Annotated in this window: 51 protein-coding genes and 1 pseudogene (1 of these 52 cut by a window edge); 33 read left to right on the top strand and 19 right to left on the bottom strand. The window is 64.9% G+C overall.

Annotated features, from left to right (window positions below; genetic code table 11):
• On the top strand, positions 1–718 hold the 3' portion of the coding sequence (locus ACYP5B_RS04655; protein ID WP_459568731.1) for a hypothetical protein. 128 nt of this gene lie to the left of the window's left edge; 718 of the gene's 846 nt are visible here — the last part of the coding sequence; its start codon lies beyond the left edge, outside the window; the stop codon is at positions 716–718.
• Positions 719–735: 17 nt separating this feature from the next.
• Here ACYP5B_RS04655 and ACYP5B_RS04650 read toward each other — a convergent pair whose 3' ends face one another.
• Positions 736–1,629 carry a LysR substrate-binding domain-containing protein gene (locus tag ACYP5B_RS04650; RefSeq protein WP_459568730.1) on the bottom strand — a complete coding sequence of 298 codons (894 nt, stop codon included), beginning with the start codon at positions 1,627–1,629 and terminating at the stop codon, positions 736–738.
• Positions 1,630–1,786: 157 nt separating this feature from the next.
• Here ACYP5B_RS04650 and ACYP5B_RS04645 point away from each other — a divergent pair, with 157 nt between their 5' ends.
• The 4 genes from ACYP5B_RS04645 (at position 1,787) to ACYP5B_RS04630 (ending at position 5,406) form a co-directional block, all read left to right on the top strand.
• Complete coding sequence (locus tag ACYP5B_RS04645; protein WP_459568729.1) at positions 1,787–2,266, top strand: CidA/LrgA family protein; 480 nt, start codon at positions 1,787–1,789, stop codon at positions 2,264–2,266.
• Positions 2,259–2,951: an LrgB family protein gene (locus ACYP5B_RS04640; protein WP_459568727.1), complete on the top strand. Its 693-nt coding sequence runs from the start codon at positions 2,259–2,261 to the stop codon at positions 2,949–2,951. The genes ACYP5B_RS04645 and ACYP5B_RS04640 overlap by 8 nt, the downstream gene beginning before the upstream one ends.
• A gap of 308 nt (positions 2,952–3,259) precedes the next feature.
• Positions 3,260–4,417 (top strand): MFS transporter, encoded by a 1,158-nt coding sequence (locus ACYP5B_RS04635; protein ID WP_459568726.1) that lies wholly within the window; start codon positions 3,260–3,262, stop codon positions 4,415–4,417.
• A 74-nt stretch (positions 4,418–4,491) separates the two neighbouring features.
• Positions 4,492–5,406, top strand: coding sequence for a glutaminase (locus tag ACYP5B_RS04630; protein ID WP_318235540.1), 915 nt, complete (start codon positions 4,492–4,494; stop codon positions 5,404–5,406).
• A 20-nt stretch (positions 5,407–5,426) separates the two neighbouring features.
• On the opposite strand, the gene ACYP5B_RS04625 is transcribed toward ACYP5B_RS04630, so the two are convergent.
• Entirely contained in the window at positions 5,427–6,230 is an 804-nt protein-coding gene (locus ACYP5B_RS04625; protein ID WP_459568725.1) for a BPL-N domain-containing protein, read from the bottom strand.
• A gap of 22 nt (positions 6,231–6,252) precedes the next feature.
• A complete protein-coding gene (locus ACYP5B_RS04620; RefSeq protein ID WP_459568724.1) occupies positions 6,253–6,906 on the bottom strand; it encodes a LysE family translocator in 654 nt (217 codons plus the stop codon).
• A 279-nt stretch (positions 6,907–7,185) separates the two neighbouring features.
• Here ACYP5B_RS04620 and ACYP5B_RS04615 point away from each other — a divergent pair, with 279 nt between their 5' ends.
• The 3 genes from ACYP5B_RS04615 to ACYP5B_RS04605 all read left to right on the top strand — a co-directional run bounded on the left by ACYP5B_RS04615 (position 7,186) and on the right by ACYP5B_RS04605 (position 9,291).
• Positions 7,186–7,428: a hypothetical protein gene (locus ACYP5B_RS04615; RefSeq protein WP_150990685.1), complete on the top strand. Its 243-nt coding sequence runs from the start codon at positions 7,186–7,188 to the stop codon at positions 7,426–7,428.
• 444 nt (positions 7,429–7,872) lie between these two features.
• On the top strand, positions 7,873–8,175 hold the full coding sequence (locus tag ACYP5B_RS04610; protein ID WP_459568723.1) for a hypothetical protein: 303 nt from the start codon (positions 7,873–7,875) through the stop codon (positions 8,173–8,175).
• 249 nt (positions 8,176–8,424) lie between these two features.
• Entirely contained in the window at positions 8,425–9,291 is an 867-nt protein-coding gene (locus tag ACYP5B_RS04605; RefSeq protein WP_459568722.1) for a GntR family transcriptional regulator, read from the top strand.
• A 42-nt stretch (positions 9,292–9,333) separates the two neighbouring features.
• Here the strand turns inward: ACYP5B_RS04605 and ACYP5B_RS04600 are convergent, their stop codons facing one another.
• Entirely contained in the window at positions 9,334–9,753 is a 420-nt protein-coding gene (locus tag ACYP5B_RS04600) for a hypothetical protein (protein WP_459568736.1), read from the bottom strand.
• Here ACYP5B_RS04600 and ACYP5B_RS04595 point away from each other — a divergent pair.
• Positions 9,732–11,921: a penicillin-binding protein 1A gene (locus ACYP5B_RS04595; RefSeq protein WP_400100360.1), complete on the top strand. Its 2,190-nt coding sequence runs from the start codon at positions 9,732–9,734 to the stop codon at positions 11,919–11,921. The two genes, ACYP5B_RS04600 and ACYP5B_RS04595, sit on opposite strands and share 22 nt — an antisense overlap.
• Before the next feature lie 116 nt (positions 11,922–12,037).
• Here ACYP5B_RS04595 and ACYP5B_RS04590 read toward each other — a convergent pair whose 3' ends face one another.
• Positions 12,038–12,784, bottom strand: a complete 747-nt coding sequence (locus ACYP5B_RS04590; RefSeq protein WP_459568721.1) for an SLOG cluster 4 domain-containing protein — start codon at positions 12,782–12,784, stop codon at positions 12,038–12,040.
• Between the two features lie 341 nt (positions 12,785–13,125).
• Between ACYP5B_RS04590 and ACYP5B_RS04585 the strand changes: the two genes are divergently transcribed.
• The 3 genes from ACYP5B_RS04585 (at position 13,126) to ACYP5B_RS04575 (ending at position 15,578) form a co-directional block, all read left to right on the top strand.
• The gene (locus ACYP5B_RS04585; RefSeq protein ID WP_400100364.1) at positions 13,126–13,407 is read left to right on the top strand and encodes a DUF3303 domain-containing protein; all 282 of its coding nucleotides are present in this window, start codon (positions 13,126–13,128) and stop codon (positions 13,405–13,407) included.
• Positions 13,408–13,444: 37 nt separating this feature from the next.
• A complete protein-coding gene (locus ACYP5B_RS04580; protein WP_459568720.1) occupies positions 13,445–14,182 on the top strand; it encodes a hypothetical protein in 738 nt (245 codons plus the stop codon).
• Between the two features lie 289 nt (positions 14,183–14,471).
• The gene (locus tag ACYP5B_RS04575; RefSeq protein WP_459568719.1) at positions 14,472–15,578 is read left to right on the top strand and encodes an extracellular catalytic domain type 2 short-chain-length polyhydroxyalkanoate depolymerase; all 1,107 of its coding nucleotides are present in this window, start codon (positions 14,472–14,474) and stop codon (positions 15,576–15,578) included.
• A 230-nt stretch (positions 15,579–15,808) separates the two neighbouring features.
• Here ACYP5B_RS04575 and ACYP5B_RS04570 read toward each other — a convergent pair whose 3' ends face one another.
• The 6 genes and pseudogenes from ACYP5B_RS04570 to ACYP5B_RS04545 form a co-directional block, all read right to left on the bottom strand.
• The gene (locus ACYP5B_RS04570) at positions 15,809–16,639 is read right to left on the bottom strand and encodes a beta-keto acid cleavage family enzyme (protein WP_459568718.1); all 831 of its coding nucleotides are present in this window, start codon (positions 16,637–16,639) and stop codon (positions 15,809–15,811) included.
• 121 nt (positions 16,640–16,760) lie between these two features.
• A pseudogene (locus tag ACYP5B_RS04565) lies at positions 16,761–16,945 on the bottom strand (porin); the annotation flags it as partial.
• 389 nt (positions 16,946–17,334) lie between these two features.
• Positions 17,335–18,522 carry an L-rhamnonate dehydratase gene (gene rhmD / locus ACYP5B_RS04560; RefSeq protein ID WP_459568717.1) on the bottom strand — a complete coding sequence of 396 codons (1,188 nt, stop codon included), beginning with the start codon at positions 18,520–18,522 and terminating at the stop codon, positions 17,335–17,337.
• 41 nt (positions 18,523–18,563) lie between these two features.
• Complete coding sequence (locus tag ACYP5B_RS04555; RefSeq protein ID WP_459568716.1) at positions 18,564–19,880, bottom strand: MFS transporter; 1,317 nt, start codon at positions 19,878–19,880, stop codon at positions 18,564–18,566.
• Between the two features lie 105 nt (positions 19,881–19,985).
• Positions 19,986–20,738, bottom strand: a complete 753-nt coding sequence (locus ACYP5B_RS04550) for an SDR family NAD(P)-dependent oxidoreductase (protein WP_459568715.1) — start codon at positions 20,736–20,738, stop codon at positions 19,986–19,988.
• Positions 20,735–21,598, bottom strand: coding sequence for an ureidoglycolate lyase (locus ACYP5B_RS04545; protein ID WP_459568714.1), 864 nt, complete (start codon positions 21,596–21,598; stop codon positions 20,735–20,737). Before ACYP5B_RS04545 ends, ACYP5B_RS04550 begins: the two co-directional genes overlap by 4 nt.
• A 116-nt stretch (positions 21,599–21,714) precedes the next feature.
• Here ACYP5B_RS04545 and ACYP5B_RS04540 point away from each other — a divergent pair, with 116 nt between their 5' ends.
• From ACYP5B_RS04540 to ACYP5B_RS04520, 5 genes are all read left to right on the top strand, one after another.
• Positions 21,715–22,698: a LysR family transcriptional regulator gene (locus ACYP5B_RS04540; RefSeq protein ID WP_459568713.1), complete on the top strand. Its 984-nt coding sequence runs from the start codon at positions 21,715–21,717 to the stop codon at positions 22,696–22,698.
• A gap of 1,176 nt (positions 22,699–23,874) precedes the next feature.
• Entirely contained in the window at positions 23,875–24,411 is a 537-nt protein-coding gene (locus ACYP5B_RS04535; protein ID WP_459568712.1) for a lecithin retinol acyltransferase family protein, read from the top strand.
• 15 nt (positions 24,412–24,426) lie between these two features.
• Positions 24,427–24,948 (top strand): dethiobiotin synthetase, encoded by a 522-nt coding sequence (locus ACYP5B_RS04530; protein ID WP_400103075.1) that lies wholly within the window; start codon positions 24,427–24,429, stop codon positions 24,946–24,948.
• A gap of 178 nt (positions 24,949–25,126) precedes the next feature.
• Positions 25,127–25,738 carry an RNA polymerase sigma factor gene (locus ACYP5B_RS04525; protein WP_400103073.1) on the top strand — a complete coding sequence of 204 codons (612 nt, stop codon included), beginning with the start codon at positions 25,127–25,129 and terminating at the stop codon, positions 25,736–25,738.
• Entirely contained in the window at positions 25,735–26,403 is a 669-nt protein-coding gene (locus ACYP5B_RS04520) for an anti-sigma factor family protein (RefSeq protein ID WP_459568711.1), read from the top strand. Before ACYP5B_RS04525 ends, ACYP5B_RS04520 begins: the two co-directional genes overlap by 4 nt.
• A gap of 121 nt (positions 26,404–26,524) precedes the next feature.
• On the opposite strand, the gene ACYP5B_RS04515 is transcribed toward ACYP5B_RS04520, so the two are convergent.
• Positions 26,525–26,725, bottom strand: a complete 201-nt coding sequence (locus ACYP5B_RS04515; RefSeq protein ID WP_459568710.1) for a DUF3562 domain-containing protein — start codon at positions 26,723–26,725, stop codon at positions 26,525–26,527.
• 389 nt (positions 26,726–27,114) lie between these two features.
• Between ACYP5B_RS04515 and ACYP5B_RS04510 the strand changes: the two genes are divergently transcribed.
• Both ACYP5B_RS04510 and ACYP5B_RS04505 read left to right on the top strand, forming a co-directional pair.
• Positions 27,115–27,936 carry a CDP-diacylglycerol diphosphatase gene (locus tag ACYP5B_RS04510; protein ID WP_459568709.1) on the top strand — a complete coding sequence of 274 codons (822 nt, stop codon included), beginning with the start codon at positions 27,115–27,117 and terminating at the stop codon, positions 27,934–27,936.
• A gap of 89 nt (positions 27,937–28,025) precedes the next feature.
• Positions 28,026–28,280: a hypothetical protein gene (locus tag ACYP5B_RS04505; protein WP_400103066.1), complete on the top strand. Its 255-nt coding sequence runs from the start codon at positions 28,026–28,028 to the stop codon at positions 28,278–28,280.
• 41 nt (positions 28,281–28,321) lie between these two features.
• Here the strand turns inward: ACYP5B_RS04505 and pstS are convergent, their stop codons facing one another.
• The 3 genes from pstS to ACYP5B_RS04490 form a co-directional block, all read right to left on the bottom strand.
• Complete coding sequence (gene pstS, locus ACYP5B_RS04500; RefSeq protein WP_400103064.1) at positions 28,322–29,353, bottom strand: phosphate ABC transporter substrate-binding protein PstS; 1,032 nt, start codon at positions 29,351–29,353, stop codon at positions 28,322–28,324.
• A 212-nt stretch (positions 29,354–29,565) separates the two neighbouring features.
• A complete protein-coding gene (locus tag ACYP5B_RS04495) occupies positions 29,566–30,384 on the bottom strand; it encodes an alpha/beta hydrolase (RefSeq protein WP_459568708.1) in 819 nt (272 codons plus the stop codon).
• A 130-nt stretch (positions 30,385–30,514) separates the two neighbouring features.
• Positions 30,515–31,174: a helix-turn-helix transcriptional regulator gene (locus ACYP5B_RS04490; protein WP_400097235.1), complete on the bottom strand. Its 660-nt coding sequence runs from the start codon at positions 31,172–31,174 to the stop codon at positions 30,515–30,517.
• Between the two features lie 128 nt (positions 31,175–31,302).
• On the opposite strand from ACYP5B_RS04490, the gene ACYP5B_RS04485 reads away from it, so the two are divergent.
• The gene (locus ACYP5B_RS04485; RefSeq protein WP_459568707.1) at positions 31,303–31,758 is read left to right on the top strand and encodes a RidA family protein; all 456 of its coding nucleotides are present in this window, start codon (positions 31,303–31,305) and stop codon (positions 31,756–31,758) included.
• Between the two features lie 33 nt (positions 31,759–31,791).
• Here the strand turns inward: ACYP5B_RS04485 and ACYP5B_RS04480 are convergent, their stop codons facing one another.
• On the bottom strand, positions 31,792–32,748 hold the full coding sequence (locus tag ACYP5B_RS04480; protein ID WP_400097231.1) for a LysR family transcriptional regulator: 957 nt from the start codon (positions 32,746–32,748) through the stop codon (positions 31,792–31,794).
• 295 nt (positions 32,749–33,043) lie between these two features.
• Between ACYP5B_RS04480 and ACYP5B_RS04475 the strand changes: the two genes are divergently transcribed.
• The 5 genes from ACYP5B_RS04475 (at position 33,044) to ACYP5B_RS04455 (ending at position 41,115) form a co-directional block, all read left to right on the top strand.
• Positions 33,044–33,967: an alpha/beta hydrolase gene (locus ACYP5B_RS04475; RefSeq protein WP_318238152.1), complete on the top strand. Its 924-nt coding sequence runs from the start codon at positions 33,044–33,046 to the stop codon at positions 33,965–33,967.
• Positions 33,968–34,113: 146 nt separating this feature from the next.
• Entirely contained in the window at positions 34,114–35,385 is a 1,272-nt protein-coding gene (locus ACYP5B_RS04470) for an efflux RND transporter periplasmic adaptor subunit (RefSeq protein ID WP_400097229.1), read from the top strand.
• Positions 35,386–35,591: 206 nt separating this feature from the next.
• Positions 35,592–38,783, top strand: coding sequence for an efflux RND transporter permease subunit (locus ACYP5B_RS04465; RefSeq protein WP_459568705.1), 3,192 nt, complete (start codon positions 35,592–35,594; stop codon positions 38,781–38,783).
• A gap of 11 nt (positions 38,784–38,794) precedes the next feature.
• Positions 38,795–40,342, top strand: a complete 1,548-nt coding sequence (locus tag ACYP5B_RS04460) for an efflux transporter outer membrane subunit (RefSeq protein ID WP_459568704.1) — start codon at positions 38,795–38,797, stop codon at positions 40,340–40,342.
• Between the two features lie 245 nt (positions 40,343–40,587).
• Positions 40,588–41,115: an SRPBCC family protein gene (locus tag ACYP5B_RS04455; RefSeq protein WP_459568735.1), complete on the top strand. Its 528-nt coding sequence runs from the start codon at positions 40,588–40,590 to the stop codon at positions 41,113–41,115.
• On the opposite strand, the gene ACYP5B_RS04450 is transcribed toward ACYP5B_RS04455, so the two are convergent.
• Entirely contained in the window at positions 41,116–42,552 is a 1,437-nt protein-coding gene (locus tag ACYP5B_RS04450) for an MFS transporter (RefSeq protein WP_459568703.1), read from the bottom strand.
• Positions 42,553–42,652: 100 nt separating this feature from the next.
• On the opposite strand from ACYP5B_RS04450, the gene ACYP5B_RS04445 reads away from it, so the two are divergent.
• From ACYP5B_RS04445 to ACYP5B_RS04435, 3 genes are all read left to right on the top strand, one after another.
• A complete protein-coding gene (locus tag ACYP5B_RS04445) occupies positions 42,653–43,519 on the top strand; it encodes a helix-turn-helix transcriptional regulator (protein WP_400097222.1) in 867 nt (288 codons plus the stop codon).
• A 22-nt stretch (positions 43,520–43,541) separates the two neighbouring features.
• A complete protein-coding gene (locus ACYP5B_RS04440) occupies positions 43,542–43,808 on the top strand; it encodes an oxidoreductase-like domain-containing protein (protein WP_459568702.1) in 267 nt (88 codons plus the stop codon).
• A 72-nt stretch (positions 43,809–43,880) separates the two neighbouring features.
• On the top strand, positions 43,881–44,720 hold the full coding sequence (locus ACYP5B_RS04435) for an NAD-dependent protein deacetylase (RefSeq protein WP_459568734.1): 840 nt from the start codon (positions 43,881–43,883) through the stop codon (positions 44,718–44,720).
• Positions 44,721–44,726: 6 nt separating this feature from the next.
• On the opposite strand, the gene ACYP5B_RS04430 is transcribed toward ACYP5B_RS04435, so the two are convergent.
• Complete coding sequence (locus ACYP5B_RS04430) at positions 44,727–46,232, bottom strand: hypothetical protein (RefSeq protein ID WP_459568701.1); 1,506 nt, start codon at positions 46,230–46,232, stop codon at positions 44,727–44,729.
• A gap of 452 nt (positions 46,233–46,684) precedes the next feature.
• On the opposite strand from ACYP5B_RS04430, the gene ACYP5B_RS04425 reads away from it, so the two are divergent.
• From ACYP5B_RS04425 to ACYP5B_RS04415, 3 genes are all read left to right on the top strand, one after another.
• Positions 46,685–47,596, top strand: a complete 912-nt coding sequence (locus ACYP5B_RS04425; RefSeq protein ID WP_400097246.1) for a LysR family transcriptional regulator — start codon at positions 46,685–46,687, stop codon at positions 47,594–47,596.
• A 152-nt stretch (positions 47,597–47,748) separates the two neighbouring features.
• Positions 47,749–48,447, top strand: coding sequence for a hypothetical protein (locus ACYP5B_RS04420; protein WP_459568700.1), 699 nt, complete (start codon positions 47,749–47,751; stop codon positions 48,445–48,447).
• Positions 48,447–49,787, top strand: a complete 1,341-nt coding sequence (locus tag ACYP5B_RS04415; protein ID WP_459568699.1) for an MFS transporter — start codon at positions 48,447–48,449, stop codon at positions 49,785–49,787. Before ACYP5B_RS04420 ends, ACYP5B_RS04415 begins: the two co-directional genes overlap by 1 nt.
• Before the next feature lie 4 nt (positions 49,788–49,791).
• Here ACYP5B_RS04415 and ACYP5B_RS04410 read toward each other — a convergent pair whose 3' ends face one another.
• Positions 49,792–50,502 (bottom strand): GntR family transcriptional regulator, encoded by a 711-nt coding sequence (locus tag ACYP5B_RS04410; protein ID WP_459568733.1) that lies wholly within the window; start codon positions 50,500–50,502, stop codon positions 49,792–49,794.
• A gap of 373 nt (positions 50,503–50,875) precedes the next feature.
• Here ACYP5B_RS04410 and ACYP5B_RS04405 point away from each other — a divergent pair, with 373 nt between their 5' ends.
• Positions 50,876–54,841, top strand: coding sequence for a hemagglutinin repeat-containing protein (locus ACYP5B_RS04405; RefSeq protein ID WP_459568698.1), 3,966 nt, complete (start codon positions 50,876–50,878; stop codon positions 54,839–54,841).
• Positions 54,748–56,355, top strand: a complete 1,608-nt coding sequence (locus ACYP5B_RS04400; protein ID WP_459568697.1) for a hypothetical protein — start codon at positions 54,748–54,750, stop codon at positions 56,353–56,355. Before ACYP5B_RS04405 ends, ACYP5B_RS04400 begins: the two co-directional genes overlap by 94 nt.
• The last annotated feature ends 73 nt before the right edge of the window (positions 56,356–56,428 follow it).

The raw sequence follows: 56,428 nt of genomic DNA, 5'->3' as shown, positions 1-56,428 counted from the left end.
CACTGCTCCCGGGGAAAAACCCGCCGTCACCGACGCCGGCAGCGTTACCGCACCGTTCGTCAAGGCGGCTTCGGCTCGCTATGTCTGGAATGGCGTTGGCACGCAGAGCTACGGATCCTTGGCCGGTTTTACGCAGTCGGCCAGCGGCGCGGTAACGGTGATCAATGGCAGGAGCCTGACCGGCGACAGCACTACGCTCGATATCAATGGCGATGCTGGCTATGCACAGGGTCGCTGGACCAAGGGGGTGGTAACGAGCGGTGGCACCACCACCACGCTGGACGGGGTGTCTAACGCAGCCTACCACTACATCCTGGCCAACGATCTCGCAAGCCTGCCCGCCAGCGGCACCTATGCCTGCGGTGCGGGCCGGTTTACCGCGCCCACCTTCGTCGGCGGCACGAACGTGGGCGCCGCGGCCTTTGCAGGTACCACAAGCGGGACAGCAACGCTGTCGTTCACCGCCGACGGGGCGGCCGTTGGCGTTACGCTGACGTCGTCGGCCGGTGGGCAGCAGGGCAGCGTGAGCGGCAACGCGACGATCAAGTCGCCATCCAGTGCCAGCCTTACTGGCACCTACATCGGCGGTGGCGCGGGCACGCAACTCACGCTCGGGGATGGCGGTGGCGGCAAGGTCCTCGTCGTTGCGCCTTATCGCGTCGTGCTGGCCAATGGGGCGCTCTACCAAGGCATCGCTTCCTTCGCCTGTGCTGCGTAAGCAGCACGGACATCGGCTCAACCGGGTTTGCGGGCAGTGCCGAAGGCCTGCTCGCAACACACCAGCCAAGCCCGGGCGGCGCGCGACAAATATCCTTCCCGCCAGACCAGCCCCAATTCCCAAGTCAACTGTGGCGCAACCAGCGGCCGAATCGCCACCCGCTCCGGATCCAGCTGCCCGGCAATTGGCGCAGGCAAGATCGCCACGCCCACATCGGCCGCTACCAGCTCGCCGATAAAGTCCCATTGCCGGCTCTGACCGGCAATCTGCGGCGTAAAGCCGGCGGCTTCGCAGGCGTCCAGGATGACGCGATAGAGCACGAAGTCGTCCTCGTACATGACGAAGGGCAGGCCAGACAGATCCGCCAGCCGGACTGCGCCGGGGCGACGTGGCGCGCGCTCACGGGGAAACACGGCCACCAGCGCCTGGCGCGTCACGGTGAGGCTGGCCAGGCCCGGTATAGCTGCGGGCAGGACGGTCACGCCGAGATCCAGTTCGCCGGCGGCCACGCCCTCTTCCAGCGCGCGTCCGCCTTGTTCGCCTAGCCGCAGCTTTACTCCGGGGTACTGGCGGCGATAGGCGCCGATTACCGGGGCAAGGTAGCGGCCGGCCATGGGTGGGATGCCTACCTTCAATTCGCCGCGCGCCATGCCGTCCACCTCGGCTACCTCTTGCCGCAGGCGTGCCACTTCGGCCAGCACGGCCTGGCTGCGGGCGAAGACTACCTCGCCGGCATCGGTGAGCTGTATGGTGCGGCCTTCGCGCAGCAGCAGGGGGCCGCCGAGTTCTTCTTCCAGGCTCTTGACCATCTTGCTGATGGTCGGCTGGGTCACATGCAGGGTTTCGGCGGCGCGGGTGAAGCCGTTCTGGCGGACAACTTCCACGAAGTAGCGCAGGGCGCGGATATCCATGAGGCTGCTCCGATATGGCGTGGGTGGCGAGATTCTGGCTTGCCATTCCGATATGGCATGGAATCAATAATTTATATTCATTTTAGATATCGAAGTGCGCTTCGTACACTAGCGTCACTGCCACGCATGCCGTGGCGCCCTAGCTTGAATGTTCCCGATGCCACGCGCTGTTCCTGCCACTTCCGCTCCACCCGCTACCTTGCCGCTGCCGGCTGGGGCTCGCCTGCGCACAGGCGCCATCGCGCTGACCCAGATCGTGGCGCTATCGGCCTTGTGGCTGCTGGCCGACTGGCTGCGCGGGTGTCTGGGGCTGCCATTGCCTGCTGGTTTGCTCGGGCTGCTGGCGCTGGCGGCGTTGTTGTTCAGCGGGGCGGTGCGCGGTGGCTGGGTGCGCCGCGGGGCGGACTGGCTGCTGGGGGAGATGCTGTTGTTCTTTATCCCCGCGGTGCTGGCGGTGGTGCAGTATCCCGAGCTGGTGCGGCACCAGGGCTGGCGGATCTGCGCGATGATCGCCTTGAGCACGCTGGCGGTGATGGTGGTGACGGCGCTGGCGGTGGAGCAGGTGGTCCGACTGGAGCAACGGCTGGCGCGCCGCGCGGGCCGTGCCACCCATAACCGGCAGCAACACCATGCATGACACCATCCTGGCGGCGTTGAGCCTGGTGGCTACCGTTGCGCTCTATTACTTCAACAAGCGCCTCTATGCGCGCCGCACGCGCTTGTGGCTGATGCCGCTGCTGGCCACGCCGGTGGTACTGATCGCGCTGGTGCTGGCCGCGCATATTCCCTATCGCGACTATATTGCCGACACGCGCTGGCTGATGTGGTTGCTCGGGCCAGCCACCATCGCCTTTGCGCTGCCGATCTACGATCATCGGGCGCTGGTGCGCCAGCACTGGTTGTCGATTTCGGTTGGCGTGCTGGCGGCGGTGGTGACGTCGGTGCTGAGCTCGGTCTGGCTGGCGCGCGGCTTTGGCTTGTCGGTGATGTTGCAGAAGGGGCTGGCGGTGCGCTCGGTGACCACGCCGTTTGCCGTGGATGCGGTGCGCGCGCTGGGCGGGCCGCCCGATCTTGCCGCGATCTTTGTGGTCATCACCGGGCTGACGGGCATGGCGATCGGCGAGACCGTGCTGGCGTGCCTGCCGTCGGTGCGCAGCCGGCTGGCGCAAGGGGCTATCTTCGGCGCTGCTGCGCATGGTGCCGGCACGGCCAAGGCGCGCCAGCTTGGTGAAGTGCAGGGCGTGGTGGCGTCGCTGGTGATGATGATTGCGGGGCTGGTCAGCGTGCTGGCCGCGCCGCTGATCCGCAGCGTCTTCTTTTGAGCGAGCTTGCGTAGTACTGCGCAAGTGCTGCGCGCAATTGCGCATTGGCCTTGAGTAGTACTGCGTAGCCAGTGCCTTTCCGAACGCCTCGGGCGCAGGGTTTTTCGCGTGTGCGCCAACGCGCTTCGCGAAATTGGCGCAAAATGCCGCACTTGCGCGATGGTGCCGGCGCGCTGCAATGCGCCGTTCATCTGCACGTGGTTAGCTGTTCCTCTCGCCACGGCGTGCGCGGTGTTCCTCATCGCCGGACGTGCGCACCGCGCTCGCAAGCTTCACCGATCTCTCTCTCGTTTTTCAATAACAACATCATGCGATTACCGCTTCTCGCGCTGGCTGCCGCGGCCTTTGGCATTGGCACCACCGAATTCGTCATCATGGGGCTGTTGCCCGATGTTGCCGCCGATCTCGGCGTCTCCGCGCCGGCTGCCGGCATGCTGGTCTCGGGCTATGCCATCGGCGTGGCCGTGGGCGCGCCCATCCTGGCCATCCTGACCAGCAAGTGGCCGCGCAAGACCGCACTGGTGGGGCTGATGGGCCTGTTCATCCTCGGCAATGCGCTGTGCGCGCTGGCGCCCAACTATGCATTGCTGATGGCCGCGCGCGTGGTCACGGCGTTCTGCCATGCGGCGTTCTTCGGCATCGGCGCGGTGGTGGCGGCGGAGCTGGTCCCGCGCGACAAGCGCGCGCAGGCGGTGGCGTTGATGTTCACCGGGCTGACGGTGGCCAACGTGCTGGGCGTGCCGTTTGGCACCGCCTTTGGGCACCTGATGGGCTGGCGCTCCACGTTCTGGGCCGTCACCGTGATCGGCGTGGCCGCTGCGGCTGCGTTGGTGGCCTGGTTGCCCAAGGCCATCCCGATGCAGGCCGGCAGCATCCTGCGCGAGTTCCGCTCCATCGGCGCGGCGCAGGTGCAACTGGCGCTGCTGATCAGCACGCTGGCATCGGTCAGCATGTTCACCGTGTTCACCTACATCGCTTACATCCTGCGTGACGTAACGGGCTTCACCGCGCAGCAGGAGAGCATGGTGCTGCTGCTGTTCGGCGCGGGCATCACGGTGGGCGGCCTGGCCGGCGGCAAGCTGGCCGACTGGAGGCTGATGCCCGCGCTCGCCAGCTTGCTGGCGGCGGTGGCGGTGGTGCAACTGGTGTTCTCGTGGACCAGCCATTTTCCGGTGCCGACGCTGTTCACGCTGTTTGTCTGGGGCATGGTCAGCTTTGCCGTGGTGCCTGCCACGCAGGTGCGCGTGCTGGACAAGGCCAAGGGCGCGCCCAACCTGGCGTCCACGCTGAACCAGGGCGCGTTCAACCTGGGCAACGCCACCGGCGCGTGGCTGGGCGGGCTGATGATCAGCGCCGGCCTGCCGCTCACCCAGCTGCCGTGGCTGGGTGCGGCGGTGGCCGGGCTGGCGCTGCTGGCGGTGGGTGTGTCGGCATCGCTGGAGCGGGGCTTGCGGGTGGCGGCGTAAGTGGTGCGGTACCGGCGCCGGCGCTGTACGATAGGCAGCGCGGCGCCCGGCCCGCGACGCTTGCCCCTACGCCCATGGACTACGCACACATCCTCCAACGTATCCACCGCGACATAGCGCCCTTGCTGACCGAGGGGCGCGTAGCGGACTACATCCCCGAGCTCGGCAAGGTCCCCGCCACGCATTTCGGCATGGCGCTGGTGTTTGCCGATGGTCGCAGCCATTGCGTGGGCGACGCCGCGGTGCCGTTCTCCATCCAGAGCATCTCCAAGCTGTTTGCCTGCACGCTGGCGTTCCAGTTGCTGGGCGAGGACCTGTGGCAGCGGGTGGGGCGCGAGCCCTCCGGCAATGCCTTCAACTCGCTGGTGCAGCTGGAGTACGAGCAAGGCAAGCCGCGCAACCCGTTTATCAACGCCGGCGCGCTGGTGGTGACCGACGTGCTGTGCAGCCGCTTTGTGCAGGCGGAAACCGCGATGGTGCAGTTCATGCGCCGGCTCAGCGGCAACCCGGCGATCGACTACGACCCGCGCGTGGCGCAGTCCGAGCGCGAGCATGCGGACCGCAATCGTGCCATGGCTTATTTCATGAAGGACTTTGGCCGTCTTGAGATGCCGGTGGACAAGGTCATCGACGCTTATTGCCGCCAATGCGCCATCACCATGAGCTGCGAGGACCTGGCACGCGCGGCGCTGTTCCTGGCGCATGGCGGGGTGGTGCCGTGGAGCGGCGAGCGCGTGCTCGACGCCAGCCCCACCAAGCGCCTGTCGGCCCTGATGCTGACCTGCGGCACCTATGACGCCGCGGGCGATTTTGTCTATCGGGTGGGTTTGCCGGCCAAGAGCGGCGTGGGCGGCGGCATTGTGGCGGTACTGCCGGGCCGGTGGGCCGTGTGCGTCTGGTCGCCGGGGCTGGACCCCAGCGGAAACTCGCTAGCCGGCGTGCAGGCGCTGGAATGGCTGACCACGTTGAGCGGGCATTCGATCTTTTGATTGGGGACGGCCTTGAACGCTCAGCCCAGCATCAGCCCCGCATGCGCCAGCAAGTGGCGGAACACCGCCAGCCGGGCCTCCCCGGTTTGCGCCAGCTTGCGGCAAACGTGCAGGTGCGCCGCCCTGTCGCTGTGTTCGCGCAGGGCGTCCTTGCACTCGCGGTCCGAGATTTCCAGGTGGATGCCCGTCAGGATGGCGCAGCCCTTGCCCACGGGTGCGCTCACGATGGCGGGTGGGGTGCCTTCGAGGCCCGTGTACACCGCCAGGATCTGCGCCGCATGGTTGGCCGCGTCGTCAAAATCAAATCGGCAGCCGCCGTGGTAGTGGGCGTAAAGCGTCATCGGGGCGGCGGTCAGGCTATGGGTGGTGCGGATTTGCGCGGCTGCGGTGCTGCGCGGGGTTGCATCGTAGGCGACGCCCCCGGTGAGCTCCGGCAGCGAGCCAACCGCCACGGCATCCACGAAGCTCAGCTCGCGCGGGCCGCAGATGGCGCCTTCGGTGCCGGCGTGGAACGCGAGTTCACGGCAGGCGTAGTACGCGCCCGCGCAGATGCCCAGGTAGGCGCCGCCTTCTTCCACGAAGCGGCGGATGCGCGCATTGGGCGCGCCGTTCAGGGCGGCGCAATAGGGCAGGTCGGCACCGCCTGGCATGACAAACATGACGGCGTCGTCGAAAAGCGTCGCGTCGTTCCGGATATCGTCGGCCATGACCGCCCGGATCTCGTACGCGCCGGGCAGCAACTGCTGCCCGATCGTGCGCATCAGGCGTGCGGTCCCGTCGGAGGTGCCGGTGTCGATATAGGTCAGGATCTGGGGCTTGGACATGATGGCGGCAGTGTCGTGGCCTTCAGGCTTGCGCGCGCCGATAGAACGCCAGCCCACCTGCCAGCGCAATCAGCGTGCCGCCCGACAAGCGGTTCAGCCAGCGCATGCCGTCACCGCGAAAGGCATGCACGATTCGTGCGCCCAGCGCTGCGTAGACCAGCATGACGGCCAGGTTCAACAGGCATTGGGCCAGCGTCAGGATGGCGTACTGCGCAAGCAACGCCGCGCTCGTATCGATGAACTGGGGCAGGAAGGCCGAGATAAACAGCAGCGCCTTGGGGTTGGTCAGGGCCACCAGGAAACTGCGCGAGAACAGGACGCGGCCCCGTGCGGCAGCCGGCGTTTGCGCAGCAGCGGACTCCGCCGGCGCATCCGGTACCGTTTCCGGCTCTTTGCCTGAGCGCAGCATCTTCCACCCCACATAGGCCAGGTAGGCGGCGCCGAACCATTTGATCGCCTCGAAGGCAACTTCGGATGCGGCGATGACCGCGCCAAGCCCGGCGGCCACGGTGACGATCAGGATGATATCGGCGGCGAGAGCCCCGGCCATGCCCCAGCAAGCCTTGCGTACGCCATGCCTGGAGCCGTTGTTCAGGGCCAGCAGGACGGTCGGGCCGGGGGTGACGATGGTCACGGCCGAGGCAAAGATGAAGAGGAGCAGGGTAGGGAGCGTCATGATGCAATCTGGCAGGGCGCGCAGGCGGGAGACATAGGATGATTGCCCGCCGGGAGATTGTCCAGTGTTGGGCATGTGTGGCATTGCCCCGCCATGTGCTGCGAAATCCGCAAAAATGCAAGCCGGGATTGCACGAGATGAGCAAACATGGCCTGGTTTGATACGATGGCAGTTGGAACGCAACGGTAGCCCGCAAGCGCCATGGCGCTTGCGATGCACGCTTGAAGCAGTAGCGTTGGCCTGGCGAGGTTGCGTTCACCAATAATGCCGGGGACAGCCATGATCAAAGAATACGCGTGGAAGAAGCGGGTTTTCGAGACCCATGAAGTACAAGTGCAGGTGCGGCCGAGAACGCCCACTGTCTGGGAATACACAGTTCGGGTCTGCCGCCCGGGCACGAACATCCGGGCCGCCGGGACTTTGCTGGAATCGTCCAAGGTGACGGACCTTTTCCCAACGGCTGACGCGGCGGAGACGGCGGGTTTTGCCCACGGTGCGGAGCTGGCGAAACGGCTGGCGTAGGCTGCGGTTAAAGGCCGAAAAGCGTTCATTTGGTGCTTTTTGCCGGCTGATGGCGCAACAGTGTGACTTTTTGTGGCGGGTCGGTTGGGGCGTACTTTGCGTCGTTATACTGCGCGGGTCGTTGCAACCGCAGCGACAGGGTTTGACAGCCTGTTAAGAACGCGGACATGGGCCACTATGTGGCATTTGTCCGTCGTGCCTTTGCGCGTCCCTCTGGGCGGGCCTGGGCGGGGGAGCCTTCGAGCTCACCGGTTCATTCTTTCCGGCTGTCAACCCCGCCTTGCCCCCGCCCACCCCGGTTAGCAGCGAGGAGCGGTCTCCAATCCACGTGATAAGGAGGCACACCCATGCCCCAGTCTTCGCTCGCCCATTCCGGGCAAATCGCTTCTTCCAAGCTACCTGTCATCTGCGTACGACTGCGCGCCTCTCAGCGGAGGGCGCCCGATGCATAAGTACCCGCACTACAACATCACCGCCCAACGCGCCGGGCGCGACACCTTCCTTACGGCCCACGCCCATTCCGAAAGCCCGCTAAGCCTCGCCGCCGAAAAAACCGCGCAACTCAACGCGCTGCTTTCGGTGGCTGTCGAGAACGCTGCCGGCGGCACCTTCTGCAACTTCACCGAAGAGACACAGAGCCATCTGCTTTCGCTGGCGACCGTGCTTGCGCATGAAACGCTGGTGCTGAGTGAGTTGGCCGCGCTCGATGATAACGAGGAGGCCGGTGATGGGATGCGCGGCCCGTGACATTGATGCGGCACTTCGAGCGTATCCGGGTGACGTGACGCGGACAACGAACCGAGCGCATTCGGTTTCCGCAGGGGAGGGCAGGACCTTGCCCATGAGCCTTGCAGGAGAAGGAAGGCGCGCATCTTGACTTGGCGGCGCCGAGGAAAGTGCACTACCACACGCGTTGCCAACCGCGCGCTTGCAGCCCCAGGCGGCCATCGACTATGTTGAACCTCAAGGCCGACGTGGCCGCTTCGATGAGGAGCCATGATGAACAGGGTCATAGGACACCTGGCCGTGCTCGTTGTCCTGGGTCTGTCTGCCGCCCATGGGGCGCAGGCGTCCGACATCGACTGCAAGTCAGCGTTCGGCGCGGGATCGGTCCGCTGCGAAGATCCACACGGCAACGGGATGAGATGTGCGCTGGCCACCGGCGAGCGCCCGCGCAACAAGCACCTGGTCTGCGACAACGCGGAGCTTTCGATGCGCTACGAGCGCATCTATGCCGAACAGCAGAGGCTGCTGCGCAGCGGCGTCACCAACGAGGCTGACGTCAGCGCCTGGCGCAGCAAACGGGATGCCTGCGGCTCCGTGCGCTGTCTTGATGGCCTGTTCCATGAATGGTGGCGTTGGCGGGATGCTGCCCGCAACAGGCCTGTACGGCCCGCCGTCCCGCCACGCACGACCGTTGCGGCGCCCGTCCCGCCAAAGCAGGAGTCAACACCTCCTGCGGAGGATCGGGCGACGCCCACTCAATTGACTGCCATGCAAGAGAGCCCGCAAGCGAGCGAGCCGAAATCGACACAGACATCGACATCGACACCGACACCGACACCGACACCGACACCGACACCGACACCGCCGGCAGCTGCCGCGTTCCAGGCCTCGCCAACCTCGATCGCAACCGAGCAAGCCCCGCCCAAGCCAGACTCAGGCGCCGTGGTGTTGCCAGGCTTGCTCACAGGCTTCGCCGCCTTCGGCATCGGCACGGCCTGGCTGTGGAAACGCAAGCGCGATCGGCGCGCTTTGCCGAAACATGAACGGCGTCGGGCCATTTCCGCAGGCATGGCGATCCTCTATGGCTTGCTCATCGTGAATGTGCTGCTGTTGGCGTTCACGCTGAAGTCGAGTTAAGCACCTCTGCGCTACCGCCGCGACGTCTGCCAAGCCGCGACATCAGGTGAATGGCTGCAATGGCCGGATTCTGTTGAAATTGCTACCGCTTCGACCGATATCGAAGCCGCCTTTTCCGCCGACGCAGGCGCGCTGGATCTCGTGCTCAAGGTTATCGGTTCGGCCAAGCAATCGATCCGCGTCTCCGCCTACTGCCTTAATTTTCGCACCTGTAGCGAAGGCGCTGCTGGAAGCACGCTCGCGCGGCGTGGATGTTAGGAACGATCCTTCATGCTGGTGAGCCATCTGCACGAAGATCATTGCCCACACGAAACAAATGTAATCTTCTGTTAATGCCGCGCGCCGCAGCCCTGCTTTGAGAACTGAAGCGTCCTTCCGCTTTGGTACGATCCCGCTCTTTCCGCCAGCGCCCCGCCACTGTGAATCGCCGATATGCATCGTTGTTTTGTGAGCATTGCGCACGCTGGCTCGCCCGCGTGCAACCGCTGGCCGCCGCCGGCAGCACGATAACCGGACTCGTTTTCAACAGCGCGCTGCGCCGCCTTCGCCACCCGACGCGACGCGGCATCGCGCTGACGCTCGCCGCATTGCCAGCGCTCTTCCTGCTGTACGTGCTGGCGCTCGTGCCGTTTACGCCGGGCATCGGCGACATCCGCAAAGCCCGCGTTGATCGGCCAGCGTTGATCGTGTCGGCCGACGGCAAACTGCTCCAGGAGTTCAAACCGGTCAATCGCGAGTGGGTGTCGCTCAGGCAGATCTCGCCGTACATGGTGGATGCATTGATCGCGACCGAAGACCGCCGCTTCTACGAGCATCATGGCATCGACTGGAAGCGCACCGCGTCGGCGGCGCTGCATACGTTCTCCGGCGACCGGCAAGGTGGCTCGACGATCACGCAGCAGCTCGCGCGCAACCTGTATCCCGACGAAATCGGCCGCGCGCCGACCCTCACGCGCAAGCTCAGGGAAGCGATCACGGCGTTCAAAATCGAAGCCGTGTACAGCAAGGATCAGATCCTCGAGACGTACCTGAACACGGTGCCGTTTCTGTACAACGCCTATGGCGTGGAAATGGCCGCACGCACCTACTTCGGCAAATCGGCCGGTCAGCTTGACGTTCTTGAGAGCGCGACGCTCGTCGGCATGTTGAAGGCCAACAGCGCCTACAACCCTGTGCTCAATCCCGAGCGCGCGTTGCAGCGGCGAAACACAGTGCTCGGGCAGATGAACAAGTACGGGAAGCTCAAGCCCGATGCCTACATTTGGTCGAAGCGACAACCGCTCAACGTCGATTTCGAGTTGCAGACCGCGCCACCGGGCGCCGCGCCGCATTTTTCAGCGCAATTGCGCAAGTGGCTGATCGCATGGGCCGATCGCAACGGCTACAACATCTATACCGACGGGCTGGTCGTGCGCACGACCATCGATTCGCGTCTGCAGGCAATGGCGACGCAGGCGATGGACTGGCAGACGAACCAGTTGCAATGGATCGCGAACGGCGCATGGAACGAACGCACGGGCTGCTGGCCGGGCAACGAGCTGTTCCGGACATTTATCCGGCAGACGCCCGACTACCGCGCCGCACGCGATGCTGGCCAATCGGATCAGGCCGCGCTCAGGAAGCTCGGCACGAACCCCACGTTCGTCCGCGCGCTCTGCCGGAGCAAGACACAGATTCAGGCGGGTTTTGTCGCGATCGATCCGCGCAACGGAGATATCAAGGCATGGGTCGGCAGCCGCGACTTCAGTGACGAACCGTTCGATCACGTGCAGCAGGCCCGGCGTCAGCCGGGTTCGACGTTCAAGCCGTTCGTCTACGGCGCGGCCTTCGCGGACGGCGCGCGGCCGAGCGATACGATCGTAGACCGGAACGTCGCCATTCCACTGACAGGGCATGCGATCTGGCGGCCTACCGACGCGGAACCGCCCACTGGCCGACCGATGACGCTGCGCGACGCGCTAGTGTATTCGCGCAACCGCGTCACCGCTCAGCTCATGCAAAAGGAACGCCCCGAGAAGGTCGCACGGCTCGCGTACGCAATGGGTGTGCGCGCGAGTCCGCTCGAAGCGGTGCCGTCGCTCGCGCTCGGCACGAGCCCGGTCACGCTCAAGGAAATGGTCTCGGCGTACACCACGATCGCGAACCGGGGCGCCTATATCGAACCGCGCATGGTCACGCGCATCGAGGATCACGACGGCAAGGTGCTCGCCGAATTCGCGAGCGCATCGCCGGAACAGGCGCTGCCCGCCGGCGCAGCGCAAACGCTCGTCGACGTGATGCGCGACGTAGTTGGCCGGGGCACCGGCGCGGGCATCCGGACGCGCTTCGGGATTCGCGCCGACGTGGCCGGCAAGACGGGCACGACGCAGGACAACACGGATAGCTGGTTCATCCTGATGCATGCGCAACTGGTCGCGGGCGCGTGGGTGGGTTTCGACGATGGACGTGTGACGCTCGGCAACTATTGGGGCGAGGGCGCGCACAGCGCCCTGCCGATGGTGGGCGCGTTCTACGACATGGCGCTGCGCGCGAGAGTCATCGATCCGGATGCGCAGCTTGGCCCCGAGGCCCGGCCTCCTCGCACGGTTCATGAGCGACGGCATCGACGCTTCCTCTTCTGGAGGTTCTGATGTCGGCGCTGGCGGACGCGACATTTGCATTCGCCGGATCCGCCGACGCCGCATCGCAATCCGAGCCGGTCCATAGTCGGTATGTCAACGTTCTCCGCTGTTCCGCTGTTCCGCTGCTACGCCGCGGAGATCTGACGGATGGCTGTCTCAAAGCGTTGCCTGGCGCCCGGGCATCCTGGTAACCCGGGAAACTCCGTTTCCCCCAGCGGTCCCGCTTCGCAGACATGATTCACGCAGCATTGCACCAGATCCTGGACACTGCCTTGCCAGTCACTGGCTGTCTTGAGAGTGCTCTCGATTAGTGCAGTCATGTCCTCTGCCGTCCATGATTGCGCCCATGCCCCAGGAAAGGCGGCAATCGGCTGGCGAAGATAGAGATCAGTGTGGTTGCCGCTGCAGCCGGCACCAAAGTACCTCGCCAGATTCTTGCGCAGACGAGCGACGGCGCCCCCTTCATGGCCGCCGTAGAAGAAAAGCTTCTTGCCTGCGGCGGCCGCGAAGCCCATCTCTGCTAGCGTGCCCCGGCTCCCGCCGAAGACGACCAGGACGTCAGGTGTGACCCCATTTATCACGTTGCGCACGTTATGAGGAGCCCCTGTGTGCAGGAGCAAATGAGACGAGGAAGGCCATTCCCAGTCAACGTGCTCAGCCGGCAGGACGCCTACCGCACGCGCCACTGCAGATGTGTCCTGTGCCGCGAGCGCGCCTTGAACGGTTGCGTTCTTAACCTCACCGTCGTCCCGGTCGCCACCTCCGGTAAGCAGGATGCATCCCGCTTGGGCAACGGCACGGCCGAACTCTTGCGCCGCTCCTTTCTGATTGGCGCCGCCAATAGCCCCGATAATGACTCGCCGTTCATCCATGACGCGTCCCCCCAGAAAACTGTGTCGGCAGAGCACAGAAAGCCATTCGCCTAAAGCCACCGCGGCACATCTCGACTTTACCCGGACCGGCAATGCGTCCGCGCACGGATGTCCTGGAGAGCGGTCATAAGTCCGGCCAGGAACGGCAATGCGCAGACGCCTACTCGGAGGCGATGCTTGCGAACCGAATTGCCGCTGGTTTCCGGGCGGATGTAAGCCGTGGTCCCGATCTGGTCCCTGTGGCAAGGCTACGTTGCAGCGCACACACGCGATTGCATCCACATGCAGCAATCAAGCGTATAAATGAAGCAGGTGGACATGCCACCGCTAGGAGACAAACCATGAAATTCATGATGACCTTCCACTGGGCGCCGGATACCCAACAGCGAGCCGAAGCGATCGCGCGCTTTCAGCGCAGCGGCGGGCTCCCGCCTGATGGCGTCCGGTTGGTGGGCAGGTGGACCCGCGCCGATCTGGGGGCAGGGTTTGATCTGCTTGAAACAGACGATATGCAGAAACTCACCGAGTTCGCCTATCAGTGGAGCGATCTGATGGAGCTGGAGATCACGCCCGTGCTTGATGACGCCGAGCTGGGCGAGGTCTTTGGGCGCGTCGTGAAGTAAATTGCTCAACGCACATTCGACATCGACACTATTCGACATGAACACAACCGGGCGCGCTCGCAACCACGACCTGCGGCGCCGCGCGATTTTCGCAGCCGGGCCGGGCCGCTGGCGACGGACGATCCTGGCCTTGCTCGTTGTGCTGATCGGCTATGCCACCGCTGATCTCTTCTGGCCGTTGCATCGTGACCTCAGCCGCTTCGATCCGATTGCGACGGGGACACTCGAAACAAGGATGTGGCGCTCATACTATGACCGCCAACACGTCCCGCTCTTTCTTGAACTGGCGCAGACTCTGCGCACGCAGTATCGCCTGCCGTGGCTAAGGTCGTACGTCGGCGCTTACTACGGCGCATCGGCCGCATTCACGTTCAAGGAAGGCAAGGAGCGCAGCGATTACGCTAAAGCGTTGCCCGCACTGCAAACCTACTTCAGCCTGATCCGCAACACGGGTAACCGCGACTTCGATGTCGCGCGCACCGCCACGCTCGAACTGGAATGGTGGATCGTGCACCGGCAGCGTGAACGCTATGCGCCCGGCGCGTTGGCCAGCGCGTGCGCCGAAGCTGCGGCATCGCTGTACATGGTGTCCGCGAACTCAACACTGGAGCACGGGCGGTTGCGCGCGCAGGCGATGCTCCTTCGCGACGATCGAGAAGGCGCAGGCAGCGTCACCGACGCCGATTGGGCGAGCATCGAATCGCTATTGCACCGGAGTTATCTGTCTCTTGGCCACGCCGTTTCATCGACGAACACCGCCGCTGGCGCGCCATGAGCGATGCGCCGGCCGGCCTGAGAGGTCGCTTTGATCAAGCATCGCTTCATGTGGCCACCTCGACGAAACGCCACGTCTTCCTGATGCGCCTGGCCCTTGGCGACCATGTGCATTAATGCGATGGCGCCCGGCAGGATGCGCTATTCAACCGATCGCTTATTGCGCCAGATCCGTGTCCTGCGTCGCACGGCACGACTACAATACTTCGACGCCGCGCCAGGGTACCTTCGACTCGCCCGCTTACGACGAGGATGCCCGCCCTGAGCCGCTGTACAGCCGGAGGTGTGCGATGAGGTTTCTTCTGCAAGCCGCAGTACTCGCCTTGAGTGCGGCGTCGCTTAACAGCTTTGCCGATCCTATCCGGGACCTGCCGGCGCTGAATATCGACATCAAGGAAACTTCGGTCTCGGGCATATCCTCGGGCGGATTCATGGCGGTGCAGCTCGCGGTCGCGTACTCGTCCATCATCAAGGGAGCAGGCATCGTTGCGGCCGGCCCATACTACTGTTCGCAGGGAAGCACGGTTACCGCTACCACCAAATGCTCGTGCACTGCCGAACCCGCTCTATCGTGTGCGGTCACGGCCGCGAGTACCGATGTGCCTGGACTGATTTCAACCACGCAATCGTTCTTCGCCAACCATCTTATCGACGATCCGGCAAACATCGCCCACCAGCGTGTGATGACTTTCGTCGGGCGCGAAGATCACACAGTGCCGCCGATGGTGGTGAAGCAACTAGAGGAGTTCTACAGCGCCGCTGGATTGCCACAGGCAAACCTTTTGCGTTTCGTACAAAAAAATGCTGGTCATACCATGCCGACAGTGAGTTACGGCGGGGCCTGTGGTGTCTCGGAGTCGCCGTTCATTGGGAGGTGCGGCTTTGACGGCGCGAAGGCGATCCTGGGCTGGATTTATGGCCCCGCTTCCCTGAAGCCGGCGGTCGAAGACCGCGACCTTGAGAGGAAGTACATCCAATTCGACCAGAGCCCCTTCATTCCTAGAGAAGGACTTAACGGCTTACTTTGGCGCAATGGAATGGATAGCACTGGCTGGGTCTACATGCCAGATAGCTGCAGGAATGGCGCGCGTTGTCGGCTGCACATTGTGCTGCACGGATGCAAGCAGGGGCAAGACTATTTACCCCTGACGCCGCCACCAGGCGGTGGGCTCTTCAATGGAACGACCTTTGTCAAGCACACTGGCTATGCCCGGTGGGCTGAGAGCAACCAGATTGTGGTTCTTTTTCCCCAGGCCATCTCCATTCCTAACGATAATCCGAATGGATGCTGGGACTGGTGGGGGTTCACCAATGAACACTTTGCCGATAACAAGGGGGTTCAGATGCGCGCCATTCGTGCCATGATTGATCGGCTAACATCAGGCCACGGCCACTAGCGCCCTGGATTTCTTCAGTCTGCATCTAAGGGGGGCACGAGCCCCTCCGGCGCGTCGATAGCAGACGCTTTGGCGGATAGGGGCGCGGACGGCCTCCTCACGGTTTTTGTCGGCCTTCGTCGGCACCACGCCGGCCGGAAAAGTCGAGTAGCCGGCGCGGCACTGCGCGGTCGTCAATGACCCTGTAGGGGCGATAACGCTGAGCGCTAAGGCGGACAAGGCGGGCAGGGCTATTTGGATGGAAGGCTTAAAAGCGCGCGAGCCTGCGTTACCGTTGCCACTGGGCGCCCATATTCCGCGCAAAGACCTGCGACTTGAGATACCAGCGCGGCATTGGACGGTGCCAGCGTATCTTTGTCCAAGCGCACGTTGTCCTCAAGCCCGGTACGGCAATGTCCGCCAAGTTCGAGTGACCAGCGTGCCATCGTGAGCTGGTCGCGGCCGATACCTGCTCCGGTCCAGGTGGCATCAGGCGCAAGACGATGCAGTGTGCGCGCGTAGAACTCGAGCACCTCGCGATCCACAGGCATGGCGTTCTTGATGCCCATGACAAACTGGATATGCAGGGGGCCGTCGATCTTGCCGGCATTCTGCATGGCCACCGCCTGAAAGATCATGGACAGGTCGAACGCCTCGACTTCTGGCTTGATGCCATAAGCCTTCATTTCCGCGGCTAGCCAGTCGACAAGATCGGGCGGATTGTCGTAGACGCGGGTCGGAAAGTTGACGGAGCCGGTCGCCAGCGACGCCATGTCGGGCCCTAGGTGAAGCATCGCCCCCCGCTCCCTGCCCGCCCCGGAGCGGCCTCCCGTGGACACCTGGGTGATCATGCCGGGTGCGTACTTGCGGATGCCTTCCAGCACACGGGCAAAGCGATCGGGATCCGACGAGGGCGTTTCGTCGTCATTGCGTACATGCAGATGCACAAGCGTGGCACCAGCTTCGAACGCGGCCTGCGTCGATTCCACTTGCTCGCTGACCGTGATTGGCACGGCGGGGTTGTCCTTCTTGCGCGGCAATGAACCTGTGATTGCCACGGAAATGATGCATGGATTGTTCATGATGAATCTCCAGATGGGAGCGTATGGCACCTAGTCCGCTGCCGATGACGTGGAACACCCCTTGAAGAAGTCCGCCGGCTCGACGCACGCGCACGCTCCCGTGTGCTCAGGCAGGCGCCTACAGCGGGATCCAGGCGCCGCTCAGGTCCGTGTAGTCCACTGCCACGTAGACGTCGGTACGCTTGCTGAAGTTATAGTCCAGCATGGCCGCGGTGGTCAGGCGTTTGCCGCTTTGCCGATAAAGCTGAAGGCTTCGGTGATGTTCACGCGCGTGCCGATATAGCCCACGTTGTTGCGGTAGTCGGCTCGGTTCTACGCAAATCGCGCGCCTGCGGCAACGACAAATATCTTCGGCCGCCATGCCGCCAGCCTCGAGAATTCGATCGCTCGGCATGGCCATCACACCTCGCCTGTCGACAAGATACACAAGGGCTCCGTCAATCCTAATGCCAAAGGCCCAGGGGGAGTAGATATCTCGCGCAAAAAAAGAACCCGCATCGCCGTAGAATGGTGACGCGGGTGGTAGCAGGACGACTTCGCCAGTCTATGTCGGATTAAGTATTCCGAATACCAGAATTAAGCGATCTTTCCCCGCCTATTCCCCAACCAAGTCGGATAGCAGGAGAGGAGAGATAGCACACGTCATTCTCAGTGAGGCACAGCGCGCGCGGAGCATTTGGACTGCGCATACCGGCTCAATGCTCGAACGGCCGATGTAATGCGCACGCCGGATTCAGGCGAACGCCAAATCCTGACGCATCGAGAGCCGAGGCTTTCAGCCGGCCGCCCTTTGGCACTGGCTCGTCGAGCAATTGCGGGTGGAACATCGGCACAACTTCGTCCGCTTTCGGTGCCATCATCAGGAATTCGGCAAAGGGGCTATTGTGCCGCGTGATGACGAAGTGATAACTATAGACCGATGACCCGTGGGGAATGACCAGCTTGCCGCGAGCGTCCGCCAGTGCCGATATCTTGATCAGCTCCGTGATCCCGCCGCACCATCCGACGTCGGGCTGCACGATGTCGCAGCATTCCATCTCCAGTAGCATCCTGAATCCCCAGCGAGTCGCCTCGTGCTCACCGGTCGTGACAAGCAGGCCGCGCGGGACATTGCGACGCAGTTCCGCGTAACCCCAGTAATCGTCCGGCGGGAGCGCTTCCTCGATCCACTTGAGGCCGAATTCGTGGTGCGCGGTCGTGGCGAGGCGCGTGGCGTATTCGACGTCGAGACTCATCCAGCAGTCATACATGAGCCAGAAATCATCGCCGACCCGGCCGCGCATTTCGCCCAGCAGTTCCAGGTTCCTTCGCAGTCCATCCTCGCGCTCGGCGGGGCCATGATGAAGTGGCATCTTGCCGCCGATGAAGCCCATCTCCTTCGCGAGGTCAGGACGCGCACCGGTCGCATAGAATGTCAACTCGTCACGTACGGGTCCACCGAGCAATGCATGGACGGGTTCCCCGCGCACCTTGCCAAGCAGGTCCCAAAGCGCCAAGTCGACGCCCGATATCGTATTGAGCACGATTCCCTTGCGCCCATAGAACAGCGTCGCGTTGAACATCTGATCCCAGATCTTCTCGATATCCGTCACGCGCGCCCCTTCGACAAAGCGTGCGAGATGTTTCTCGATGATCCAGCAGCCGAGCTCGCCGCCCGTGGTGACTGCAAAGCCGACGGTGCCGTCACTGGCCTCGATCTCGACGACGAGAGTACCGAGCACATTGAGGCCAAAGCTCCGCCTGCTCTCACGGTACGCCGGATACTTGCTCATCGGTGTGGCGATATGGTCGTCGATCCAATGGCCATCGGCCTGGTCGTGATAGTCCGCTCCGCCGCCCCGCAGCGTGAACGCGCGGATGTGCTTGATGGTAGGCATGGACATGTCCTGAACTCCTTTATTCATTGACGGGCCAGAAGGCCGGCTTACGATGTACGAATGGAATGCTTTGCGGACAACCGCGACCGTCGCGCGCGCAGTCCAAAGAACAGCGCTGCGCCGATCGTTGTCGTCACGGCAAGCAGGTTGAGGCCAGCCGTCGGAGACGCGAGTGCATGCTCAGCCCAGGTTTTGACATTAGGGGCTACGAAGCCGCCGATCGCTCCCAGTGAATTGATCAGCGCGATCCCGCCCGCGGCGGCGGCGCCGCTCAGGTAGGCCGTGGGGAAGGTCCAGAACAGCGGCTGCACGGCGATGAATCCAGCCGCGGCAAGGCAGAGCGCGATCAGCGCGATCCACGAGGACGACGCGTTGACGGAGACCGCCATGCCGGTTGCTGAGACGACCATCATCAGGAGCGCCAGCATTGCATGCTGGCCGCTACGTTCCGCCGCACGTGGTACGACATAGGCGGCCACAAGAGCGCAGACCCACGGAATCGCCGCAACGATGCCGACCTCGAATCCCACCTTCTTGCCAAGCAGCGCCGCGACCTGGGTAGGCAGATAGAACACCACACCGTAGACGCTCACCTGGATCAGGAAGTAGATCAGCGCTAGGTACAGCACCCGACCATTGGTCAACGCACGCAACACGGTGGCCGGTCCGTGGGCCGCCTTTTGCCGGTCCTCGCTCTCGATGGCCTCCGTCAACGTCGCGCGCTCGGTAGGCGTCAGCCACTTGGCGTCGGCCGGCTCGTTATCGAGATACCACCAGGCCCAGATCCCAACGGCCGAAGCCATCAGACCTTCCGTCAGGAATAGCCACTCCCAACCTTTCAGACCGAATACGCCATTGAGTTCCAGCAGGAAACCGGACAGCGGGCTGCCGAAGATAAACGCCAGAGGTGCGCCGAAATAGAACATACCGAGGACCCGCGTGCGGGCATTGGCCGGAAACCACTTGGTCAGATAGTAGATAACGCCGGGAAAGAACCCCGCTTCCGCCACGCCTAGCAGAAAGCGCAGAATATAGAACGACGTCTCCGACGTCACGAACATCAGCATGGCTGAGACCAAGCCCCATGTCACCATGATCCGGCACATCCATGCGCGGGCGCCGACACGATGCATGATCAGGTTGCTCGGCACCTCCAGCAGCGCATACCCGATGAAGAATACGCCGGCGCCGAACGCGAACATCGCGTCGGACAGTCCCGTATCCAGTTGAAATGCCGTCTTGGCGAAGCCCACGTTGGCGCGGTCCAAAAAGGCCAGCACATACATGAGCAGCAGGAACGGCACCAGGCGCCGGATGGCCTTGGCCGTGACAAGCTCCAGCGGGGAGCCTTGATTGACTTGCATTAGTTGTCTCCTTGTCATCGCGCGGTGGTGTGTTCTGGCCGCGGCGCTATTTGGCGGACGCCCTTTATGTTCGAGTGCGGGCGCCTTCACCATGTGCAGGCAGGTCTAGTAAGTGGCACGACCTCCAGACAGATCGAACACGGCACCGGTGCTGAAGGAGCAATCCTCAGAAGCGAGCCAACCGATCATCGAGGCCGCTTCCTCCACCTGGAGAAAGCGCCCCATCGGGATCTTCGATAGCATGAATTCGATGTGCTCCGGCTTCATGGAATCAAAGATTGGCGTGTTGGCCGCGGCAGGCGTCACCGCATTGACCAGCACACCGCTCTTCGCCAGTTCCTTGCCCAGCGATTTGGTCAGGCCGATCAGCCCCGCCTTCGATGCACTGTAGTGCGAGGCATTGGGATTGCCCTCCTTGCCGGCCACGGATGCGATGTTAATGATCCGCCCGTAGGCTTGGCGGAGCATGTGCGGCACCACAGTGCGGCAGGTCAGATAGCAGCCGCCGAGGTTCACGTCGATGACACGCCGCCATACGTCGACGGGCAGTTCCCAGAGCGTACCGTTGCCGCCGGTAATGCCCGCGCTATTGACGAGGATATCGATGCGCTGGTGACGCGCTACGGTGGCACGCGTGGCCGCCTCCACAGACGCCTCGTCCGTCAGCTCCACGACTTCCGTGCTGACCTCGCCGAGCCGGGACAGCGTCTCGCGCGCTTGGAACAACCGCTCTTCATTGATATCCCACAACACCACCCCGGCGCCTGAATTCAACATGCGCTCGGCGACGGCATATCCGATACCCTGTGCGCCGCCCGTGATCACGGCAACGCGGCCTTCGAGATTCAGCCGGTTCATCGCGCGCCTCCCACGTTCGCCCCAACGGTACGCTGGCACTGCTCGCCCAGGCCCGAGATACCCAGGCGCATCTCCTGACCGGTGGTCAGATACACCGGGTACGGCTTTTGGCCGAGCCCCACCCCCGGCGGCGTGCCGGTCGAGATCACGTCGCCCGGCTGCAGGCTCATGAACTGGCTGATGTAGGACACGAGCGTCGGCACATCGAAAATCATCGTCCGCGTGTTGCCATTCTGATAGCGCTTGCCATCCACCTCGAGCCAAAGATCGAGCGCCTGAGCGTCGGGCACCTCGTCACGGGTCACCAGCCACGGACCCATCGGGCCAAACGTATCGCAACCCTTGCCCTTGTCCCACTGACCGCCGCGCTCAAGCTGATAGGCGCGCTCGGAGACATCGTTGACGATGCAATAGCCGGCCACGTAGTCCAGCGCATCCGCCTTCGAGACATAACGCGCCGTCTTGCCAATCACGACACCCAGTTCCACTTCCCAGTCAACCTTCTCGGCGCCCGGAGGAATCTCCACGTCGTCACCGGGGCCAACAATCGCACTGGTGGCTTTCATGAACAGCACCGGCTCAGTCGGAACGGCCATATTGGATTCGGCCGCGTGGTCGGAGTAGTTCAGCCCCACGCAAATCATCTTGCCGACTGCACCGACACAGGCACCGACGCGCGGCGAGCCTTCCACCAGCGGCAGCGTCGCCGGATCGATCGCCGCGAGGCGTTCCAGGCTTGCCGGAGAAATGGCGTCACCGGCGATATCCAGGACGTGAGCGGAAAGGTCCCGCAGGCGGCCGTGGCTGTCAATCATGCCGGGCCGTTCCTGGCCTGCCGTGCCATAGCGAATCAACTTCATGGTGTCTCCTGTTTGTACATGTGGAAGTGCATTGAACTGTATGCGGCCGACCTATATCATTCCAATTGAAAGATATAAAGTAACGATTCCACTTTGGAATAGCTCGGAGACGCTACATGTCGCTTATCCCGCGGTTGGTGAACCGGCTCAAGCTCAAGCACTGGTCACTGTTGAGTGCACTGGGCGAAACCTCGACCCTTAACCAGGCGGCGGCCCGCATCAATGTGACGCAACCTTCGGCGACCAAGATGCTGGCCGATATCGAGCAGGCCTTCGGCTTCCCTTTATTCGAACGGCACGCTCGCGGCATGAGCCCGACGCCGTTGGGACTGGAGATTGTGGCTTATGCGAGGCAAACACAGGCCAGCCTTGAACGCTTTCTCGAGGATCTGGAGATCAAGCGCCGGGGCGGCCACGGTCATCTGGTTTTCGGTGCGATCATGGGCGCGGCTCCAGATCTTGTAGCCGAGGCGGTGGCCGAAATTAAGCGGGAACGGCCGCGCTTGAACGTGCGGATTCTCGGCGAGACCAGCGACCAGATTGGCGTGCTGCTGGAACGGCACGAAATCGAACTCGCCGTTGGACGGTTCGCGGGACCGCTCGATCACAACAAGTTTGATTTTATGGCGCTGTCAGACGAACCTTTGCGGATCGTCGTGCGTATTGGGCATCCCCTCGCTCAACGGAAGCAGATCGATTGGCAAGAACTGGTGCGTTGGCCTTGGGTGCTTCAGACGCTGTCGAGTCCGGCGCGAGTCATGTTGGAAGGGGAATTTGCTCAGGCGGGAGTGCACAGTCCGGAGGATGTGATTGAGTGCTCGTCGATCTTTGCAACATTGCAGCTCTTGCAGTCCAGTGAGGCGATTGCGATGTTGCCGGAATCGGTCGTGCGGGATCACGTCAGGGCGCGATTGCTGACAACGTTGCCGGTGGTGGTGGGATTGGATTTAAAGGCTTTTGGGGTGTTGACGCGGAAAGATGAAACGCTTTCGGAAATCGCAGCGACGTTTGTCGGACATCTTCAGCGCAGAGCGATGTCCAAAGTAACTGCCGCACGTCCTGAGGGGCGCCGTGCGGGGTGGGTTGCCAAATCACGCTAGCCTCGTGCGCTTACCGATGCTAGGCAATGCGGCGATCGCCGATCTGCAAACGGCACGAATGGGCCGCGCTTGTTCGGTACCGGGGCGTCGCAGTCCTCAACGTTGAGCGTCGAGTTCGCCAGAGAACAGGAGTGCCATCGGGCACGCCTCGCCGAACCGCTACCTTGGACGATCGATCCCGCACTGCAGAGACTTCGCACGTCGCAGCCGCCATCGGCCTGCTGGCCTGCCGAACGGCCAGTAAGCGGCGACAAGCGGTCATACGAGCCGAGGGCTAGATCGATCCAGCCTTCGACCGCATGGCGGGGTTGCCGCTCACTCTCTCGAGCGTTGCATCTCAACAATTCGTTTCCGTATCAACTCTGCCTGCCTCTCCATCTCCGTGACTATCGAAGTCAGGCGGGAATCTGGCAGACGGTCCGTGATGGTGGCAAGCGCCATCCCTGCTGGTGAACTGACATCTCCTCTCGCGCTTAGGTTGGGGGGCAACCCCCAACCGGCTGACGAGCGCGTGAATCACGCGTGACCAGTTGGCATTTGCGCCGTTCCATTGGACGCCACCGCCGACAAGGCGGTGAGGCCCAAGGCGTGATCTCAATGCGCCTGCCGGTCGCTCACTCCTGCGCATACATTTAACCGTCGCCAGGCGCGATTTATTCCTGCGCCATGGGTTTGCGCAGCTACGCCAAACGGGCAAGAAAGCGGTGACACGCCAATCTCCTGGGATGGGCTGGTACGCACTGAAGGCGGAAGGCAAGGGCGCACAAGCTGGTCGATTGTCACGAGCCTTGGCGGAACAAAATCGCGCGAATAACTTGCCCCCTGCAGCAGTAGTACAGGTGCCGGCACGCAGCGGCGCGCATGACCAAGGGGGCAGCGCTGCAGGCAGCGCATCGTAGCCCTGGCCGACGCCGTTTCACGCGGGTATCTCGCTCGCTGCGCAATCCAGTCGATTTTTTTGGGTTTGCCGCGCGTTGCAACCATTCAGGAGACCGTCATGCATTTCGCAAAGACTACGCTAGCTATCCTAGCTACCGGCACCGCGCTTATCGCCTTATCTGCGGGCGGATGCGCGCAGTTTGATCCCGCCGCTGCGACCTCATGCACCGCGCCACCATGTGACATCTACTTAGGCGCGTGATTCGGGCGGCGACCTTGACAAACGGGGAGCGGGCAATGAACGCCGAGCACAGCCCAGCATGGACGGCGCTCACCCTGGGCACTGCCCCGGTGCCGGGCGCCCACCTTGTCACACTGCGCTGCGGCTATTGCCACCACGGTATCTACGTAGGCGACAGCAAGGTTGTGCACTACGCCGGATACTGCCGGGCGCTGCACCACGGACCGGTGGAAGAAGTCGCCCTCGTCGAGTTTGCCGCTGGGCAGCAGGTCTGGATAGACGCCAGCGTGGCCCCGAAATACCCGGGCCATGAAGTCGTGCGGCGGGCACGCTCCAGGCTGGACGAGGACCGCTACCGGCTCCTTACCAACAATTGCGAGCACTTCTGCGCCTGGTGCCTGGCCGGTGAAAGCCGCAGCGAACAGGTGCAAGCGTGGTGGGCACACCCGCGTTCGGCGCTGCGCAGCGCGGTCTGGCTCGCCAAGGCGTTTCACGGCAGCGCACCGGCGACCGGGAGTCCCGATGCCGGTGCGCCCTCAGCACCGCATCCTGGCCACATCTTCCCGCAGGCCGGGTGGCAGCCTTCTCTATGAAGTCGGAGGTCAAGCATGATTCCCATCTTTTCAACCAACTACGCGCTGACGCTTCGTACGCGCCTTGCGAATCCGCTGCTGGCGCTGGCCGCAGCGGCCCTGGCCGTTGGCTGTGCGGGCCCGGCGTGGCAATCGGTCGCGGCGGGTGCCAGCCAGGCCGAGCTTCAGGCCCGGCTGGGCACACCGCGTGAGATCTATCCATTGCCGGATGGCTCGCAGCGTTGGTTCTATCCCGCGGCAGGCGAAACCAAATGGTCAGCCGAGCTTGACCCCAGTGGGCACGTCGTCAGTATCAGGCAAATGCTGACCGGCGAGGAGTTCGGCCAGGCCAGGATCGGTCAGTGGACCATGCGCGATGTGCTGCTCCGCTTCGGAAAGCCCGGCGAGACCGTCTACTTTTCGCGCATGCGCCGCACGGTCTGGAGCTACCGGTTCGCGCAGGACGCCGCGTCGTATTCGACGATGCATTTCTACTTTGATCCACAGGGCGTGTTGCGCCTCACCCAGGTCATGCCGGATTTTTTGTTGGAGCCGTAGCCCCGCACCCGTGCTGCCCGACGCGCCGACGCCCCCGGTGCTGGCTTCTTGCGTGTCATGCCGGTATGCCGCCGGGCGCTGCCTTTTCATTCCGGGATGGGCCCCGCGAGCCGGTGTCGTCTCGGGAATAAATGGCAGCCCTGGTCAGTCATACGGAGGCAAGACACAGGAGAGTACCGTGGATGCAACCGACGAGTCCCGCCGCTTCTCTGAAGTGACGCTGCCGCATCTGGACGCTGCATACAACCTGGCGCGCTGGTTGAGCGGCAGCGCAAGCGACGCGGACGATATTGTGCAGGATGCCTACTTGCGCGCATTTCGCTTTTTCGACAGCTTTCGGGGCGATAACGCGCGCGCGTGGCTGCTTGCCATCGTCAGGAACACGTGGTTCACCGAATGGCGCAGGCGGCGCGATGCCGCCGACGGCACGCCCTATGACGAGACGCTGCACGGCGACGAGCGCCTGCCGGGATGGATCGACGATATCGGGAGCAATCCTGAAATGCTGGCGGTCCGGCAAGAAGATGTGCACCTGGTCCACCGCGCGCTCGAGCTGTTGCCGGTCGAGTATCGCGAGGTGCTGGTGTTGCGTGAGCTGGAGGACCTGAGCTATCGCGATATTGCCATCGTTGCGGGCATTCCGATCGGCACCGTGATGTCGCGGCTGGCTCGGGGCCGCCATCTGCTTAGCACCACGGTACGCGCTGCGCTGGCGCCGGCGCAACCATATCCACCGCCTCGCAGTTGCCCGCGCGCCTGCGCCGGGACATTCGATGGGAGCGAATCATGAACGATGACAAGACGGTGAACTCGTTGCACAGCCTGCTGAGCGACGGATCGCTCTACCATCGCGCGCCGCCGCATCTGCGCGCACGCGTGTTAGCCGCGCTACCACGCCAACCTCGCCATCGGCCTTGGTTCTCATGGCGCAGCCTTGCCATTGATCATGCGCCGGCCTGGGCCGGCGGTGGCCTTGCGGGTGTCGCGGCCAGCGCGCTGGTGTTCGGCGCGCTTGCCTTGGTACAGCCCCCGCGAACCAGCATGGTGGGAGAAGAGATTCTGTCGAGTCACGTGCGATCGTTGTTGTCGCAGCATCCAGTCGACGTTGTGTCAACCGATCAGCACACTGTAAAGCCCTGGTTCAACGGCAGGCTCGACTATGCACCGCCGGTCGTCGACCTTGCGGCGCAGGGCTTTCCTCTTGCCGGTGGCCGGGTCGACTATGTAGGCCATCGCACTGTTGCGGTGTTGATCTATCACTACCAGCAGCACCCGATCGACCTCTATGTGTTCCCTGCGCAGGGCAGCATATCCGCGCCTGCAGCCTATGCGGCCGACGGCTACTCGATGGCTCGCTGGCACCAGAACGGCATGAACTTCTGGGCCATCACCGATGCGGAGCCGGAGCATCTGAACATGTTCGTGCAGGCGCTGCGGACAACGCAAGGCAGCTAGCGGGAATAAAGCGGGTTCGCGCAGGCTACAAGTGCATGACGAACCTGCTGCGAAGATATTCACGCTGGCATTGCCCAGATGTCCCTCGGCCAAAGCGGACACATGTGGATTCACGCGCTGCCTACGCTTCTTTTCCCAGTTGCTCCTTGCGAAATGCCTCCATCACCCGCCTGGCGGCAAACAGCGGCAGGTAGTCGTGAATCTTGGCGCCGGCCTGGAGTTCATGCCACGCGGCGGAGTATGCCCGTTCCACGTCCTCCACTGGAACTTTCAGGGCTTCGGATATCCTGGCGATCAACGCGGTCTGTGATTCGGTTTTCATATTGTCTGCCACCCGGCAGGAAGAGGCGGGTGCATGATGCGGTGCTTGCGCCTGTTGCCTGTTGCCTGTTGCCTGTTGCCTGAGGGCGAGGGCGCTTTGCCGCGCGTTGGCCTGGGAATCGGTGGGGCGCATTGGCAAGTATAGGAATGCAGGATCGCTACACCGCCATCGTGTTGCCATATTTGTCCTGCACAATGCGCGCTATGCCGACTCAGGTGGATAAGTTCTGGATGCCAATGCCCACGACTGCCGCAGGCCCGGATCGTCGTAGCGAGTCGGTTGACCGCTCCCTCGCTTTGTCGTCTCCCCGCGCGTCCAAGAATGCCGGGAACGCGGGGGTTGGGGTGTGCTTTGGTTGTTTTTTCGCGGGGTGCGGAGCCATCAGGTTGATGGCTCTTTTTGTTTCCGGTGCCACGGCACGGCTCACGGCGCGGCTATTGGCCATGCTGCTGGTGCTATGCATGGCGCCGAGCGCCTGGGGCGATGCGGACGTCGGCATTCTTTCGATGTTTGCCAAGGACGGGCTGTGGCGCAACGTGCAGGCGCGTTGCCTGGAACCCGGCGCGCCGCACCACCCCGATTGCGTGATGGTGGATCGTGCAAAAGGCTTGGTGCTTTACAAGGATGCCATCGGCCGCTCGCATTTTCTCATCATCCCGGCTCACCGCGTGACGGGGGTGGAGGAGAGTGGCGTATGGCAAAACGATGGTGGGCCGAACCAGTGGGCATTCGGCTGGGACGCGAGGCAGTTCGTTGGGCAGGCTCGCGGGCGGCAGTTGCCCGATGCCATCCTGGGGCTGGCGATCAACTCAAAGGCGTCGCGTAGCCAGGAGCAGATGCATATCCATCTGGACTGCATCAGCCGGGATGCCAGGGACTTTGTCTCCGGCACGCGTGCGCGGATTGGGACCACCTGGACGGCGCTGCGGTTCATGGGCAAGCCGGTACAGGCCATCTTCGTGCCTTCGCCCGAGCCATCGATGTCTGTCAATCCATTCCTGCTCATCAAGCATCGTCTTGGCGAGGCGGCGTCAGTGGTGCCGGACCGGGGCGTGTTTGTGACCTATGTAGTGGACGCTGCGGGCGCGAGCGGCTTTGTCATTGTGGACCAGCCGGTCGATCGTGAGGCTGGCAGTAATGGCCACGCCAGCGACTTCCTGGATCGCCAGTGCAGACTGGCGCAAGAGGACGCGCCGGCGGCGCGTGAGTAACATCCGCTTAGCTGCCGCTAAACCGGGGTTGCGCTCGCGCAAACCGTTGCTAGAATGAACTTCCCCGTTCAGCATGCAGGAGTGCAGCCATGGCAACGTATCAGCGCGGCGATCTGTTCCTCGTCACTTCTGTTGAGGAATTGCCCTGGGGTCGATACAGAGGGTTTGTGACCATGACGGAGGGCACGCACACGGAGGCATCGTCACGCCACACTTGCCCCATGTGCAGGGACAATCCGCTCCAGGCCCACGAGGACGCCGACGCCGATGTCGAGTACGCCTACAGGCATTATCTCTCGGACCATATTGACTGGAGCGCGCACGCCAGCGATACGGAGCATTGAGTGGAAACCAGGAACCCGTCGCAGCATCGGGCTTCCCGCACTCACTTCAGGTTCTCTCCCCAGTAGGCTTCGATCTGCTTGACCAGCCCGGGTGGCAGTGCCACGTAGTGCTCTGCCGCGGCATCGGCCTGCCCGTTATTCAGGGCCCACCGGAAAAACGCGAGTGCGGCTTTGGCGCTTGCGGCATCCTTGGGGTCCTTCGGCATGATCACGAACACGGCGCCGGTGATCGGCCACGCCTGCGTGCCGGGCGCATCCGTGATGACCTGATAGAAGTCGGAGTGCTGGCTCCAGTTTGCTGACGCTACTGCTGCGCTGAAGCTCTCACGCGCCGGCTCGACAAACGCACCATCCCGGTTTCGCACGGCCGTATAGAGCAGCTTGCGTTGCAGCGCGTAGGTCAGTTCGACATAGCCGATCGCCCCTTTGACATTCTTGATGTAGGTAGCCACGCCCTCGTTACCGCTGGCGCCGACGCCTGCCGGCCATTTGACGGTGGTGCCCGCGCCCACGCTGCGGTTCCATTCGTCGCTGACCTTGGACAGGTAGTCGGCCCAGTTGAAGGTCGTGCCGGAGCTGTCGCTGCGATGCACGACCAGGATCTTTTGATTGGGGAAGTGGATGCCAGGGTTGATCGCGCTGATGGCGGGGTCATCCCAGTTGGCGATCTTGCCCAGGTAGATATCCGCCAGCAGCGTGCCGGTCAAGCGGATCTGACCCGCAGCCACGCCATCCAGATTGACAATGGGCACCACGCCCCCCACTACCAGCGGAAACTGGACCAGCCCCGCAGCGCGTAACTCGTCCGGCTTGAGCGGCATGTCGGAGGCGCCGAACGTGACATTGGCGGCCTTGATCTGCCGGATGCCGTTGCCCGAGCCGGTGGGCTGGTAGTTCACCTGCTGGCCGGTCTTGGTGTAGTAGGTGGCCGCCCATTTCACTAGCAGGGGGTAGACGAAGGTGGAGCCCGCCCCAGTGACATCGCCTGCGTGCGCGGACAGTGCATAGCCCGTGAGCAGGCAGGCGAGCGTGGCGCTGCGCTTCACGTTTTGCCAGAAGAGGGGCGGAGTCATTTTGCAACCTCCCAGGCATGTCAGTGGATAGCCCATGTACTGCACGTAAGACAGCGACGGCGCGGTCCGCCGGGGAGGCCACTTGCTTATCCTAGCACTCGCTCCGGTGTAACCAGCAAGGCGTTTTTTCAGGTGCGCATGGTGGTTGCAACGGTGTGTCATTCCGTTGTCATGAGCTTGTCACGGCCTTGTCACGATGGCTTGCTGGAGCCTTACTTTTCCGCCATCCACCGTGCCACGGCCTGCACCACTTGCGGCTCGATGCCATTGAATCCGTGATACGCCATGGCCTCGCACGGGTCTCCCACATTGTTCCCACCGTCAAAGTGGATCAAGCCTGCTTTGGGGGCTTTGGCGAGCTTGTCCATCAGTCCTTGCACCTCGCTGTACGGGCACTGCTTGCAGCCGTCCTGTTCGTGATGGACGACGAGCACGGGTATCTTGATCTTGTCGAGATCCATGGCGGGCACCGCCCGGCCGCGCTCTTCGCGCAGGATGGTGGAGGTCAGCACGATACCGTCGGGGCCGCCGCCAGTTGCCAACCGGATGGCGATGGCGGCAACGGACTGGGTGCCGCGGCTGGTGCCTACCAGCCAGACTGGCAGGTTGGTGCGGTTGCGCAGCCAGGCGATCACGGCCTTGGCGTCTTCGGCATGTTCGGGGGTCTGGCGAAAGCCATTGAGGTAGGGCGGCGTGAGCCGGTCGCTCGGGGCGTCGATGACGGCTACCGCGAGCCCGTTGTCGACGAAGGCCTGGCGTGCGCGCACGACGAAGTTGCCGGCGCCCCAGCCAAAGCTGCCGTTGGGGAAGATCTGCAGGCCACCGTGCCCGCCGGCGTAGAGGATCACCGCAGCCGTGGGCTGCGCGGGCGCCAGATACAGGAAGCGCTGCGTCACGCCCGGGCGGGTCGGGATGTCGACCACCTGCGGTGCGGTCTGTGCCCGCGTTGCCAGCGTGCAGAGCATCAGCGTGAGGCAGAGTGTGGCCCGGCGCAGCCATCCCTGCGGTGTGTTTGGTTGGCGGCAAGGCATGGGTTGTCTCTCCGGGGTTCGAATTGGCTGGCGGGCACGACGACCGTGGCTGAGGAGCAAGATAGCATCGGCGGCCGGGATGACCAATCCGCGCTAACACCAGCTAGGTCGTCCATGCCGCCTATGCCGCCTATGCCGTTACGCTGACCCGGTACACGCAGCGGCGCGCGTTGCTCAGCAGATGTTCTTCGCGCGTGACTGTCGCTTGCGTGCCGATGACTTCCTGGAAGATCCGCAGCTCTGCCCGGCAGAACCCCTGGCAGGTCTGCGCGGCGGCGCAGATCGGGCAATGGTCTTCGATCAGCAGCCAGTCCGCGCCGTCTTGCTCAAGGCGCGCCATATAGCCTTCGGCCTTGCGCAGCGCGGCGAGCGTGGCTAGCCGCTGCGGCAGATCGCCCTGGCCGGCGACTGCCGCGAGATATTGCGCGCGGGTTTCGGCCTCGCGCTGGCCGATCAGCTTGTCCATCCCTTCCTCGCCGAACAACTGCCGCACCGATCCGATCAACTGGATGGTGAGTTGCGCGTGGGTATCGGGGAAGCGGCCATGCCCGCTGGCAGTGAGGGTCCAGTCCTGGCGTGGCCGGCCTGCGCCGCTGGCACTTTGCTGGCGGCCCTCTATCAGCCCGGCAGCAAGCAGCTTCTGCACCTGCTGGCGTGCGGCCTCGGCCGTGCCGCCCAGCGCCTGGGCGATCTGCGTGGTCGATGCCGCGCCCTTGGTCTTCAGCAGGAACAGGATGCGATCACCCGGAGACCCCGTAGGGTTATCCAAGTTATCGTTTGCATAATTCATGGGTGCGCCCTAATATCCAAAAACTGTCTTGGATATTAGGGCAGGCGGGCTGCAATGTCGAGTCCGCCCTTGCATCCGGCCAAGCCGATCATTGCTGTCTCATTGTTATCTCTCAAGGAAATCGTCCTATGCAAGCCACGCGCACACAACAAGCATCGCGTCAGCTCACCATGCTCAACCCGCTTGGTCTCTATGATCCCAGCGCCAACGGTTACTCCCATGTGGCCATGGTCGCGCCCGGCGCGGGCCTGGTCTGCGTGGCCGGGCAGGGTGGGGAGCACGCGGATGGCAGCCTGCCCGACAGCTTCGAGGCGCAGGTGCGCCAGGCGTTCGACAACCTGGGCGTGGCACTGGCCGCCGCGGGCTCGCAACTGCGCCATGTGGCCAAGCTGACGGTGCTGGTGGTGGATCACGACGAGGCGCGCCTGCGCGTGTTGGCGGCGGCGGTGGAGCGGGCCTGGGGCGATGCGCCCAAGCCGGCGTGCACCCTGATTCCGGTGCCGCGGCTGGCGCTTGACGGGATGTTGTTCGAGGTGGAGGCGCTGGCCGTGGCGGATGGCTCAACCACCCCCAGCGCGGCGTAGCCGATGCCTACGCGCAGTAGGCCGGTGTTGCGCTCAGGCCGCCAGCTTGGGTTGCCGGGATGGTTGAGGCTGTCCCGCCTGGGTCTCACCGAACTGCGGATGGCGCGCGAACAGCTCGGCGGCCCAGTTGACGAACACGCGCACCTTGGCCGACAAGTGGCGGTTCTGCGGGTACATCGCCGCGATCGGCAGCGAGTCCGTGGGCCAGTCGGGCAGCACTTCGACCAGGCGGCCGCTTTCCACATAGGGCAGCGCCATGGCGCGCGAAATGCGGGCGATGCCGTGGCCCTCCAGCGCGCAGCCCAGGTAGACGTCGGCATCGTTGGTGGAAATGGCCGAGGGCAGCAGCATTTCCGTACGCTGCTCGCCTTGGCCGAGCGGCCACGGTATTTCGCGGCCGGTGCGGTTGGACAGGTAGTTCACGGCGCGGTGCTGCATCAGGTCGCTGGGCTGGGTGGGCGTGCCGTTGCGCTTGAGGTAGACCGGCGAGGCGTAGAACGCCAGGCGCAGCTGGCCGATCCGGCGCGCCACCATGGTGTCGTCCACCGGGTCGCCCACGCGCAGCACCACGTCCACGCCTTCCTTGAGCAGGTCGATGGGCTTGCCGTTGATGGTGAGCTCCATCTTGAGCTCCGGGTAGGCGGCAAAGAATTCGTGCAGCTTGGGGATCAGCACCATCTGCGCCAGCCCGGCGGTGGTGTCCACGCACAGCGTGCCGCGCGGCGTGTTGTTCTGGTGGGTGAGGGATTGCTCGGCTTCCTCGACGTCCGCCAGGATCCGCACGCAGCGCTCGTAGTAGGCGGCGCCGTCGGTGGTCACGCTGATGCGCCGGGTGGTCCGGTGCAGCAGCTTCACGCCGAGGTGGGTTTCCAGGTTCTGGATCAGGCGGGTGAGCGTGGCCTTGGGCAGGTCCATCGCCTCGGCCGCGCGCGCAAAACTGCCCACATCCACCACGCGGGTGAAGGCCTGCATTGAGACGAGACGATCCATGTTCACTCCCCGGGATAAGGAAACAGGCAGGTCTGGCCGGCGGGGCATGCACCCGGGTAGGGTGCAGCCCGGCGTGGCCCAGGACAGACTGCGCGGCTGCGGAAGTGCGGGAGTGGAGCACAAAATGGATGACCTTGCACTGCGAAGGGTCTCCCGTGCGCCACATGGCCGATTATTTCACCGGAGAAACAGTGCATTGGCAAAGCCTCGCTTTATCCCACCTTTATCAACCACCATAATTCGCTGCATCGCAATGTGCAATGGATGCGTCGTTAACGCGCCGCAAGTGACCGACATGTCGCCTACGCAATCGAAAGCCGCCGCCGCAGCCTCCGCCGCCGAACTGGCAGAGGGGCGCGTGACCGAGCACGCGGTGGAAAGCTGTGGGCGCACGATCACGGTGCGCCTGAGCTACCCGCCGGGCTACCCGGAGGGCAAGGCCGCACCGCTGCTGCCCTGGCTGATCTACCTGCATGCGGGAGGTTTTGTCGACGGCAGCCTGGAGAAATCCCAGCGCCTGGCGCGCTCGCTGGCGGTCACGGTGCCTGCTGTGGTGGTCACCCCGGCGTATTCGCTGGCGCCCGATTTTCCGTTCCCGGCGGCGCCGGAGGACGTGTTCCATACCGCTGAGTGGGTGCTGCGTCATGCGCGCCGCCTGAAGGTGGACAAGCTGCGCTTTGCCCTGGTGGGCGAAGAGGCGGGCGGCAACCTGGCGATCGCGCTGTCGCAGATGCTGCGCGACCGCGGTTTGCCCGAGCCGCGCGCGCAGTGGCTGATCCGCCCGGTGACGGACCCGTGCCTGCAGCACGCCTCGGGCGCGGTCGGGCAGGACGGGCGCAGCGTGCCGCTGGAAATGCTCCAGCGCCTGGCGGGCTACTACCGCGATTACCTGCCGACCCCGGCCGCCAGCGTGCATCCCTACGCGGCGCCGGCGCTGGCCTCGCGGCTGGCCGGCCTGCCGCCCACCTTTGTCCAGGTGGCAGAGGAAGATGCATTGCGTGCCGAAGGCGAGGCCTTCGTCAGCCGCCTGCAGACGGCCGGTGTCCCGGCGCAGGCCCAGATCATGGCCGGTGCCTGTGGCGCCGGCGTGGAAGTGTCCCACGACCGATGTCAGGTGTGGATAAACGAAGGCGCGCGTTACCTGCAAGGCTATTTTGCCGGCGACGACGACGCCTCACCCAGGACCGAACGCCAGACAGGAGCCAGCCCGCCCGGCTGATCTTCGGGTTACCACTAAAGCCCAAGCCGGCCTGCGAGAAGCAGGCGGTCCGGGCGCGCTCCCTTTGCGCGCTCCGGCGGGGGCGTTCGTCTTTTTTTTGCTTTCCAGTTGAAGAAAACCCGCAGACGGAATACGGAGTCAAGAAAATGAATCAGCAAACTCGACGCACCATGATTGCCCTGGCCATCGTCGCTGTGCTCGGGGCTGGCCTGGCCACCTCGATCTTCAAGCCCTGGCACGCCGGTGAGGCGCAGGCCGTGCCTGGCCCGGCAGCACCTACCGCCGTGGACGTGGCAGCCGCACTGGGCAAGACCATCACCGAATGGGATGAGTTCTCCGGCCGCCTGGAAGCGGTAGACCGGGTTGAGATCCGCGCCCGCGTTGGCGGCACCATCGACGCCGTGCACTTCCGTGAAGGCGCGCTGGTCAAGAAGGGCGATCCGCTGTTTACCATCGACCCGCGTCCTTATGCCGCCGAGGTGGCGCGCGCCGAAGCCGCGCTGGCCGCCGCGCAAGTGCGTGCCGGCCACGCGCAGACCGAGCTGGCCCGCGCGCAGCGGCTGGTGCAGGACAACGCGGTATCGCGCCGCGAGTTCGATGAGCGCGACAACGGCTCGCGTGAAGCCATCGCCAATGTGCGCGCCGCGCAAGCCTCGCTGGAAGCGGCTCGCCTTAACCTGACTTATACGCGGATCACCGCGCCGGTCAGCGGGCGCGTATCGCGTGCCGAGATCACGGTTGGCAACCTGGTGGCGGCCGGCGCCGGCACGCCGGTGCTGACCACGGTGGTGTCGGTCTCGCCGGTGTACGCCAGCTTTGAGCTCGATGAGCAGACCTACCTGCGCTATACGGGGGACAAAGCGGCCGGCGCGTCCGGTGGCGAAGGTGGCCAGTCAAAGCTTCCGGTGTTCCTGGGCCTGGCCAACGAAGATGACTATCCGCGCGAGGGTCGTATCCAGTCGGTGGACAACCGGCTCGACACCAAGAGCGGCACCATCCGCGTGCGCGCCGTGTTCGACAACCCGGACGGCCGCTTGCTGCCGGGGCTGTATGCGCGCGTCAAGCTCGGCGGCGGCTCGCCGCATCCGGTGGTGCTGATCAACGACCGCGCCATCGGCACCGACCAGGGCAAGAAGTTCGTGCTGGTGCTGGATGGCGCCAACAAGCTGGCCTATCGCGAAGTCACGCTCGGGCCGTCGTTTGATGGGCTGCGCGTGATCCGCCAGGGTTTGAAGGCCGACGAGAAGATCGTGGTCAACGGGCTGCAGCGTGTGCGCCCCGGTATCACGGTCGCGCCCAAGCCGGTCGATATGGCGTTCAAGCGCGAACTGGACCAGCGTGGCGAATCGGCTGACCGCAAGCAAGCGGCCACCGAGAAGACCACGGACAAGGCGGCCGATGGCAAACCGGTGACCTGAGTTGTGACCCGCGTGCGCTGAATCCGCTGAGGGTTCGCTCCCCTCTCCCGCATGGCGGGAGAGGGGCCGGGGGAGAGGGCGGGCGCATCCACAATGCCCCGGCGCTAAAACACCTCTCCCCCCAGCCGAGCCATTTTTTAGCTTCCCCGCTCCACATGGCGCCTGCCATCCAGGCCGCCAGGGGGAGCCCTTTCGCCGAGACTGAGATGAATCTCTCGAAATTCTTTATCGACCGGCCTATCTTTGCCGGCGTGCTATCGGTGCTGATCTTCCTGATCGGCGCCATCTCGATGTTCAAGCTACCCATCTCGGAGTATCCCGAGGTGGTGCCGCCGTCGGTGGTGGTGCGCGCGCAGTATCCCGGCGCCAACCCCAAGGTGATTGCCGCTACCGTGGCGTCTCCGCTGGAGGAGCAGATCAACGGTGTGGAGGACATGCTCTACATGTCGTCGCAAGCCAATAGCGACGGCCTGCTGACGCTGACCGTGACCTTCAAGCTTGGCACCGATCCGGACAAGGCCCAGCAGCTCGTGCAGAACCGCGTGGCGCAGGCGGAGCCGCGCCTGCCGGAAGACGTGCGCCGCTTGGGCATCACCACCGTCAAGAGCTCGCCGGACCTGACCATGGTGGTCCACCTGGTCTCGCCGAACGACCGCTACGACATGACCTACCTGCGCAACTATGCGGTGATCAACGTCAAGGATCGCCTGGCGCGGATCCAGGGCGTGGGCCAGGTGCAGCTGTTCGGCTCGGGTGACTATTCCATGCGCGTGTGGCTGAACCCCGAGAAGATGGCCGAGCGCAAGCTGGTGGCCGCCGACGTGGTCAAGGCCATCCGCGAGCAGAACGTGCAGGTGGCCGCCGGCGTGATCGGCGCCTCGCCCGCGCTGCCGGGCGCTGACCTGCAGCTCTCCGTGAACGCGCAGGGCCGCCTGGAAACCGTGGAAGCCTTCGGCGACATCATCGTGGCCACCTCGCCCGATGGCGGCGTGACCTACCTCAAGGACGTGTCCCGCATCGAGCTGGGCGCGTCGGAGTATGCGCTGCGCTCGCTGCTGGACAACAAGTCCGCGGTGGCGATTCCGATCTTCCAGGCCCCGGGCTCCAACGCCATCCAGATCTCGGACGACGTGCGCAAGACCATGGAGGAGCTCAAGCAGAACTTCCCCGATGGCGTGGACTACAGCATCGTCTATGACCCGACGCAGTTCGTGCGCCATAGCATCGAGGCCGTGACCCACACGCTGTTCGAAGCCATCTTGCTGGTGGTGCTGGTGGTGATCCTGTTCCTGCAGACGTGGCGCGCCTCGGTGATTCCGCTGCTGGCGGTGCCGGTGTCGATCGTGGGTACCTTCGGGCTGATGCATGCCTTTGGCTTTTCCATCAATGCGTTGTCACTCTTCGGGCTGGTGCTGGCCATCGGGATCGTGGTGGACGATGCGATCGTGGTGGTGGAGAACGTCGAGCGCAATATCGCCGAGGGACTGTCTCCAAAGGAGGCGACCTACAAGGCCATGCGTGAAGTCAGCGGCCCCATCATCGCCATCGCGCTGACGCTGATCGCCGTGTTTGTGCCGCTCGCGTTCATGACGGGCCTGACCGGTCAGTTCTACAAGCAGTTCGCGCTGACCATCGCCATCTCGACCATCATCTCGGCCTTCAATTCGCTGACGCTGTCGCCGGCCTTGTCCGCGCTGCTGCTGCGCGGCCACGATGCGCCGAAGGACTGGCTCTCGCGCGGCATGGATCGCGTGCTGGGTGGCTTCTTTGGCCGCTTCAACCGTTTCTTCGGCGCCAGCGCCGAGCGTTACGGCAAGGGTGTCAAGGGCGTGATCTCGCGCAAGACTGCGGTGTTCGGCGTCTACGCCGTGATGCTGGCGCTGACCTGGGGCGTGTTCCAGCTGGTGCCCAAGGGCTTTGTGCCGGCGCAGGACAAGCAGTATCTGGTGAGCTTTGCCAAGCTGCCTGACGGCGCCACGCTGGACCGCACCGAAGACGTGATCCGCCAGATGTCCGACATCGCGCTCAAGCAGCCGGGCGTGGAATCGGCGATTGCCTTCCCGGGCCTATCGATCAACGGCTTCACCAACAGCCCGAGCGCCGGCATCGTCTTTGTCTCGCTCAAGCCGTTTGAAGAACGCAAGACCAAGGAGCTGTCGGGCAACGCCATCGCGGCGCAGCTCAACGGCAAGTACGCGGCGATCCAGGACGCCTTCATCGCCGTGTTCCCGCCGCCGCCGGTCCAGGGCCTGGGCACCATCGGCGGCTTCAAGATGATGATCGAGGACCGCGCCGCGCTGGGTTACGACGCATTGTTCGACGCCACCAACGCCTTCACCACCAAGGCGCGCGCCACGCCCGAGCTGGCTGGTATCTTTACCAACTACCAGGTCAACGTGCCGCAGCTGGACGTGAAGCTGGACCGTGTGAAGGCCAAGCAGCTGGGCGTGCCGGTGACGGACGTGTTCGACACGCTGCAGACCTACCTCGGCTCGGCCTATGTCAATGACTTCAACAAGTTTGGCCGGACCTACCAGGTCAAGGTCCAGGCGGATGCGCAGTTCCGCGCCCACGCCGAGGACATCCTGCAACTGAAGACGCGCAACAGCGCCGGCGACATGGTGCCGCTGTCGTCGCTGCTCACCGTCAACCAGGGCTTTGGCCCGGACAGCGTGATCCGCTACAACGGCTTCACCGCGGCCGACATGAATGGCGGCCCGGCGCCGGGCTTCTCCTCGGGCCAGGCGCAAGCCGCGGCCGAGCGCATTGCGGCCGAGACGCTGCCCAAGGGCATCAAGTTCGAATGGACCGACCTGACCTACCAGGACATCCTGGCCGGCAACGCGGGGGTGTGGATCTTCCCGCTGTGCGTGCTGCTGGTGTTCCTGGTGCTGGCCGCGCAGTACGAAAGCCTGACCTTGCCGCTGGCCGTGATCCTGATCGTGCCCCTGAGCTTGCTGGCCGCCATGACTGGCGTGTGGCTGACCAAGGGGGACAACAACATCTTCACGCAGATCGGTTTCATCGTGCTGGTGGGGCTGTCGGCGAAGAACGCGATCCTGATCGTGGAGTTTGCGCGGGAGCTGGAGCATGAAGGCCGCTCCATCGTGGCCGCGGCGATCGAGGCCAGCCGCCTGCGCCTGCGCCCGATCCTGATGACGTCGTTCGCGTTCATCATGGGTGTGGTGCCGCTGGTGGTGTCCACCGGCGCCGGTGCCGAGATGCGCCATGCGATGGGCGTGGCGGTGTTCGCCGGCATGCTGGGCGTGACCTTCTTCGGGCTGTTCCTGACGCCGGTGTTCTACGTGGCGCTGCGCATGCTGGCAACCCGTGGCGAGCGCCGCAAGGTGTCGGACGCGCCGTCGGCGAGCCACAAGGCCATCGCCTCCGCTGAGTAAGGGTGACCGACATGAACGCAACATTGACATCCAAGATGACATCGCTATTGCCTGCGGCGCTGCCGCGCCTGGCCACGCTGGCCGTGGCCCTGATCCTGGCGGGCTGCTCGCTGGCGCCGACCTACAAGGTGCCGGAAAGCGCCACCGCCGCCACGCCGGCCTACAAGGAAGCGATGGCCGCGCAAGCCGAAGGCACGCAATGGAAGGTGGCCACGCCGGCCGAAGGCGCGCAGCGCGGCGAATGGTGGAAGATCTTCGGCGACGCCGACCTCGACCGCCTGATCGCGACCGCCACCGAGTCCAACCAGGACCTGGCGATCGCCGCAGCCCGCCTCAAGCAGGCGCGCGCCTTCACCGGGGTGGCCGAGGCCGACCAGTACCCACAGCTCAGCGTGGGCCTGGACCCGACCCGCACGCAATCGTCGGCCGCCTCGCAGGGGCTGCCCGACGGCACCAAGGTGGCGCCGCAGACGGTGCTCAAGGCACGCGCCTTTGCTAGCTACGAGCTGGACCTGTTCGGCCGCGTGGCGGACAACGTCAAGGCGGCGCGCGCCGAAGGCGACGCGGCGGAAGACTTGTATCGCTCGGTGCTGCTGGCGCTGCAGGCGGACGTGGCGCAAGCCTACTTCGCGCTGCGCACGCTGGACAGCGAGCGCGACCTGCTCAACGCCACCATTACCTTGCGTGAGGACGCGCTCAAGCTGCTCAAGCGCCGGTTCGACGAAGGCGAAACCACGGACCTCGATCCGGCCCGCGGCGAAGCCGAACTTGGCACGGCCCGCGCGGACCTGGCCGACATCGAACGTCGCCGCGCCAACCAGGAGCACGCGCTGGCGGTGCTGACGGGCGCGCCGCCGGCCGCCTTCACGCTGGCCGCGCGCCCGCTGGACGCCGCGCCGATCGCCGTGCCAGCAGGGCTGCCCTCCGACTTGCTGGAGCGCCGTCCCGACATCGCCCAGGCCGAACGCCAGATGGCGGCTGCCAATGCGCGCATCGGCGTGGCGAAGGCCGCGTTCTATCCGCGCATCACGCTGACCGGCTTGTTCGGCTTTGAGTCGAACGACCTGTCGAACCTGTTCAAGTGGTCCTCCCGCGCGTGGATGCTGGGGCCGCTGATCGGCAGCACGATCGCCGCGCCGATCATCGACGGGGGCCGCAACAAGGCCAACCTGGCGGCGGCGCGCGCGCAGCACGAGGAAGCGGTGGCGAGCTACCGCCAGAGCGTGCTGACGGCCATGCGCGAAGTGGAAGACAGCCTGGCCGACGTGCGCTGGCTGAGCCAGCAGGCTGGGGCATTGGACGGCGCACTGGGCGGCGCCCGCCGCGCGGCCAAGATCTCGCGCAGCCGTTACGAGGCGGGCGCGGTGGATTACCTGACGGTGATCGACGCGGATCGCACGGTGCTGCAGTCGCAGCGCGAGGCCAACCAGGTGGCCGGGCTGCGTGCCTCCGCCACGGTGGCGCTGGTGCGCCGGCTGGGCGGTGGCTGGGGGCCGTTGCCGGATGCCGCACCCAGCGTGGCGCAGGCGGGCACTGGCCCGCTGGCCGCTAACCACTGAACCTGAGGCTTTCAAGACGCGGTAGCCGCCCTCGCGCGGTTGCCGCGTCTTGTCGTTTACCGCGCCGTCGCGGCGAACAAAGCTGACTAAACTAAAAGCATCGCGGCCACCCCAGCCGGAAAGGGCCGCCGGCCTCACCGCAGGCCACCGGCGCATTGATCGTCCAGGCCCCCATCATGAGCAGGCGGCGAATCCACAGAAGGCGGACCGACAAACGGCGGACCCTGTTCGTCGCGCTCCTGGTTTTGGTGGGCGCGGCGGCCGTGCTGTTGCTCCCGTTGCCGCGGTCGTGGCGCGCAGTCACGCATATCGTCAACGAGGTGACGATCGCGCAACCCGATGCCGTGGTGTTCGACTACGTTTCCACGCCCGCCAACTGGCCCAACTGGCATCCATCCTCGCTCGCTGTAACCGGCGCAGCGGCCGGTCATTCGCTTCTGCCCGGCGAGCAGGTGACCGAGACCTTCTCGGTAGCCGGGCGGCGCGGCCAGGTGGTGTGGACCGCGGTGGAGCGCACCCCGTCATCGGCCTGGATGATCCAGGGCAGCATCGATGGGCGCGCGGCGGGCGCGGTCCGCTACACGCTCGCCCAGACGCCGCAGGGCACGCACTTCCGGCGCGAATTCACCTACGCCGCGCCGAACCTGTTGTTTGCGCTGACCAATTGGTTGGTGCTGCGCAAGCGGATTGAGGCCGAGTCGACCGAGGCCGTGACGCGGCTGCGGGCGGTGCTGGAGGCCCGCAAGCCCTCGCCGCCGGGCACGGGCGGCTGATCAGTGCGCCGCCTGGACCGCGCCGGCCGGGCTCGCCACCGGCCGGGCCAGAGCGAGCAATAGCAGCGCGCAGAGCAACGCCGCCGCCAGGTTGTAGCCCATCGCGCCGGCATACGCGTGGGCATAGCGTTGCGCGCTGGCGATGCCGCCTTCGGCTTGCAGCGCCCGCTGGAAGAACATGCCCGCGATGGCGATGCCGAACGCGCCCCCCACTTGCTGCATGGTCGACACCAGCCCGGACGCCATGCCGGCCTGCGCCTCACGTGCAAGGCCGAGCACGAGATTGAGCAGCGGCGTCATCAGCATGCCCTGGGCCAGGCCGAACAGGATCAGCGCGGGCACCAGGTGCCACGGTACCAGCGTGGCGCCTGCCGTCACCACCTGCAGCGTCAGCGCGGCGTGTGCCGCGGCGTAAAGCAAGGCCGCGACGGCGAGGACGGCGTTCCCGAAGCGCGCCACCAGCCGGGGCGCCCACATCGACGCGGCAACGAATCCCACGCTGGCCGGCGCAAACACGCTGCCGGCCAGCAGCGGGCCGACACCGAGCCCGGCCTGCAGCAGCAGGGCAAAGCATAGGAAGAACGCGCTGGCCGTGGAGTACACCAGCAGTACCACCAGCGTGCCCAGCGCAAACCGGCGCTGGGCAAACAGCGCCAGGTCCACCAGCGGCGCGGGCCGGTGCCGTTCCACGCGCACAAAGCCGGCCAGCACGGCAGCGGCCAGCGCCAGCGAGGCGAAGGCCCAGCCCGGCCAGCCGCGCGCCGGGCCTTCCAGCAACGGTACCAGCAACAGCGTCAGTCCGGCGCTGGCCAGCAGCACGCCGGGCCAGTCCAGCCCGCTTGCGGGCAAGCCGGGCGCCGCCACGGCCCGCGATTCGGGGATGCGCCGCGCGGCCAGCATGGCGGCTGCGCCTACCGGCACGTTGATCAGGAAGATCAGGCGCCAGCCGAGCCCGAACAGGTCGCTCTGTACCAGCAGGCCGCCGAGCACCTGGCCGGCGATGGCGGCCAGGCCGAGCGTCATGCCGAGCAGGCCGAAGGCGCGGCGGCGCGCGGCATCGTCAAAGCTGACGCGGATCACGGCGTAGATCTGGGGGAACAGCAGCGCTGCGGCGGCGCCCTGCAGCACGCGCGCCGCGATCAGCAGCGCGGGGGTGGGAGCCACGCCGCACAGCGCCGAGGTCAGCGTAAAGCCGGCCATGCCGAGCACGAACAGCCGCCGCCGGCCATGAAGGTCGCCCAGGCGGCTGCCGATGATCAGCAGCACGCCGTAGGCCAGTTCGTAGGCCGCCACCACGGCGCCGACCTCGCTGAAGCTGGCGCCCAGGTCGGCCTGGATGGCGGGAATCGCCACATTGACCACGAACAGATCGAAGACGGTGACAAAGCCGCCTAGCAACAGCACAAAAAGCACGGGCAAGCCGGTTGGAGAGGGCATGGTGGGTCCTGTTGAACGCTCAGGCCCGCATTCTCAGCCGCCCATTAAAGTATTACAATTTAAGTACTTATGCTATTACAACAGGCAACAGGCTAACTCCATGCCGCCACGCACCCTCGACCGCAGCCGCGCCGCGCTGGCGGACTTCCTGCGCCAGCGGCGCGAGCGCATCTCGCCCGCGGAGGCGGGCCTGCCCAGCGCGGGCCGGCGCCGTACCCCGGGCCTGCGGCGCGAGGAGGTGGCGGCGCTGGCCGGCGTGGGGCTGACCTGGTACACCTGGCTGGAGCAGGGGCGCGAGATCGGCGTCTCGGCGGGGTTCCTGGAGAACCTGGCGCGCGTGCTGCGGCTGGACGCCGCCGAGCGGCGCCACCTGTTCCTGCTGGCGCACCAGCGCCCGCCCGCCGAAAGCGGGCGCACCTGGTGCACGGTGCCACCGCTGGTGCGCAGGTTGATGGACGACCTGCCGCTGCGGCCTGCCTACGTGCTCAACCTGCGCTGGGATGTGCTGGCGTGGAACGCGGCGGCCGAGCGCGTGTTCGGCTTTGGCGCTTGTGCGCAGGGCCATCGCAATATGCTGCGCATGATTTTCCTGGACCCGGCCATGCGCGAGCGCTTTGCCGGCTGGGAGGCGCAGGCGCCACAGATGCTGGCGAGCTTTCGCCGCGACCTGGCGCGCGCGCCGGACGATCCGACCTTGCTGGAACTGGTGGACGAGCTGGAGCGCGCGGCACCGGATTTCAGGCAATGGTGGCGCCAGCACGATGTGCAGGGTGTCTGCACCGGCATCCGCGCCATGTGGCTGGACGCCGTGGGCACGGTGCGCTGCGAGCACGCCACGCTCACGGTCGACGAGGAGCGCCACCTGCGGCTTGTGGTCTATGCGGCGGTGGCGGGCGAGCCGGGCAGCGAGGCGTTCGAGGCATGGCTGGCCCGCGGCAGCGATGCGCGTGCGCCGGCCGTATACTGAAGGTGCATTTCAATCGGAGTCGATGGTGTCAGTAGAAAACACGTCCACCACAGGACGCACCCCAGGATCGGCGACTACGCCGGAGCCGGCAGCGCAGGCATTGCCACCCAGGCCGGTAGCGCCGCCCACGCCGGATATCAACGATTGCTGCGGCAATGGCTGCGAGCCCTGCATCTTCGACCTGCACGCCGAGGCGATGGAGCGGTATCGCGCCGAGCTCAAGGCATGGCTGGCGCTCGCCGGCCAGACGGCCGATATCGGCGCAGGCGCGGGCGGTCCCAGCTTCTGATCCGGCTGACACGCACCACACGCACCTCACGCACAAGACAAGGAGCCCCCCTTGACCGTCACCGACCGGATCATGCTGGCCGATCTACACGCGTTCGTGCGGGACCATCCGCGCCTGCTGGTGCTGACCGGGGCCGGCATCAGCACCGATTCCGGCATTCCCGGCTATCGTGACGCGCAGGGCAACTGGCAGCGCACGCCGCCCGTGCAGGCACAGGATTTCTTTCGTTCGCATGCGGTGCGCCAGCGCTATTGGGCACGCAGCATGCTGGGCTGGCCGGTGCTTGCCAATGCGCAGCCTAACGCCGCGCACTTCGCGCTGGCGCAGCTGCAAGCGGGGGGCTATGTGCGCCAGCTTGTCACCCAGAACGTGGACGGGCTGCACCAGCGCGCCGGCAGCACCGGCGTCATAGAGCTGCATGGCCATGTCGGCAGCGTGATCTGCCTGCAATGCGGCACGCGCCGCCCGCGCGCCTCGCTGCAGGCCCAGCTCGAAGCGGACAACCCGGAGCTTGCCGAACTGCGCGCGCTGCCCGCCTCCGATGGCGATGCGCACCTGGAGCTGGCCAGCTTCGAGGCCGTGCACATCCCCGCGTGCGGGCACTGCGGCGGGGTGCTGAAACCCGATGTGGTGTTCTTCGGCGAGTCGGTGCCGCGCGAGCGCGTGGATGCGTCCCTGCAGGCGCTGGACGAGTCCGATGCCTTGCTGGTGATCGGCTCATCGCTGACGGTGTTCTCAGGCTACCGTTTCTGCCTGGCGGCGCAGAAGCTGGGCAAGCCGGTGGCGGCCATCAACCTCGGCCAGACCCGTGCCGATGCGCTGCTGGCGCTGAAGGTGGATGTCTCTTGCGCAGCGGCGCTGACCGATCTGGCCGGGCGGCTGGACTTGCCCGCAAGCGCCGTCGCCAATTAAACGCGCTCAGGGGCCGACCCGAGCCAGCGGATTGCCGGGGCCGGGCGCCGGGAGCGTGTGCTGCGCATCGCCGCCATGCAGGGTGAAGCCGCCTGTAGCGTCCGGGCCGCCGACGATTTGCAGCCCTTCGCGCAGTAGCCAGGTCCGGATCTCCGCCTCGGTGGCTTCCGGGCGAAACCGCGCATGCAGATCGCTGCTGCTGCCGCTGCCGCCTTGGGGTGGCGCGCTGCGGCTCGGCGCCGCCATTGCGGCATTGTCTCGGTTGTAGCTTCCTGCCAGCAGGCCAAATTGCAGTAGCGCCAGCATGGCGGCAACGATGGCAAAGGGCTTGACCCAGCGAGCGCCGTTGGTTGTTCCGGCAGGGGAAGGTGGCTGCGGGATGGGCCTTTCCTTTTGCTTTACCTTGTCCGTGCTGCTGCTGCTGCTGCTATTGCTGCGGCTCTTGCTACCGCTGCCCGGCTTGCTTGCCACCACACGCTGCGTGCTGTCCTGCTCCCCGCCGCGCAGCACGGATTGCGCCGGCTCCAGGCCAAAGCTGGCGACGCCGCGTGCCAGCAGATCGCGGTAGGCATGGCGTGGATCGGACGGACCGGCCAGTGGCGAGCCGGTCAGCGCATAGCCGCCCGGCACGTCGAAGCGGGCGACGGTGCCGGGGCGTGCCAGGTTGCCGGCGCCGCGATCTTGCTCGCCAAGCCAGCGCACGGCGCCCAGGCGTTCGTCCGCAAGCACGCCGAGGCAGGTGCCGAGCTGGTCGGCGCGCGCCAGTACCCGGATAGCACAGCACACCATGCCGATGCGCGGATCGAGCGGGCCGTCGCGGTCCTCCAGCACCATGTCGGTAGAGCCGGCATAGGCGGAGTCGGGCGTGACAAGCCAGCCCTGCCAGCACTGGCCGGCGGGGCTCCACCGGTCTAGCAGCACGGCGCCAAAGCCGGGCGCGTGGCGCAGTGCGTGGTATTGCCCGGGCGCCAGTGCGCGTGCGCGCTGGGGGCTGGCCTGGCTGGCGCGCGCGAAGGCCGCCGCGAGCGCGTCAGGGATTGGCCGCGTTGTCCAGTCGACGCCGCCAGCGGCGCTCGCGCCGTTTGCCTGGAGCGCGGGCAACGGGCCTTCGTCCGCGATCTTGGCGGTGTTGCCGGCGTCGAGCCGTGCCGCGACGATGTTCAGGGGAGGCAGGAGGGTGCTGGTGCCGATTGCAGCGGGCGCCATGACGCCCTCGCGGCTGTGGCGCTGCAGGTCGAGGAGGAAGCGGCGGAAGGTCAGGCGCAGCTCGTCTCCATGCTCGGGGGCCGCGGGGGCACCGTGGCCGCCGCGCCCCTCGCCGGGCATCACGCGTTCGACAAAGAACTGATGATGCAGATCGTGCAAGGCGCCGCCCAGCGACGCGGCCTCGCGCGGACGGTAATTGGCCAGCACAGCCATCACGCGTTGATAGCACTCTTCCCACTCGCCCTGCGAGAGGGTTTCCCGATTGCGCCACAACGCCTTGATCCTGGGAAAGTGTTCCGAAGACAAGACTCGACCTTTTATTGTTGTTTGTTCTGTACGTTTCCAGCGCTTGCTTGTTGCGCGGCCATTGCTGTTGCGGGCCACGCGGACGCAATATTGTATCCATTGTGTCGCTTGAGGGTGACCGATAATGCCCGCGCTGGCGTGAGAATGCGGCCATTGCCTGGCACTGCCTTATGCGTGCTCCGCTTCAGCAAGCGCCACCCTCCGTCAGAGGGGGGCTTCTTTTAGCCGGATGGGATGAAAGCAAGCTAGGGAATCCCACTACAGCACTGGCGCGGATATTGCATAAAATCTCGCTGTTAATACGGTGAAATTTCACAAGGCGCACAAAATGCATGCAGCGAGGCTGGCCAGCCCCGGCCAGGAACCGATTTGACGAGCCGGGTGCACTGCGGCGGGGCGCGGCGCTGGTGCCGTGATGACTGTGGGTGTGGTGCATGTGGAGGGCCGACGCCATGAACACGCGCTTTGTCGAAGCCTTCATGTGGGTGGCGCGGCTAGGCAGCTTTCGCGCGGCGGCCGAGAAGCTGCACATCACCCAGGCCGCCATGTCCAATCGCATTGCCTCGCTGGAGCAGGAGATCGGTGCGCGCGTGTTCGAGCGCGAGGCGCGGGACCTGCGGCTGACGCCGGTGGGCCTGCGCCTGCTTGGCTATGGCGAGCGGCTGCTGGAGTTGCAGCGGGAGATCATGGTACTGGGGCGCTCCGGCCACGAGTTGCTGGGGCTGGTGCGCATCGGCGCCATCGAGAGCGTGGTGCATACCTGGCTGGTCGATTTCCTGCGGCACCTGCAATCGTCCTATCCGGGCATCGAGGTGCAAATCACCTCCGAGACCACCGAGGGCCTGCACAAGACCTTGCGCGCCGGCGGCATCGATATCGCCTTGCAGACGGACCCTGCCGTGGGCGAGGGCATCACCAGCACGCCGTGCCTGCCGATGACGATCGGGTGGGTCGGGCCGCCCGGCGCGGCGCCGCCTGACGAAGGGAAGCTGGCCACGCTGCTGCAGCACCCGACCATCACCATGAGTCCCGGATCGCAGCCGCACCTGGCGCTCAAGGAGCTGTACCGCAAGGCCGGGCTGCCCGTTGGCAAGGTGCACTGCGTGAGCTCCATCGCGGCCATCGTGCGGCTGGTGAAAGCGGGCTTTGGCAATGCGCTGATGCCGCTGGCGCCGGTGCGCGAAGAAGTGGAGCGCGGTGAGCTGCGCGTGATCTGTTGCGATGTGCCGCTGCCGCATCAACGGCTGGTGGTGAGCCATCTCGACCATGCGGCGTCGGAGGCGATTCGCCTCGTGGCGGATCTGGCCTGCCGCGAATCGGATCGCTTTGTGCGCTCGCTGCCTGCACCGTTTGCGCCGCAGTGAGGCACGGCCGCGCGCCAGGCTGGTGCGCGAACGCAGCGGGATCGAACAGAAAAACTGATCGGAAACGCGAAGAAAAACCCGTTTGTCGCGCGCGGCGATCGCGCCGATCATCAACTCACCGCTTTGTATTGGCGTGGCAACCGGAGAGTTTGATGAGCGAGATGTTTGCGAGCGAGAGTTTGGTGATCGATGGCCCGACGGGAATGTCCCCGCAGGGCATGCTGTTTGTCGCGTCGAATGTGGACGCGGCCGATGAGGCCGATTTCAATCAATGGTACGACCGCGAGCACGTGGAGGAGCGCGCCCGTATCGAAGGCTTTATCTCCGCGGCGCGCTATGAAGCCGTGCAGGGCGGCCCGAAGTATCTCGGCCTGTATCGCACCGAGTCTCTCGGCGCGTTTACGTCCGCAGCCTACAAGGCAGCCTTTCGCCGGCAGACGCCGTGGTCGGTGGCCAACCTGGACCGCATGCGCCAGCCGATGCGCCGCGTGAGCGAAGTCACCGCCACGGTCGGGCAGGGCAGCGGCAGCTGGATTGCCGTGCTGCCGCTGGCGCAGCCGGAGGATGCGCTGGCGCTGGTGGACCTGGCGGGCGAGGTGGGCGGCCAACTGTCCGCGCTGCCCGGCTTTGTCCAGTCCTACCTGCTGATGCCGGACGCCGAGCTAAGCCAGCCGTTGCCCAAGGAGAGCCTGACGGACCGGCAGTTGCTGCCCATCCTGGTGATCGAGAGCAGCGCCGAAGCTGCGAGCGAGCAGGCACTGCAGGAAGCGGCAGCGCGCCTGGGCGCCTCGACGCAGCAGGCCGCACGCTACGCATTGAAATGGAAGCTCTTCTCCGGGGAGGTGGCGTGATGACCAGCGCAAACACGATTTCCGCCCCGCATAGCCCGGCAGGCACGCTCGATGCAGCCACCCACGCCGCCAAGCCCAGGATGGGCCGCCTGGCGGCGGCCAGCACCATCGGCACCACGCTGGAGTGGTACGACTTCACCGTCTACAACCTGATGGCCGCGCTGGTGTTCAACGCGGTCTTCTTCCCCTCGTTCGATCCGCTCACCGGCACCATCCTGGCGTTCTCCACTTATGCGGTGGGCTATGTGTCGCGCCCGCTCGGCGGCGTGCTGTTCGGGCATCTGGGCGACAAGCTCGGCAGGCGCTTCGTGCTGGTCGCCACGCTGATCCTGATGGGCGTGGCCACGGGCCTGATGGGCTTGCTGCCCACCTACATGTCGTGGGGCATCTGGAGCCCGATCCTGCTGGTGGCGCTGCGCTTCCTGCAAGGCGCGGCGATTGGCGGCGAATGGGCAGGCGCGGTATTGCTGTCGATGGAACATGGCGAGCAGCACCAGCGCGGGCGCAATGCGTCGTTCACGCAGGTCGGGCCATCGTGCGGCACGCTGCTGGGCACCGGCTTTATCGCCGTGGTATCGCTGTGGCTGAGCCCGGAAGATTTCCAGGCGTGGGGCTGGCGCATCCCGTTCCTGTCGAGCGTGTTGCTGGTGCTGTTCGGCCTGTGGCTGCGCAAGGGCGTTGAGGAAACCCCGCTGTTCAAGGAGATGGAGGCGCGCAAGAGCACGGCCAAGACGCCGATCAAGGAAGTGTTCGTGGATCACTGGCGGCGCCTGCTGGTGGCCGGCGGCGTGCGCATCGGCTCGGACGTGCTCTATGCGCTGGTGGTGGTGTTCACGCTGACCTACGTGACCAGCGTGCTGCACCTGTCCCGCCCGCTGGCGCTGACCGCGACCATGATCGGCGCGGCATGCAACGCCATCGCGGTGCCCCTGTTCGGCAGCCTGTCGGACAAGCTCGGCCGCCGTCCGGTGTACATGGCCGGGGCCTTGCTGGCGGTGGTGTGGGCCTTTGTGTTCTTCCGCCTGATGGACAGCGCGCAGCCGCTGCAGATCTGTGCGGCGGTGGTGGTCGGGCTGATCATCCACGCCATGATGTACGGCCCGCAGGCGGCCTTCGTGACCGAGCAGTTCCCCACGCGGGTGCGCTACGCCGGGTCATCGCTGGCCTATACGCTGGCGGGCATCGTGGGGGGCGGCTTTGCGCCGCTGATCATCGCCAGCCTGTACAAGTCGTATGGCTCGACGCTGGCGATCTCGCTGTATGTCAGCGCCGCCGTGGCGCTGACGCTGGTGGCCTTGCTGGTGGCACGGGAAACCGCGAAGAAGCCGCTCGAAAGCTGACCGGCTAGCCCTCGATCGCCGTCGCGAAGACCGTTTCGCGGCGGCCCTGCAGCAGCGCCTGGCGAAAGGAGAGCACATGGGCCGTGACCGCGCTGGCCGCTGCCGCGCCGTCGCCGTCGCGCAGCGCCTTCAGGATGGCGCGGTGCTCGGCGCCGACCTCGGCCAGGTGCCCTTCGGACGACAGCGAAATGGCCCAGAAGCGCTGCGAGCGCGCGTGCAGCACCTTGAGGATTTCAATCAGGATCGGGTTGCCCGACAGCTGCGCGATTTCCTCGTGGAACAGGCGGTCCAGGTTCGTCACCTCTGGCAGGTTGCGCTGCGCCACAGCGTCTTCCACCTGGCTCAGCAGGCTCTCGAGCGTCTGCAGGCCAGCGGCGGTGATGCGCTCGGCAGCCAGCCTGGCGCACAGCGTCTCGTTGGCCAGGCGCACATCGATCAGGTGCAGCGCATCGTCGATGGACAGCGGCGAGACCACCACGCCCTTGCGCGGCAGGATCTGGACCAGCCCTTCGTTGGCCAGCCGGTGCAGCGCCTGGTTGATGGGCGTGCGGCCAAGGTCGAGATCGTCGACCAGGGTGGAGATGTTGAGATGCTCGCCGGGGCGGTAGACCAGCGTGGTCAGCCGCTCCCGCAGGCCGGTGTAGGCCAGCTCATTCTGCGATGGTTCTTCGGCCCTGGCCCGGGCGCGCGATGTGCCGGCGCTACGGCGATCCACTGATGGCAAAACTCTCTCCCGACAACACGGCAATGCGTGCAAGGGCGATATCGTACTACCAAAACCCGGCGCGAACGCCCGGCCTTGCGCTCACTGCGCCTGGCGGAGTAGCCGTGCGAGCCCCCCACCGCCAGGCACCCCGGATGCGCAGGCGCGAGCTGCCTCACGGCTAAAGATCACATCAGGTTGGGAAAAGTCTCCTCAACTTCAAGAAGTTTCCTACATACGCCGCAGTTCGCAGCGTGAAAACTCTAGGTTTGGTTGCAAGTCACTCTCAGTTGCGTGAGCGGACAAGTGCAACTTCTCTGGCCTGCCATAGGCGGTACTGGATGTCGTCAGCAGGTGACCCGGGCCAGTACAGGGAAGAACAAACATGGAGCAACGGAAGTTCTGGTCAGCGTTAACGCGCTCATGCGGCTTGGCTTGCGGCCTGCTGGTGTTTCCGATCGCCTCGCAGGGGCAGGCACCCGGAAGCGCTGCGCAGGAATTGCTGCGCCAGCAGGAGCGCGAACGCATCTTGCGCGAGCAGCAGGAATCCACGCCGGATGTGCGAATACCGATGCCAGCGATGCCGGCGCCCGATCTGTTACCGAAGGAAGAGGGGCCCTGCTTCACGATCCATGAGATCCAGCTGACGGGCGAGGATGCCGGCAAATTCCTGTGGGCGCTGAAGGCAGTCGACCCCGCCACCGATCCCGCTACCGGACGGTGCCTGGGTACCGCAGGCATCAACGTGGTGATGAAGCGCATCCAGAACGCCATCGTCGCGCGCGGTTTTGTGACTACGCGCGTGCGGGCGGCCCCACAGGACCTGAACAGCGGTGTCCTGGCGCTCACCGTGGTGCCGGGCCGGGTGCGGGCGATCCGCTTTGCTGCCGACACTTCGTCGCGCGCTACCGCCTGGAACGCCGTGCCGATACGCCGCGGTGACCTGCTCAACCTGCGCGATATCGAGCAAGCGCTGGAGAACTTCAAGCGCGTCCCCACCGTGGAGGCCGACATCCAGATCGTGCCGGCGCACGGCGATGACGCGCGGCCGGGCGAAAGCGACCTGGTCATCGCCTGGATACAGCATCGTCCTGCGCGGTTGAGCCTTTCGCTGGACGATTCAGGTAGCCGGGCGACCGGCAAGTACCAGGCGAGCGCCACGCTCTCCCTGGACGATACCTTGATGCTGAACGACCTGTTCTACGCCAACTTCAACCACGATGTGTTCAACCCCGATGGCAAGGGCACGCGTGGCTACACCGTCCACTACAGCGTCCCGTTCGGCTACTGGCAACTGGGCGCCACCGCCGGTGGCTACAAATACCACCAGACAGTGGCTGGCTACTCACAGAACTATGTCTACCGCGGTACCAGCGAGCACGCAGAAGTCCGCTTGTCGCGCCTGCTGTATCGCGATGCCACACGCAAGACCAGCGCCTACGTTCGCAGCTGGCTGCGTCATTCCAATAACTACATTGACGACACCGAGATCGAAGTGCAGCGCCGCCGCACCGGCGGCTGGGAGTTGGGGCTGGGCTACGACCCGGCCATCATGCAAAAGCGCCTGAGCGACGGCTTCTACGAACAGGGCCTGGTGCGCGACCAGATCGGCCAGCTCACCGGCCGGCGCTTCCTGCAGGGCTACAGCAGCGACGAGGCCCAGTACCGCACCTTGCTGGAAGCCGGCAGCACCTATGCCAAGGCCTGGAACCTACGCCCCGGCGTGGCGCTCAGCGCCGAGCAGATGGCCCAGCTCACCAGCGACATCGTCTGGCTGGTCGAGCAGGACGTCACGCTGGCCGATGGCAGGCGCACCCGCGCCTTGGTCCCGCAGGTCTACGTCCGCGCCAAGCCCGGCGACCTCAACGGCAACGGCACCCTGATCGCCGCCAATAGCATCGACCTTAACCTCAAGGGCGACCTGGTCAACTCCGGCACCATCGCCGGGCGCACCGCCGTGCAGCTCACCGCCGAGAACCTGCGCAACCTGGGCGGGCGCATCACCGGCGATGCCGTGGCGCTCAAGGCGCGAAACGACCTGGACAACATCGGCGGTACGCTCGACGCGGGCAGCTTCCTGTCCGCCAGCGCCGGGCGCGACCTCAACGTCAACACCACCACCCACAGCGACGCCAAGCAAGCGGGCCCAAGCGACTTCAGCCGCACCAACATCGACCGCGCCGCCGGCCTGTACGTCACCAACCCCGGCGGCACCCTGGTCGCCATGGCCGGGCGCGATGCCAACCTGATCGCCGCGCAGATCATCAACGCCGGCAAGGAAGGCAAGACCGCCATCATCGCCGGGCGCGACCTCAACCTTGGCACCGTGCAAATCGGCGAGCAAGAGAATAACGTCCGCAACGCCAGCAACTACCTCAAACAGGGCTATGTGCAGGATGTTGGCACCACCGTGCGTACCGAAGGCGACGTTCGCCTGCAGGCCGGCGGCGATATCAACGCCCGCGCCGCCAACGTAACCAGCAAGAAAGGCGCAGTGGTGGCCGTGGCCCAGGGTGACGTCAACATCGCCAGCGGCGAAGCCAGCAGCAACTGGAGCGAAGGCCGCAAGCACAAGTCCAGCGGCCTGCTCGGCTCCACCACCCGCACCAGCCGCGACAGCGTCGAGCAAACCCACGCGGTGGCCAGCACTTTCAGTGGCAACACCGTGGCGGTGCAGGGGCAGAACGTCACCGTTACCGGCAGCAACGTAGTCTCGGACGCTGGCACCGTCATCGTCGCCAAAAACAACCTCACCCTCGAAGCCGCCACCAACACCCGCAGCGAAAGCCACTTCAAGCGCACCGACAAGAGCGGCTTCCTCTACAACGGCGGTGTCGGCTTCACCGTCGGCAGCCAGATGCAAAGTGCCGACCAGCGCGACGTGAGCACCAGCGCGGCCGCCTCCACCGTGGGCGCCACAGCAGGCAACGTCACCCTGGTGGCGGGCAACCACTACCAGCAGACCGGCAGCCACGTGCTGGCGCCCCAGGGCGATATCGACATCCACGCCAAGAAGGTGGCCATCGTCGAAGCCCGCGAAACCGGCCGCAGCACCGAGGAAAGCAAGTTCCGCCAGTCCGGCCTGACCGTGGCGGTGACCGCACCCGTCATCTCCGCCATCCAGACCGCGCAGCAGATGAAGAGCGCCAGCGGCCAGACCAGCGACGCCCGCATGAAGGTCCTGGCGGGAGCGGCCACCGGGCTGGCCGCCAAGAATGCCGCCGATGCGGTGCAGGCCGACCCCAAGGCAGCCGGCGGCCTCAACATCGCCATCACCGTGGGGGGTAGCAAGAGCGACAGCAAGACCACCAGCACCCGCGACGCCGCCGCCGGCTCCACCGTGGCTGCCGGTGGCAACGTGCGTATCAGCGCCACCGGCGCCGGGCAGGACTCGGACCTTACCATCCAGGGCAGCAACATCACGGCCGGCGGTAATGCTCACCTCAAGGCCGACGGCGACATCGCTCTGCTGGCCGCAAAGAACACAATCGAAACCGACCGCAAGAGCGGTAGCGCCAGCGGTGGCGTGGGCGTGGCCATCTCGGTCGGCCAGGGCGGTGTGGCCATGGGCGTTACCGCCAACGCCAGCGGCTCGCGCGGCAAGGGCGAAGGCCGCGACGTCACCTGGACTAACACCCACGTCAGCGCCGGCGAACGCCTCACCCTGGAATCGGGCGGCGATACCATCCTGCGCGGTGCGGTCGCCAGCGGCAAGCAGGTAGTGGCCGATGTCGGCGGCAACCTCAACATCGAGAGCCTGCAGGACACCAGCACCTTCAAGAGCAAAGACCAGAGCCTCGGCGGCAGCGCCACCGTGGGCGCCGGCTTCTCCGGCAGCGTCAACGCCAGCCAGCAGAAGATCAACAGCAACTACGCCAGTGTCACCGAGCAGTCCGGCATCAAGGCCGGCGATGGCGGCTTCCAGGTCAAGGTCAAGGGCAACACCGGCCTCAAGGGCGGCGTCATCGCTTCCACGGAGCAAGACGTACAGGACGGCCTGAACCGGTTTGCCACCGGCACCCTGACCACCAGTGACATCGAGAACCGTGCCGAGTACAGCGCCAGCAGTGTCAGCCTGGGCGGTGGCTTCAGCAAGGGCGGCGGTGGCATGAAGGAAGTGGCCCGCTATGGCGATGGCCCTGGCCCCACGCCTGCCGGCGTCGGCACCGACCAGCAAGGCAAGGCCGCTACCGGTGGCCAGGTGCCGGGCAGCAACCTGCCCGCGATGGCAATTTCAGTGCCGCGACGCCCATTGCGATGGCGGCCAGCGGCAATAGCCGCAGCATTACCCGCAGCGGTATCAGCGGCGGCGCTGTCACCATCATCGATGCGGCCGGCCAGCAGGCGCTGACCGGGCAGACCGTGGATGAACGGTTGGCCACGCTCAATCGCGACGTGGAAACCGGCAAGGACGGTAGCAATGCACTTAAGCCGATTTTCAATGAGAAGGAAATCAAGGCCGGCTTCGAGATCGCTGGGGCGCTGGTCCGAGAGACCGGCACCTTCATCAATAATCGGGCCAAGGAGTCGACTGCGGCAAAGGAAACGCTCGATAAGGAACTAGCGAAGCCTGAAGGCGAGCGCGATCAGTCCCGCATAGCGGTGCTTCAGCAGCGTCTGGACGACAACGCCACGTGGGCACCGGGCGGCGCCGGGCGTCAGGTCCTGACCGCACTCGCGGCAGCCGCTGGGGGCAACGCTACTGGCTCCAGCGCGCAGTTTGCACAGGGCCTGGTCGTCAACTACGTGCAACAGCAGGGCGCGGGCTACATCGGCAAACTGGTCAAAGATGGCACGCTAGCCGAAGGTAGCCCGGCGCATGCAGCGTTACACGCGATTGTCGGTTGCGCAGGTGCGGCAGGGAGCGGCAAGGGATGTGTTGACGGTGCACTGGGTGCAGCCACCAGCAGCCTGCTGACCAACCTGCTTAGCGAACCCCCAAACGAGACAGCGGAGCAGAAAGAGGCGAAACGCAACTTGCTCGCCAGCCTCGTGACGGGTATTGCCGCCGGCGCTGGAGCTGATGCGGCGACAGCATCTGGCAGCGTCATCGCCGCCATTGATAACAACTATCTGTCAGAGCGCGAGTCTCGGGCGCTTGATGTGGAGCTCGCGACGTGCAAACTCCGCGGGGGAGATTGCACGCCCGTTATTCAGAAATATATCGATCTAAGCAATAAGAATAGTGCTGAGCTTGAGAAGAAATGCGGCTCTGGAGGAATAGTCTGCGTGTCGTATGAGGAACTCATTAAGGGGTACGCGAATGTCGCGCTCGATGAAAATTCCTCGCAAGTACGGCTAAGTGAGAAGTTGAAAGACCCGGACGCTATTGCTTTGGTCAAATACCTGAACGGTAAGGATCTGGCTGCATTGCATGACAATATTTCTACGACAGACAGAGTAATGGCTGTCGTTATAGATCCTACTTCTTGGCCTGTGATTGTAATGGGAGGGAGAGGTATTATCGCAGGGGCAAGTGGGAAGGAAAAATTAATTGCTGCAGGAATATCAGGTTCCGCAAGCGCAGGGTTCCAATATGGAGTTAGCGGTGATGTCAAGTTGTCTGATGTTATTGGATCTGTCGTGGTCGGAGCGATAACCGTTGGCAAGGGATATAACCCCACGGTCACTTGGAATGTGGCTGGCGGATATTACTCAGCTGAAATTAAAGGTGACGATCCTTTCCTTGGTGCTCTGTTGAGTAAAGTTGGAGCCGGATTGGGCTACGGTGTAGGGGGTGTGATTAAAATTCCGTTTGATAGGGTATTAAATCCGATCTCTAAGCAATACGAATGGGTGGAGACCGGAATTTGGACAATAACCAGGCCTATGCCATCAAGCCCATCCGGTTATACACAACTCTGACCATCACCGACCGGCCTCGGGGAAGAGCGTTCGCGTTCAATAACTTGGTGCGGCCCTTGTAAACTTGCGGCAC

It is taken from the genome of Cupriavidus sp. 8B (assembly GCF_054589115.1).
This window is presented reverse-complemented; position numbering and strand designations above follow the sequence as displayed.

Bases quoted from the DNA above. Each gene is read 5' to 3' on its own strand.
- ACYP5B_RS04650 (WP_459568730.1), bottom strand. From the start codon at position 1,629: ATGGATATCCGCGCCCTGCGCTACTTCGTGGAAGTTGTCCGCCAGAAC.
- ACYP5B_RS04645 (WP_459568729.1), top strand. From the start codon at position 1,787: ATGCCACGCGCTGTTCCTGCCACTTCCGCTCCACCCGCTACCTTGCCG.
- ACYP5B_RS04640 (WP_459568727.1), top strand. From the start codon at position 2,259: ATGCATGACACCATCCTGGCGGCGTTGAGCCTGGTGGCTACCGTTGCG.
- ACYP5B_RS04635 (WP_459568726.1), top strand. From the start codon at position 3,260: ATGCGATTACCGCTTCTCGCGCTGGCTGCCGCGGCCTTTGGCATTGGC.
- ACYP5B_RS04630 (WP_318235540.1), top strand. From the start codon at position 4,492: ATGGACTACGCACACATCCTCCAACGTATCCACCGCGACATAGCGCCC.
- ACYP5B_RS04625 (WP_459568725.1), bottom strand. From the start codon at position 6,230: ATGTCCAAGCCCCAGATCCTGACCTATATCGACACCGGCACCTCCGAC.
- ACYP5B_RS04620 (WP_459568724.1), bottom strand. From the start codon at position 6,906: ATGACGCTCCCTACCCTGCTCCTCTTCATCTTTGCCTCGGCCGTGACC.
- ACYP5B_RS04615 (WP_150990685.1), top strand. From the start codon at position 7,186: ATGATCAAAGAATACGCGTGGAAGAAGCGGGTTTTCGAGACCCATGAA.
- ACYP5B_RS04610 (WP_459568723.1), top strand. From the start codon at position 7,873: ATGCATAAGTACCCGCACTACAACATCACCGCCCAACGCGCCGGGCGC.
- ACYP5B_RS04605 (WP_459568722.1), top strand. From the start codon at position 8,425: ATGATGAACAGGGTCATAGGACACCTGGCCGTGCTCGTTGTCCTGGGT.
- ACYP5B_RS04590 (WP_459568721.1), bottom strand. From the start codon at position 12,784: ATGGATGAACGGCGAGTCATTATCGGGGCTATTGGCGGCGCCAATCAG.
- ACYP5B_RS04585 (WP_400100364.1), top strand. From the start codon at position 13,126: ATGAAATTCATGATGACCTTCCACTGGGCGCCGGATACCCAACAGCGA.
- ACYP5B_RS04580 (WP_459568720.1), top strand. From the start codon at position 13,445: ATGAACACAACCGGGCGCGCTCGCAACCACGACCTGCGGCGCCGCGCG.
- ACYP5B_RS04575 (WP_459568719.1), top strand. From the start codon at position 14,472: ATGAGGTTTCTTCTGCAAGCCGCAGTACTCGCCTTGAGTGCGGCGTCG.
- ACYP5B_RS04570 (WP_459568718.1), bottom strand. From the start codon at position 16,639: ATGAACAATCCATGCATCATTTCCGTGGCAATCACAGGTTCATTGCCG.
- rhmD (WP_459568717.1), bottom strand. From the start codon at position 18,522: ATGTCCATGCCTACCATCAAGCACATCCGCGCGTTCACGCTGCGGGGC.
- ACYP5B_RS04555 (WP_459568716.1), bottom strand. From the start codon at position 19,880: ATGCAAGTCAATCAAGGCTCCCCGCTGGAGCTTGTCACGGCCAAGGCC.
- ACYP5B_RS04550 (WP_459568715.1), bottom strand. From the start codon at position 20,738: ATGAACCGGCTGAATCTCGAAGGCCGCGTTGCCGTGATCACGGGCGGC.
- ACYP5B_RS04545 (WP_459568714.1), bottom strand. From the start codon at position 21,598: ATGAAGTTGATTCGCTATGGCACGGCAGGCCAGGAACGGCCCGGCATG.
- ACYP5B_RS04540 (WP_459568713.1), top strand. From the start codon at position 21,715: ATGTCGCTTATCCCGCGGTTGGTGAACCGGCTCAAGCTCAAGCACTGG.
- ACYP5B_RS04535 (WP_459568712.1), top strand. From the start codon at position 23,875: ATGAACGCCGAGCACAGCCCAGCATGGACGGCGCTCACCCTGGGCACT.
- ACYP5B_RS04530 (WP_400103075.1), top strand. From the start codon at position 24,427: ATGATTCCCATCTTTTCAACCAACTACGCGCTGACGCTTCGTACGCGC.
- ACYP5B_RS04520 (WP_459568711.1), top strand. From the start codon at position 25,735: ATGAACGATGACAAGACGGTGAACTCGTTGCACAGCCTGCTGAGCGAC.
- ACYP5B_RS04515 (WP_459568710.1), bottom strand. From the start codon at position 26,725: ATGAAAACCGAATCACAGACCGCGTTGATCGCCAGGATATCCGAAGCC.
- ACYP5B_RS04510 (WP_459568709.1), top strand. From the start codon at position 27,115: ATGGCTCTTTTTGTTTCCGGTGCCACGGCACGGCTCACGGCGCGGCTA.
- ACYP5B_RS04505 (WP_400103066.1), top strand. From the start codon at position 28,026: ATGGCAACGTATCAGCGCGGCGATCTGTTCCTCGTCACTTCTGTTGAG.
- pstS (WP_400103064.1), bottom strand. From the start codon at position 29,353: ATGACTCCGCCCCTCTTCTGGCAAAACGTGAAGCGCAGCGCCACGCTC.
- ACYP5B_RS04495 (WP_459568708.1), bottom strand. From the start codon at position 30,384: ATGCCTTGCCGCCAACCAAACACACCGCAGGGATGGCTGCGCCGGGCC.
- ACYP5B_RS04490 (WP_400097235.1), bottom strand. From the start codon at position 31,174: ATGAATTATGCAAACGATAACTTGGATAACCCTACGGGGTCTCCGGGT.
- ACYP5B_RS04485 (WP_459568707.1), top strand. From the start codon at position 31,303: ATGCAAGCCACGCGCACACAACAAGCATCGCGTCAGCTCACCATGCTC.
- ACYP5B_RS04480 (WP_400097231.1), bottom strand. From the start codon at position 32,748: ATGGATCGTCTCGTCTCAATGCAGGCCTTCACCCGCGTGGTGGATGTG.
- ACYP5B_RS04475 (WP_318238152.1), top strand. From the start codon at position 33,044: ATGTCGCCTACGCAATCGAAAGCCGCCGCCGCAGCCTCCGCCGCCGAA.
- ACYP5B_RS04470 (WP_400097229.1), top strand. From the start codon at position 34,114: ATGAATCAGCAAACTCGACGCACCATGATTGCCCTGGCCATCGTCGCT.
- ACYP5B_RS04465 (WP_459568705.1), top strand. From the start codon at position 35,592: ATGAATCTCTCGAAATTCTTTATCGACCGGCCTATCTTTGCCGGCGTG.
- ACYP5B_RS04460 (WP_459568704.1), top strand. From the start codon at position 38,795: ATGAACGCAACATTGACATCCAAGATGACATCGCTATTGCCTGCGGCG.
- ACYP5B_RS04450 (WP_459568703.1), bottom strand. From the start codon at position 42,552: ATGCCCTCTCCAACCGGCTTGCCCGTGCTTTTTGTGCTGTTGCTAGGC.
- ACYP5B_RS04445 (WP_400097222.1), top strand. From the start codon at position 42,653: ATGCCGCCACGCACCCTCGACCGCAGCCGCGCCGCGCTGGCGGACTTC.
- ACYP5B_RS04440 (WP_459568702.1), top strand. From the start codon at position 43,542: ATGGTGTCAGTAGAAAACACGTCCACCACAGGACGCACCCCAGGATCG.
- ACYP5B_RS04435 (WP_459568734.1), top strand. From the start codon at position 43,881: ATGCTGGCCGATCTACACGCGTTCGTGCGGGACCATCCGCGCCTGCTG.
- ACYP5B_RS04425 (WP_400097246.1), top strand. From the start codon at position 46,685: ATGAACACGCGCTTTGTCGAAGCCTTCATGTGGGTGGCGCGGCTAGGC.
- ACYP5B_RS04420 (WP_459568700.1), top strand. From the start codon at position 47,749: ATGAGCGAGATGTTTGCGAGCGAGAGTTTGGTGATCGATGGCCCGACG.
- ACYP5B_RS04415 (WP_459568699.1), top strand. From the start codon at position 48,447: ATGACCAGCGCAAACACGATTTCCGCCCCGCATAGCCCGGCAGGCACG.
- ACYP5B_RS04405 (WP_459568698.1), top strand. From the start codon at position 50,876: ATGGAGCAACGGAAGTTCTGGTCAGCGTTAACGCGCTCATGCGGCTTG.
- ACYP5B_RS04400 (WP_459568697.1), top strand. From the start codon at position 54,748: ATGGCGGCCAGCGGCAATAGCCGCAGCATTACCCGCAGCGGTATCAGC.